Source organism: Plantibacter cousiniae (nom. nud.) (assembly GCF_977070315.1).
In genome coordinates, this window is sequence record NZ_CDRVEU010000002.1 from 1 (window position 1) to 51,291 (window position 51,291).

75 protein-coding genes and 1 riboswitch (1 of these 76 only partly in view) are annotated in these 51,291 nt (G+C 55.5%); of the genes, 43 read left to right on the forward strand and 32 right to left on the reverse strand.

The features are described from left to right. Positions 1–102: 102 nt before the first annotated feature. Positions 103–1,194, reverse strand: a complete 1,092-nt coding sequence (locus ACW55A_RS03530) for a DNA-methyltransferase (RefSeq protein WP_498810839.1) — start codon at positions 1,192–1,194, stop codon at positions 103–105. A gap of 95 nt (positions 1,195–1,289) precedes the next feature. Between ACW55A_RS03530 and ACW55A_RS03535 the strand changes: the two genes are divergently transcribed. After that, positions 1,290–1,487, forward strand: a complete 198-nt coding sequence (locus tag ACW55A_RS03535; protein WP_044309823.1) for a hypothetical protein — start codon at positions 1,290–1,292, stop codon at positions 1,485–1,487. A gap of 376 nt (positions 1,488–1,863) precedes the next feature. After that, entirely contained in the window at positions 1,864–2,193 is a 330-nt protein-coding gene (locus tag ACW55A_RS03540; protein ID WP_044295079.1) for a hypothetical protein, read from the forward strand. A gap of 43 nt (positions 2,194–2,236) precedes the next feature. On the opposite strand, the gene ACW55A_RS03545 is transcribed toward ACW55A_RS03540, so the two are convergent. The 5 genes from ACW55A_RS03545 to ACW55A_RS03565 form a co-directional block, all read right to left on the reverse strand. After that, a complete protein-coding gene (locus tag ACW55A_RS03545) occupies positions 2,237–3,052 on the reverse strand; it encodes a YfdQ family protein (protein WP_498810837.1) in 816 nt (271 codons plus the stop codon). A 40-nt stretch (positions 3,053–3,092) separates the two neighbouring features. After that, a complete protein-coding gene (locus tag ACW55A_RS03550) occupies positions 3,093–3,446 on the reverse strand; it encodes a YfdP family phage-associated protein (RefSeq protein WP_016567829.1) in 354 nt (117 codons plus the stop codon). A gap of 88 nt (positions 3,447–3,534) precedes the next feature. Beyond that, positions 3,535–4,122 (reverse strand): hypothetical protein, encoded by a 588-nt coding sequence (locus tag ACW55A_RS03555; protein ID WP_498810836.1) that lies wholly within the window; start codon positions 4,120–4,122, stop codon positions 3,535–3,537. After that, complete coding sequence (locus ACW55A_RS03560; RefSeq protein WP_498810835.1) at positions 4,122–4,460, reverse strand: hypothetical protein; 339 nt, start codon at positions 4,458–4,460, stop codon at positions 4,122–4,124. The genes ACW55A_RS03555 and ACW55A_RS03560 overlap by 1 nt, the downstream gene beginning before the upstream one ends. Before the next feature lie 439 nt (positions 4,461–4,899). Next, complete coding sequence (locus ACW55A_RS03565; RefSeq protein WP_498810834.1) at positions 4,900–5,301, reverse strand: LuxR C-terminal-related transcriptional regulator; 402 nt, start codon at positions 5,299–5,301, stop codon at positions 4,900–4,902. Positions 5,302–5,935: 634 nt separating this feature from the next. Here ACW55A_RS03565 and ACW55A_RS03570 point away from each other — a divergent pair. Then, positions 5,936–6,544: a hypothetical protein gene (locus tag ACW55A_RS03570; RefSeq protein ID WP_053480312.1), complete on the forward strand. Its 609-nt coding sequence runs from the start codon at positions 5,936–5,938 to the stop codon at positions 6,542–6,544. Between the two features lie 167 nt (positions 6,545–6,711). After that, the gene (locus ACW55A_RS03575) at positions 6,712–6,975 is read left to right on the forward strand and encodes a DUF1652 domain-containing protein (RefSeq protein WP_016980610.1); all 264 of its coding nucleotides are present in this window, start codon (positions 6,712–6,714) and stop codon (positions 6,973–6,975) included. A gap of 34 nt (positions 6,976–7,009) precedes the next feature. Here the strand turns inward: ACW55A_RS03575 and ACW55A_RS03580 are convergent, their stop codons facing one another. From ACW55A_RS03580 to ACW55A_RS03595, 4 genes are read right to left on the reverse strand one after another with little or no spacing between them, the layout of a single operon-like run. After that, on the reverse strand, positions 7,010–7,852 hold the full coding sequence (locus tag ACW55A_RS03580; RefSeq protein ID WP_005753605.1) for a DUF3037 domain-containing protein: 843 nt from the start codon (positions 7,850–7,852) through the stop codon (positions 7,010–7,012). Continuing rightward, positions 7,849–8,592: a HipA family kinase gene (locus tag ACW55A_RS03585; RefSeq protein WP_005753607.1), complete on the reverse strand. Its 744-nt coding sequence runs from the start codon at positions 8,590–8,592 to the stop codon at positions 7,849–7,851. Before ACW55A_RS03585 ends, ACW55A_RS03580 begins: the two co-directional genes overlap by 4 nt. Positions 8,593–8,633: 41 nt before the next feature. Continuing rightward, positions 8,634–8,882 (reverse strand): hypothetical protein, encoded by a 249-nt coding sequence (locus ACW55A_RS03590; protein WP_498810833.1) that lies wholly within the window; start codon positions 8,880–8,882, stop codon positions 8,634–8,636. 45 nt (positions 8,883–8,927) lie between these two features. Continuing rightward, entirely contained in the window at positions 8,928–9,680 is a 753-nt protein-coding gene (locus ACW55A_RS03595; RefSeq protein WP_498810831.1) for a LexA family protein, read from the reverse strand. Between the two features lie 38 nt (positions 9,681–9,718). Here ACW55A_RS03595 and ACW55A_RS03600 point away from each other — a divergent pair, with 38 nt between their 5' ends. The 10 genes from ACW55A_RS03600 (at position 9,719) to ACW55A_RS03645 (ending at position 14,410) form a co-directional block, all read left to right on the forward strand. After that, on the forward strand, positions 9,719–9,958 hold the full coding sequence (locus ACW55A_RS03600; RefSeq protein WP_003364215.1) for a helix-turn-helix domain-containing protein: 240 nt from the start codon (positions 9,719–9,721) through the stop codon (positions 9,956–9,958). A gap of 140 nt (positions 9,959–10,098) precedes the next feature. Beyond that, complete coding sequence (locus ACW55A_RS03605; protein ID WP_498810830.1) at positions 10,099–10,851, forward strand: Rha family transcriptional regulator; 753 nt, start codon at positions 10,099–10,101, stop codon at positions 10,849–10,851. Next, positions 10,848–11,636: a helix-turn-helix domain-containing protein gene (locus ACW55A_RS03610; RefSeq protein WP_498810829.1), complete on the forward strand. Its 789-nt coding sequence runs from the start codon at positions 10,848–10,850 to the stop codon at positions 11,634–11,636. The genes ACW55A_RS03605 and ACW55A_RS03610 overlap by 4 nt, the downstream gene beginning before the upstream one ends. Further along, a complete protein-coding gene (locus ACW55A_RS03615) occupies positions 11,633–12,304 on the forward strand; it encodes a replication protein P (RefSeq protein ID WP_498810828.1) in 672 nt (223 codons plus the stop codon). The genes ACW55A_RS03610 and ACW55A_RS03615 overlap by 4 nt, the downstream gene beginning before the upstream one ends. Next, on the forward strand, positions 12,301–12,597 hold the full coding sequence (locus ACW55A_RS03620) for a DUF1364 domain-containing protein (RefSeq protein WP_024641911.1): 297 nt from the start codon (positions 12,301–12,303) through the stop codon (positions 12,595–12,597). Before ACW55A_RS03615 ends, ACW55A_RS03620 begins: the two co-directional genes overlap by 4 nt. Next, the gene (locus tag ACW55A_RS03625; protein ID WP_498810827.1) at positions 12,594–12,782 is read left to right on the forward strand and encodes a DUF1382 family protein; all 189 of its coding nucleotides are present in this window, start codon (positions 12,594–12,596) and stop codon (positions 12,780–12,782) included. Before ACW55A_RS03620 ends, ACW55A_RS03625 begins: the two co-directional genes overlap by 4 nt. After that, positions 12,779–13,144: a phage protein NinX family protein gene (locus tag ACW55A_RS03630; protein ID WP_498810826.1), complete on the forward strand. Its 366-nt coding sequence runs from the start codon at positions 12,779–12,781 to the stop codon at positions 13,142–13,144. Before ACW55A_RS03625 ends, ACW55A_RS03630 begins: the two co-directional genes overlap by 4 nt. After that, positions 13,141–13,344 carry a hypothetical protein gene (locus tag ACW55A_RS03635; RefSeq protein ID WP_498810824.1) on the forward strand — a complete coding sequence of 68 codons (204 nt, stop codon included), beginning with the start codon at positions 13,141–13,143 and terminating at the stop codon, positions 13,342–13,344. The genes ACW55A_RS03630 and ACW55A_RS03635 overlap by 4 nt, the downstream gene beginning before the upstream one ends. Next, positions 13,341–13,772 carry a VRR-NUC domain-containing protein gene (locus tag ACW55A_RS03640; RefSeq protein ID WP_498810823.1) on the forward strand — a complete coding sequence of 144 codons (432 nt, stop codon included), beginning with the start codon at positions 13,341–13,343 and terminating at the stop codon, positions 13,770–13,772. The genes ACW55A_RS03635 and ACW55A_RS03640 overlap by 4 nt, the downstream gene beginning before the upstream one ends. Next, a complete protein-coding gene (locus ACW55A_RS03645; protein ID WP_498810822.1) occupies positions 13,769–14,410 on the forward strand; it encodes a hypothetical protein in 642 nt (213 codons plus the stop codon). The genes ACW55A_RS03640 and ACW55A_RS03645 overlap by 4 nt, the downstream gene beginning before the upstream one ends. A gap of 74 nt (positions 14,411–14,484) precedes the next feature. Here the strand turns inward: ACW55A_RS03645 and ACW55A_RS03650 are convergent, their stop codons facing one another. Continuing rightward, entirely contained in the window at positions 14,485–15,525 is a 1,041-nt protein-coding gene (locus ACW55A_RS03650; RefSeq protein WP_012723149.1) for a hypothetical protein, read from the reverse strand. 112 nt (positions 15,526–15,637) lie between these two features. On the opposite strand from ACW55A_RS03650, the gene ACW55A_RS03655 reads away from it, so the two are divergent. The 3 genes from ACW55A_RS03655 to istB all read left to right on the forward strand — a co-directional run bounded on the left by ACW55A_RS03655 (position 15,638) and on the right by istB (position 18,437). Then, entirely contained in the window at positions 15,638–15,901 is a 264-nt protein-coding gene (locus ACW55A_RS03655; protein WP_012723150.1) for a hypothetical protein, read from the forward strand. 239 nt (positions 15,902–16,140) lie between these two features. Further along, positions 16,141–17,691: an IS21 family transposase gene (gene istA, locus ACW55A_RS03660; RefSeq protein ID WP_032657045.1), complete on the forward strand. Its 1,551-nt coding sequence runs from the start codon at positions 16,141–16,143 to the stop codon at positions 17,689–17,691. Continuing rightward, positions 17,688–18,437, forward strand: a complete 750-nt coding sequence (gene istB, locus ACW55A_RS03665) for an IS21-like element helper ATPase IstB (RefSeq protein WP_012723152.1) — start codon at positions 17,688–17,690, stop codon at positions 18,435–18,437. Before istA ends, istB begins: the two co-directional genes overlap by 4 nt. 204 nt (positions 18,438–18,641) lie before the next feature. Here the strand turns inward: istB and ACW55A_RS03670 are convergent, their stop codons facing one another. The 10 genes from ACW55A_RS03670 to ACW55A_RS03715 all read right to left on the reverse strand — a co-directional run bounded on the left by ACW55A_RS03670 (position 18,642) and on the right by ACW55A_RS03715 (position 26,553). After that, a complete protein-coding gene (locus ACW55A_RS03670) occupies positions 18,642–18,731 on the reverse strand; it encodes a DUF4113 domain-containing protein (RefSeq protein ID WP_311138688.1) in 90 nt (29 codons plus the stop codon). 169 nt (positions 18,732–18,900) lie between these two features. Beyond that, entirely contained in the window at positions 18,901–19,281 is a 381-nt protein-coding gene (locus ACW55A_RS03675) for a COG4315 family predicted lipoprotein (protein WP_012723153.1), read from the reverse strand. Between the two features lie 121 nt (positions 19,282–19,402). Further along, positions 19,403–19,597 carry a hypothetical protein gene (locus ACW55A_RS03680; protein ID WP_032657047.1) on the reverse strand — a complete coding sequence of 65 codons (195 nt, stop codon included), beginning with the start codon at positions 19,595–19,597 and terminating at the stop codon, positions 19,403–19,405. Between the two features lie 3 nt (positions 19,598–19,600). Then, a complete protein-coding gene (locus ACW55A_RS03685) occupies positions 19,601–20,890 on the reverse strand; it encodes a cbb3-type cytochrome c oxidase subunit II (RefSeq protein WP_498810820.1) in 1,290 nt (429 codons plus the stop codon). A gap of 3 nt (positions 20,891–20,893) precedes the next feature. Then, positions 20,894–22,351 (reverse strand): cbb3-type cytochrome c oxidase subunit I, encoded by a 1,458-nt coding sequence (locus tag ACW55A_RS03690; RefSeq protein ID WP_046722265.1) that lies wholly within the window; start codon positions 22,349–22,351, stop codon positions 20,894–20,896. Further along, a complete protein-coding gene (locus ACW55A_RS03695; protein ID WP_012723156.1) occupies positions 22,344–22,850 on the reverse strand; it encodes a c-type cytochrome in 507 nt (168 codons plus the stop codon). Before ACW55A_RS03695 ends, ACW55A_RS03690 begins: the two co-directional genes overlap by 8 nt. Continuing rightward, positions 22,847–23,209: a hypothetical protein gene (locus ACW55A_RS03700; protein WP_224265906.1), complete on the reverse strand. Its 363-nt coding sequence runs from the start codon at positions 23,207–23,209 to the stop codon at positions 22,847–22,849. Before ACW55A_RS03700 ends, ACW55A_RS03695 begins: the two co-directional genes overlap by 4 nt. Position 23,210: 1 nt before the next feature. Continuing rightward, complete coding sequence (locus tag ACW55A_RS03705; protein ID WP_103388956.1) at positions 23,211–24,446, reverse strand: molybdopterin-dependent oxidoreductase; 1,236 nt, start codon at positions 24,444–24,446, stop codon at positions 23,211–23,213. 59 nt (positions 24,447–24,505) lie between these two features. Further along, positions 24,506–25,498, reverse strand: a complete 993-nt coding sequence (locus ACW55A_RS03710) for a YVTN family beta-propeller repeat protein (protein ID WP_012723159.1) — start codon at positions 25,496–25,498, stop codon at positions 24,506–24,508. 158 nt (positions 25,499–25,656) lie between these two features. After that, positions 25,657–26,553, reverse strand: coding sequence for a LysR family transcriptional regulator (locus tag ACW55A_RS03715; RefSeq protein WP_012723160.1), 897 nt, complete (start codon positions 26,551–26,553; stop codon positions 25,657–25,659). A 115-nt stretch (positions 26,554–26,668) separates the two neighbouring features. Between ACW55A_RS03715 and ACW55A_RS03720 the strand changes: the two genes are divergently transcribed. Beyond that, on the forward strand, positions 26,669–27,838 hold the full coding sequence (locus ACW55A_RS03720; protein ID WP_012723161.1) for a TDT family transporter: 1,170 nt from the start codon (positions 26,669–26,671) through the stop codon (positions 27,836–27,838). An 8-nt stretch (positions 27,839–27,846) separates the two neighbouring features. Here ACW55A_RS03720 and ACW55A_RS03725 read toward each other — a convergent pair whose 3' ends face one another. Beyond that, the gene (locus ACW55A_RS03725; protein WP_032657055.1) at positions 27,847–28,449 is read right to left on the reverse strand and encodes a uracil-DNA glycosylase; all 603 of its coding nucleotides are present in this window, start codon (positions 28,447–28,449) and stop codon (positions 27,847–27,849) included. Between the two features lie 51 nt (positions 28,450–28,500). Between ACW55A_RS03725 and ACW55A_RS03730 the strand changes: the two genes are divergently transcribed. Both ACW55A_RS03730 and cydB read left to right on the forward strand, forming a co-directional pair. After that, complete coding sequence (locus ACW55A_RS03730) at positions 28,501–29,928, forward strand: cytochrome ubiquinol oxidase subunit I (protein ID WP_012723163.1); 1,428 nt, start codon at positions 28,501–28,503, stop codon at positions 29,926–29,928. 3 nt (positions 29,929–29,931) lie between these two features. Next, a complete protein-coding gene (gene cydB, locus ACW55A_RS03735) occupies positions 29,932–30,939 on the forward strand; it encodes a cytochrome d ubiquinol oxidase subunit II (protein ID WP_012723164.1) in 1,008 nt (335 codons plus the stop codon). Positions 30,940–31,070: 131 nt separating this feature from the next. Here cydB and ppa read toward each other — a convergent pair whose 3' ends face one another. The 8 genes from ppa to ACW55A_RS03775 form a co-directional block, all read right to left on the reverse strand. Beyond that, on the reverse strand, positions 31,071–31,622 hold the full coding sequence (ppa, locus tag ACW55A_RS03740) for an inorganic diphosphatase (RefSeq protein WP_012723165.1): 552 nt from the start codon (positions 31,620–31,622) through the stop codon (positions 31,071–31,073). Positions 31,623–31,736: 114 nt separating this feature from the next. Then, a complete protein-coding gene (gene eno / locus ACW55A_RS03745) occupies positions 31,737–33,020 on the reverse strand; it encodes a phosphopyruvate hydratase (RefSeq protein WP_012723166.1) in 1,284 nt (427 codons plus the stop codon). Between the two features lie 73 nt (positions 33,021–33,093). Next, the gene (locus ACW55A_RS03750; protein WP_245759998.1) at positions 33,094–33,423 is read right to left on the reverse strand and encodes a hypothetical protein; all 330 of its coding nucleotides are present in this window, start codon (positions 33,421–33,423) and stop codon (positions 33,094–33,096) included. A gap of 115 nt (positions 33,424–33,538) precedes the next feature. Beyond that, positions 33,539–33,805, reverse strand: coding sequence for a hypothetical protein (locus ACW55A_RS03755; protein ID WP_012723168.1), 267 nt, complete (start codon positions 33,803–33,805; stop codon positions 33,539–33,541). Between the two features lie 42 nt (positions 33,806–33,847). Next, the gene (locus ACW55A_RS03760; RefSeq protein ID WP_012723169.1) at positions 33,848–34,171 is read right to left on the reverse strand and encodes a DUF190 domain-containing protein; all 324 of its coding nucleotides are present in this window, start codon (positions 34,169–34,171) and stop codon (positions 33,848–33,850) included. A gap of 83 nt (positions 34,172–34,254) precedes the next feature. Beyond that, a complete protein-coding gene (locus ACW55A_RS03765; RefSeq protein WP_012723170.1) occupies positions 34,255–34,620 on the reverse strand; it encodes a hypothetical protein in 366 nt (121 codons plus the stop codon). Next, positions 34,617–35,963, reverse strand: coding sequence for a voltage-gated chloride channel family protein (locus ACW55A_RS03770; protein ID WP_012723171.1), 1,347 nt, complete (start codon positions 35,961–35,963; stop codon positions 34,617–34,619). Before ACW55A_RS03770 ends, ACW55A_RS03765 begins: the two co-directional genes overlap by 4 nt. An 80-nt stretch (positions 35,964–36,043) precedes the next feature. Then, positions 36,044–36,116, reverse strand: a riboswitch (Fluoride riboswitch). Positions 36,117–36,211: 95 nt separating this feature from the next. Next, the gene (locus ACW55A_RS03775; protein ID WP_012723172.1) at positions 36,212–36,535 is read right to left on the reverse strand and encodes a DUF190 domain-containing protein; all 324 of its coding nucleotides are present in this window, start codon (positions 36,533–36,535) and stop codon (positions 36,212–36,214) included. 108 nt (positions 36,536–36,643) lie between these two features. Between ACW55A_RS03775 and ACW55A_RS03780 the strand changes: the two genes are divergently transcribed. From ACW55A_RS03780 to ACW55A_RS03790, 3 genes are read left to right on the forward strand one after another with little or no spacing between them, the layout of a single operon-like run. Next, positions 36,644–37,390: a site-specific integrase gene (locus tag ACW55A_RS03780; RefSeq protein WP_498810816.1), complete on the forward strand. Its 747-nt coding sequence runs from the start codon at positions 36,644–36,646 to the stop codon at positions 37,388–37,390. A 19-nt stretch (positions 37,391–37,409) separates the two neighbouring features. Beyond that, complete coding sequence (locus ACW55A_RS03785) at positions 37,410–37,730, forward strand: hypothetical protein (protein WP_122255095.1); 321 nt, start codon at positions 37,410–37,412, stop codon at positions 37,728–37,730. 2 nt (positions 37,731–37,732) lie between these two features. Then, a complete protein-coding gene (locus ACW55A_RS03790; protein ID WP_122255094.1) occupies positions 37,733–38,116 on the forward strand; it encodes an antiterminator Q family protein in 384 nt (127 codons plus the stop codon). A 164-nt stretch (positions 38,117–38,280) separates the two neighbouring features. On the opposite strand, the gene ACW55A_RS03795 is transcribed toward ACW55A_RS03790, so the two are convergent. Then, on the reverse strand, positions 38,281–39,171 hold the full coding sequence (locus ACW55A_RS03795; protein WP_498810814.1) for a S1 family peptidase: 891 nt from the start codon (positions 39,169–39,171) through the stop codon (positions 38,281–38,283). A gap of 315 nt (positions 39,172–39,486) precedes the next feature. Here ACW55A_RS03795 and ACW55A_RS03800 point away from each other — a divergent pair, with 315 nt between their 5' ends. The 8 genes from ACW55A_RS03800 to ACW55A_RS03835 all read left to right on the forward strand — a co-directional run bounded on the left by ACW55A_RS03800 (position 39,487) and on the right by ACW55A_RS03835 (position 43,932). Then, positions 39,487–39,858, forward strand: coding sequence for a hypothetical protein (locus tag ACW55A_RS03800; RefSeq protein ID WP_498810812.1), 372 nt, complete (start codon positions 39,487–39,489; stop codon positions 39,856–39,858). Continuing rightward, positions 39,858–40,217: a hypothetical protein gene (locus ACW55A_RS03805; RefSeq protein WP_003407772.1), complete on the forward strand. Its 360-nt coding sequence runs from the start codon at positions 39,858–39,860 to the stop codon at positions 40,215–40,217. The genes ACW55A_RS03800 and ACW55A_RS03805 overlap by 1 nt, the downstream gene beginning before the upstream one ends. Before the next feature lie 118 nt (positions 40,218–40,335). After that, entirely contained in the window at positions 40,336–40,566 is a 231-nt protein-coding gene (locus tag ACW55A_RS03810; RefSeq protein ID WP_003407776.1) for an Acb2/Tad1 domain-containing protein, read from the forward strand. A gap of 134 nt (positions 40,567–40,700) precedes the next feature. Further along, complete coding sequence (locus tag ACW55A_RS03815; RefSeq protein WP_024642334.1) at positions 40,701–40,919, forward strand: hypothetical protein; 219 nt, start codon at positions 40,701–40,703, stop codon at positions 40,917–40,919. A 60-nt stretch (positions 40,920–40,979) separates the two neighbouring features. Then, positions 40,980–41,159 carry a hypothetical protein gene (locus tag ACW55A_RS03820; protein ID WP_005897610.1) on the forward strand — a complete coding sequence of 60 codons (180 nt, stop codon included), beginning with the start codon at positions 40,980–40,982 and terminating at the stop codon, positions 41,157–41,159. Then, entirely contained in the window at positions 41,150–41,545 is a 396-nt protein-coding gene (locus ACW55A_RS03825) for an HNH endonuclease (protein ID WP_498810810.1), read from the forward strand. The genes ACW55A_RS03820 and ACW55A_RS03825 overlap by 10 nt, the downstream gene beginning before the upstream one ends. A gap of 167 nt (positions 41,546–41,712) precedes the next feature. Beyond that, positions 41,713–42,198 (forward strand): phage terminase small subunit P27 family, encoded by a 486-nt coding sequence (locus ACW55A_RS03830; protein ID WP_498810809.1) that lies wholly within the window; start codon positions 41,713–41,715, stop codon positions 42,196–42,198. Further along, the gene (locus ACW55A_RS03835; protein WP_498810808.1) at positions 42,199–43,932 is read left to right on the forward strand and encodes a terminase large subunit; all 1,734 of its coding nucleotides are present in this window, start codon (positions 42,199–42,201) and stop codon (positions 43,930–43,932) included. 8 nt (positions 43,933–43,940) lie between these two features. Here ACW55A_RS03835 and ACW55A_RS03840 read toward each other — a convergent pair whose 3' ends face one another. Next, entirely contained in the window at positions 43,941–44,252 is a 312-nt protein-coding gene (locus ACW55A_RS03840; protein WP_259641671.1) for a hypothetical protein, read from the reverse strand. Between ACW55A_RS03840 and ACW55A_RS03845 the strand changes: the two genes are divergently transcribed. From ACW55A_RS03845 to ACW55A_RS03900, 12 genes are all read left to right on the forward strand, one after another. After that, a complete protein-coding gene (locus tag ACW55A_RS03845; protein WP_430537205.1) occupies positions 44,233–45,396 on the forward strand; it encodes a phage portal protein in 1,164 nt (387 codons plus the stop codon). The two genes, ACW55A_RS03840 and ACW55A_RS03845, sit on opposite strands and share 20 nt — an antisense overlap. A 3-nt stretch (positions 45,397–45,399) precedes the next feature. Further along, positions 45,400–46,242: a head maturation protease, ClpP-related gene (locus ACW55A_RS03850; protein WP_024642023.1), complete on the forward strand. Its 843-nt coding sequence runs from the start codon at positions 45,400–45,402 to the stop codon at positions 46,240–46,242. Between the two features lie 44 nt (positions 46,243–46,286). Next, positions 46,287–47,639, forward strand: a complete 1,353-nt coding sequence (locus ACW55A_RS03855; RefSeq protein ID WP_498810806.1) for a phage major capsid protein — start codon at positions 46,287–46,289, stop codon at positions 47,637–47,639. Between the two features lie 51 nt (positions 47,640–47,690). Further along, a complete protein-coding gene (locus ACW55A_RS03860) occupies positions 47,691–48,107 on the forward strand; it encodes a hypothetical protein (RefSeq protein WP_498810805.1) in 417 nt (138 codons plus the stop codon). Positions 48,108–48,110: 3 nt separating this feature from the next. Next, positions 48,111–48,587 (forward strand): head-tail connector protein, encoded by a 477-nt coding sequence (locus ACW55A_RS03865; protein WP_498810804.1) that lies wholly within the window; start codon positions 48,111–48,113, stop codon positions 48,585–48,587. Further along, on the forward strand, positions 48,587–48,925 hold the full coding sequence (locus ACW55A_RS03870; RefSeq protein WP_498810802.1) for a phage head closure protein: 339 nt from the start codon (positions 48,587–48,589) through the stop codon (positions 48,923–48,925). Before ACW55A_RS03865 ends, ACW55A_RS03870 begins: the two co-directional genes overlap by 1 nt. Then, positions 48,918–49,403 carry an HK97-gp10 family putative phage morphogenesis protein gene (locus ACW55A_RS03875; RefSeq protein ID WP_498810800.1) on the forward strand — a complete coding sequence of 162 codons (486 nt, stop codon included), beginning with the start codon at positions 48,918–48,920 and terminating at the stop codon, positions 49,401–49,403. The genes ACW55A_RS03870 and ACW55A_RS03875 overlap by 8 nt, the downstream gene beginning before the upstream one ends. Beyond that, on the forward strand, positions 49,403–49,771 hold the full coding sequence (locus ACW55A_RS03880; RefSeq protein ID WP_134943230.1) for a DUF3168 domain-containing protein: 369 nt from the start codon (positions 49,403–49,405) through the stop codon (positions 49,769–49,771). The genes ACW55A_RS03875 and ACW55A_RS03880 overlap by 1 nt, the downstream gene beginning before the upstream one ends. A gap of 64 nt (positions 49,772–49,835) precedes the next feature. After that, positions 49,836–50,333 (forward strand): phage tail tube protein, encoded by a 498-nt coding sequence (locus ACW55A_RS03885; protein ID WP_005747041.1) that lies wholly within the window; start codon positions 49,836–49,838, stop codon positions 50,331–50,333. A 9-nt stretch (positions 50,334–50,342) separates the two neighbouring features. Further along, positions 50,343–50,780 (forward strand): phage tail assembly chaperone family protein, TAC, encoded by a 438-nt coding sequence (locus tag ACW55A_RS03890; RefSeq protein WP_005747040.1) that lies wholly within the window; start codon positions 50,343–50,345, stop codon positions 50,778–50,780. Then, entirely contained in the window at positions 50,780–50,983 is a 204-nt protein-coding gene (locus tag ACW55A_RS03895) for a phage tail assembly protein T (RefSeq protein ID WP_419146539.1), read from the forward strand. Before ACW55A_RS03890 ends, ACW55A_RS03895 begins: the two co-directional genes overlap by 1 nt. 77 nt (positions 50,984–51,060) lie before the next feature. Next, positions 51,061–51,291 carry the start of a DUF6694 family lipoprotein gene (locus ACW55A_RS03900; RefSeq protein WP_235203204.1) on the forward strand. Its footprint extends 558 nt past the window's final position, so the window shows 231 of its 789 coding nt (coding positions 1–231); it begins with the start codon at positions 51,061–51,063; its stop codon lies beyond the right edge, outside the window.

A 51,291-nucleotide genomic window follows, 5' to 3' on the forward strand; every position in this document is an offset into this window, starting at 1 on the left:
ACCGGAAAAGCTGACAACCGTCGTCCCGGACATTTTGTAGGGAGACATGGGGATTCCTCGCCGGGGTGGCGTGAGTCATTGAAGTGAGAAGGGGGTTCCGGTTTAAGCGGCCGGTACCGAGTCGCGAAACACGTCCATTTGCGCAGCGCCATCCAGCCAGGCCGCGTCGATGCGAGCACGGGCCAGCGCCGCATACTCTGGGTTCAACTCGCAGATGATCGACCGGCGACCTTCCTGCATTGAAACCAGCGACGTAGTACCGGCACCGCCGAATGGGTCCAGCACCACGCCGCCGCGCGGTGCACCGGCCAAGATGCAGGGCCTGATCAGGTCGGGTGGGAAGGTAGCGAAGTGGGCGCCCTTATAACCCACAGTGGGAACTGACCAGACGGAGCGCTTGTTCCGTACATCCAGTGGGTAATCGCTGTCATCCCGATCAGGTCTATGGGTCCCGACTGTTTGTCCGGGAATTGCCTGCTCCCGCTTCGAGTATTCCCGCTTGAAGCTGTCCCGCCTGCTGCGCACTGCTTTCATCGGCCCATTGGTTTTGCCTGGTACTCGATCACTTCCCGCTTGATCTTCAACGTTCTGAGCTAGGCGGGCGATAGAGCTTGCTGCCACCGGTTCCTTTATGGCGTCCTGGTCGTAGAAGTACTGCCTCGATTTGCTGAGCAGGAACAGGTATTCGTGAGCTTTCGTGCAACGGTCGCGCGTCGACTCCGGCATAGGGTTTGGCTTGTGCCAGATGATGTCCTGCCGCAGATACCAGCCGTCGTCCTGCAGCGCGAAGGCTAGGCGCCAGGGCATGCCCATCAAGTCTTTCGGCTTGTACTCGGCATGTGTTGTCGCTTTCGACTTGCGCTGGCTCGCCATTACCTGGCGCTGGCTGATCGTCGAGACACCGACGCCCATGTCGTCTCGGCCATGCGCGCCCCAGCTACCGGCGTAGCTATCTCCCATGTTCACCCAGATCGTGCCGTCAGCACGAAGTACCCGGCGAACTTCGCGGAACACGTCTACCAGGCGGGCGATGAACTCGGCCGGGGTTTCCTCAAGGCCTATCTGGCCTTCTACGCCATAGTCACGCAGACCGTAGTAGGGCGGGCTGGTCACGCACGTATGCACGCTTTCATCTGGCAGCGTGCGCATCATGTCGATGCAGTCGCCTACCAGTATCTGGTGGAGCTGGCTCATATCGAATTCCAGGCATGCGCCTGCCGAGGCGTTCAGCGCAATAGGTGAGTTAAGTGATTTGAGCTACGCTTCTGCGCTCACATCGAGGAATAGTCATGAGCGAAGATCGTGTAGAGGCGCTTGAACTGGCGCTGAAATACTTGGTTATTGTGATGAGAGAGCGCGGCGTCGATCTGAAACAAGTGAACGGCGCCGTGGCAGAAAGGCTGTTGCAGTCGCCAGAGCGAAAGTATCTGGCGGCTCAGGCAGTTCTCGCTATTGAGGCGGCCGCCGCTGGCGCAGACGACACATAGCAGATCAGGCCAAACTCTGCGGCCACCTCGAATATCTGATTGAACGCGAGTCCGTCATCCTCAAGCGAATCGCCGTGCTCTGCGTCAAATCCCCATACCAACTTTCGGAGTGATTCACACCCGAGGCAAAGCTTGGCCGCGTAGAAATCACCATCCCACTTGCCAGCAAACCCGACATACCGCTCCTTTGGGGCGATGGGGCGGCAACAACTATCGCAGCGCTGATGCTTTCTCGCAGTCGTTACACGCTGAACTTCAAATGAATCGGTCATAGATCGCTCCATGCATGCGCCGCCCTCCGTGTCCGGTGGTGGCAAATTGGTTGGGGGTGAGCTATAGATGATCACCGGCATGGAGCCGGATAAAGGGGCGATAGATGACCGTTGTTAAGTTCGACCAAATCAAAAGCGTTAACTTAGATAATGTTCGTCAGATTCTCGTGATCGACGAAGCCAATAAATTTCATGGGCCGCTAGAGATATGGGCTGTTCGTACCTTGGGAGCGTTGGTTAGTTCTGACTCTTCGGGTACTACTGAGCGCCGAGAACAACTGCTGGTTGAAGTCGATGGAGAGGTGACGCCGGAGAAGCTCGCGGCAATAATGAAAATCTTAAAGGCGCGCGAGACTCCACCGGCTGATAATGGATTTATCTCAATTCATCAATGGGAGAAATGGGGTTTTCGAGCGGATATTTACCCCGGATAAGCTGGTATTTTGTTCGATACCCCTACGTGGTGCGGCTAAGCGATCAATTAGGACTGAACGTGCCTAATGCCAGCTTGGCTGCTTCGCCGACTTTAGCATCTAGAACCGATTTGAACTCTTGCGCGATCTCTTCGCGCTGCACGTCCTCGCCGACCCAGCGCAGTTTCAGCACCGGCTGTGCGCCGCTGGTGATAACCGAGATTCGTAGGATGATCTCGCGCATCTGAAGGCCTTCAAACGGCACGGCCGAGAAGATCAGCGAAGTGGGCAATGTTTCCTTGCTGGTTGCCTCGATGGCATCCATTGCGCTGCGGCTGGCGCGTGTCTCGCTGACGGTGTGATCGCTTTCCGAAGATGCCTTAACCGTGATGGTTCGCACGGCGGCGATGGCCTTGGCTAGAGGGATGTTCTGCAGCTCATCACCGACCGCCGACAGCGTGCTGTGCCAGTCTTCAATCCAGTCGCTCATATCCTTCTGCGACATGGCCCGGCCACTGATCGCCTGCACGGCCTGATAGGCAGCGGTAGGCTTGAGCTTCAGCACGGCGCGATCATCTGCATGGCCCGGCACTTCCTCGTTGCCCAGGTTGAACAGCACCGAACAGGTCATTTCGTCCTGATTGATGAAGCCTTTTGCGTCGGCGACTGCCCGGTCGGAAACGTATTTGGCGAAGTCCGCCAGGGAGTTGGTGGAGAACGTGCCACGGAAGCGGCTGCGGCCTGCGCCGAATTGCTCAAGGTTCACGATCTTCGCGCCTTCGGGCAGCACGATGGTTGGCGTGACGGTGTTCAGCTCTTTGCCGTCTGCGATCAGCGCGGTGTCAGTGATCAGTTGAATTGCTTCTTTCGTGAGGGACATTTGTCAGCTCTCTTTGAGGATGAAGGGTTGTTGCGATTGATCAGGTGCGAGGCTTGACCGGTGCTTGGTCGCGTTCGAACAGCTGGCCAGGGTGCGGAGCTTCAGCGAACAGCGTTACTTGGCCGCCGGTGCCGACGTTCATCGGTGTATCAAGTGCGGTGTTCTCGCTCCGGGTACCGCGCTTGGTCGGCACCTTGTAGTCGAGCTTGTGTTTGATTTTCACCATGTGGGAATCGCCGATCTGGCTCATATCCAGGGTGATGACCAGCTTCCCGGCCTTGCCATGCTCGACAACGCCCGAGGCGACTTCGGAAATTGCGTAACCGATCTGGCTGGCGAAAGCGCCGCCATTCAGCTCGTTCAGAAATTCGGTTGTATCGGTAGGGGTGGACATGGGGTTTTCTCCGGGGGCTTGATTCCACTGGGTGGGATGTTGAGTTGAAGAGGGCGGCGGCGATGGTTGGCGCGGGACTGCAAACGCCTCATTTCGGGCTTGGCCCTTGCAGCGGGTAGTCGATGTTGAATTCACGAATCAGCCGATTGATCATCGTGTTACTCAGTCCGAGCTCGACGACGGCGGCCTTCTGCGATATGCCTCGGTCGCGGGCGGCTTTGATCCGAACCACGTTCAATGCGTCAGCCGCCGGATCATGTTGATAAGGAATGAGGTTCGACGCCGGGCTGAACGCTTTGTATTCGAAGCCGTGCACGCGGGCCATTTTCCGAAGCCTGTAGATGCTCAGGCCGGTTTCGCGCATGACATCGGTGATCGTCATCGTCTCGGCAAGCCTGCGGACGACTTCCACCTGCTCGGCGCGGGCGTGGCACCTGTCTTGAATAGCGTCTTTCGGCGCCGCTGCGCGGAGAGCTTCCTTGGTTCGGTGCTTAGGTGCTGGCGGGCGAACGGGCGCAGGAGTCATCCGCCCGTACTGCTTTGGCTTGGGCTTCGACGGAAAGCCTTTTTTTGTTTCGATCACGCCGCCGCGCTTGAGGAATGCAGCCACCTCAGCTTCGAGGGCGGCGGACCGCTTTTTGTTGCGCTGAATCGTGCTCAGCTCTGGACTGATCATCAGCTGGCACCGTAAAGGGCGAACAACGCGAGGCCGGTGGCGATCACAGCAGTCCAGCGCAGCATGTGAGTGGCGAACGACCGTTGACGTACAGGCTGGGTTTCCAGTTGATCAGCGGCCTTGCAAGCCGCGCTGTGCCCGCGATGCACGCCGCGCACATTGCCGGTCGAGCGCTCGACGATGCCGAACTCGTTATTGCCGTTCGGCACGACCGTGAAGCGCGGCAGACCTGCCGGGTTCTTGCGGCCGACCTTGTCGTAAAACTCGGCAGTGGAAAGGTTGCAGCGCTGGCGCAGGCCTTCGAGGATTGCACGACGCTGGCTGATTGTCTGATGCATATGAGGCTCCTTAACCGCATTGGCCAGATGCCAGGCACGGGTGACCAAACCCTGCCGTGAGACTGGCCTGGCACCTGCCGATGCGGTCGTTTGATTTAGGGGGGAGGGTGATGCAGGGGGCCGATTTAACGGTTTGAACTCATCCGCATCGGAGATTGATCGGAACACCAGGGCGCTACCCCTGCTTGATTCCCGCCGCGTTTCAGGTATTGGCCGACAGATTCGGCTCAGGACTTTTCCGGGGCTTTGCGATCCTAGCGCTGCAGCCCGCTTGGGCACGCTCCGATCAATCTCCGATGCGGACTGGTCTGCGTTGAAGCGTTCCAGGCGATCGGGAAGGTCTCCAACCTTCAGACGGGGACTCTGATTATTTATATTGCCGTAGGCCCGCGAAGCGGCAATTTCTGTCTGGCTTTCGCCATGTTCCTTGGTGCAGCTATCAGCAGATCGCCGCCACTGGCCGAAGCTTGTCCGAACCCTTACGGCTGATCTTCTGTTCGTACCCGCCCCGGCGTGACTCGGGGGCTCTGCGCTCGCGCCTCATCGATTCGTCGCCCAGCACTGCGTGCAGAACGATCACCGACATGAGCAACAGGCAGAGCGGGGAAATGATCTGGCGGCGCATGGCCTCCGCGATCATCGCTGTCTGGCGATTCACGCCGAGCTTGAACATGGCGACCGACAGCCGCTTAACGACCGTGCCCGGCGCGATGCCGAACGTGCGGGCGATTTCCTTGGCTGTGCAGCCTTGGGCGGCTGACAACAAAAACTGCAACTCTCGCGGCGCAAGACCACGGCCGAGGTGGCCTCTCCATGCCCCACATACGATGGTGGTGTCCATTACGTTTTACTCGGTGGTTGTCATCCCAAAGCACCCGGCAAGCCAGTTGCTTTGGTGATGATGTGCACCGCGACCCGCTACTGGCGTCGGTCGCGGCTTGCTGCGTTAGCGATGTTGGTCAGTTGCCCGCTGTTGATTGCAGGGCTAACCGGTCGTTTTCATAGGTTGGCGGTGAGCTTCCTCCCCAGGGCGTCAATCAACATCTGTATCTGTTCGCCGTGGATCACAGGTCCCTACAACATGCACGCTGCAGCTCGTTTGCCCGGTTAGGTGGGCAGGGTGCATGAGGTCCGGCACCCCTCATAACCAAGGCTCGGGGTGCTAATTCAGTTATTACTTTGGTGATGCGGTACAGCGGGTGATTCCGTTCTCTGTAAAGAGCTTCGTCCAGTCGGTCCCGTTATCCGGGGCTGGGAGACCACTTCGCTGATCCCGTGCTATCTGGCTGCTTCACCAGTCTTGTGTCGCTGCGGTTAATCGCTGCGGTAGGCAGAATATGAACCATAAGTTCATATTGGGTCAAGTACCAAAAGTACATAATTTTCATGTGGGCGCAAAAAAACCGCTTGGTGGCGGGCCCTGAGGATTAAGGGCTCTCTGTTACAATCTACCCACTCAAATTTTGGAGCTGGAAATGAAACGGATTATCGCCTTGTCTGTGTTCGCTTTTGCCCTTGGCGGATGCGCCTCTGGGGCTGTATGGAAAGCCACTGGCAGCACTGACGAATTCACAGACAAGACCACCATGATGGTGACAACCGGGGACTTTTCTGCAGGTAGCAGCATCATTACAAGCACGCTGAAATTCTATCCGGTCGTGCGAAAAGAGGGCGGGCAGGTATATGTAGGTGTCATGTCTGGCGGTAGGTTCAAGATCCCGGTAGGCACAGTGCAGCTGCGGATAGATCAAAACGAAGCATGGACTATCACGCCCCAGGAGACGCCAGTTAGCCTAATGCCTGCTGCACCGCAGTATGTTCTGAACCTGCCCCCCGAACAGGCTGCCATCGTTAAAAACGCACAAGAGCAGGCCATGATCAATGCCACACAGATGATGAGCCCATACACCATCGCGGGCGGTGATAAGGCCAAGAAGATTCTCAAGCAGATGCTTGCTGGGAAGGTTCTCAAGTACCGAACTGTAGGAATTAATCAGGCGGCGTCGACAACTGGCGAGGTCGCGCTCGATCCTTCTCTGGCCGAATCGCTAAGGCTGGCAGGGATAGACGCGGCGTCGCTGTAGTTGTGGCAGCAAAGTCCGCTCAGTGGTGAGCAAGGTCAGATCAGTAAGGGGTGTCACGCGGTGCCAGGAGTGTGTTGGGCATAACGCCAGCACTATCCGATTCTCGACTACACTCGGCCCAACGTAGGCCTCAGGAATTCTCCTGGCTTGCAACCAGGATGGACCGAATGAATTCCCCAATGGACCTGAGGCCTTGCATAGAGGCAGCGTTTTTGCCGTTGAAGTGCGTGTGCGTGATCGCACCTGACGCGTCAATGACGATCCAGGTGTTCGACACGAGCAGCGAGGCGGAGGGGTTCACAGTCACAGGCATCGATACTGCGGCACTGGTGACGATCCGGGACATCGTCGGGCTTGTACTTGAGGTGAAAGGGGAGATGAGGCTGAGGCGGCTGGCGTCTGATCGGCAGCAGAGGGCGTGCAAGGGGTAGAACGAAAAAGCCCGGCGCTGGGGCCGGGCTTTAGCTACGCTATCTCAGCCGAGGCGGGAATGCCCTCCTTAATGAGGCTCACCATACTTGCTCGATCTTCTTCTGCGCTGATAACGCGAACCTCTGGAAATGCACTCAACTCCGTCGAAACCTCTTTATAAGCCTTAAACAGCTTCGGCTTGCCAGCGATTGGAGGGCCTGCGACAAACAAAGTATCAGGCGGCAGTTGGCCCTTTGCACTCAAACGTCGCACTCTTGATATCCATGCATCACCGTGCTCATAAATTTTTCCGGATTCTTCGTGGCCGAGGTGCAATGGTTTGATTGCCTGCACAGGCTTGCCGCCTTGAATGAGTACAAAGGGAAATTTAACTGGATAATCCGCTGAGCCCAGCTTTCGGTCCACGTAATGTTGTTTCAGATTAACGTCAGCCAAAAGCCTGCCTAACTGCTTCTCGAGAGCTACTTCTTGGTACTCTTTTGTTGCAAAGCTATGCTTCACATAGTGGTCAAATAAAGCTTTCAGCGCTTGGTCTGAAGTTGCCGCAACCACTGATCCTGGCTCACTGAATCGCATCATCGTTTCCCGTGGATGCACCAGGTGACTGAACGTTGCTGCGAGAGCCTGACGATCGGACCTGTGATTTGTGAAAAATCCACTGAGCCTGGCAAGCTCAGCGTGCACTTCCTTCCGCGCCCTGATAAAAATCTTTGCGTCAAGGCTCGGGAAAAATGTCGTTACGCGCTGGCGCTTTGTCTCTACAGCGAAACGAAAATCACCATTATTTGCAAATAAAACTATCCCAATATTTACAAACTCACCCGTCTCTGGGTAAGGGAGAAACCTCAAAATCGAGTAGTTACATATGATTCTCATAGGGCCCCCCAGAATCGCTCTTCCTTGAACATCTGCAGAATTTCTAGCCGACTTGCTAGCGTTGGCTCTGTCAGGTCGACGAGGTCTGCATCCCTGTAGAGCCAGTCATCCGTCAAAAAGGCGATGATCGTATCCCAGTTCGACAGTGCCTTGCTTAAAATCTCAGTGTATTCCTGACGAACGAGGTAGTCCCTAAAATCTTTGCGACAATCGCAAAATACGTGCTCTTCAAGAAATTCTTTTGGATTGAATGAGTTATGAAAGGCCATATTGTGATCTATGACAGCCAGCTCGCCACGACTGTCCAAAATTAGGTTTACGTTCCCACCCATTGGCCCGAGAATTCGGTCACCGTTTTGCACCCACCAATCAAAAAGCAGAACCTTCCTCATAAGGTCCCTTGGGGTGGATTTCAGATGAGCTATGCTGAAATCTACAGCGCTTTCGACCGCTTGCGATGCAAAAGCCAATCCTCCTTCTAGATCTGACACGTTCGGAACCACGCTGAAATCGATCAGGTCTTGTGGTACGACCATCTTTTTCCATGGCGGAATGGGCAGCCCGAGAAATTTGCCTAGTTCTGCGCTGAGCAGTTCGGATATGAGCGCCGGACCACCTGATTTGGAAACCCCTTTTACAAAGTATGTTTCCCCATCGTCTGCACGAATAATGAAGGGCTTGATGGATATTCCCTGATGGCTTTGGCGAACAATTTCTACAGCTGTTACTAAGTCCGACATAGCCGCACTGTCCCTGAGCTAAATTTAAAGGCGAAACCTTCTCAGCCTTGCGGCTGTGTTTGCTTTCGGATAATGATCCCCGCTTTCACCTCGTCCACATACCGAGCCAGCTTGTCCTCGCCAGCATGGAAAACCGTGATCATCTTGAATATGGCTTGGGCATCAGCCTCTTTGCCCATCAGGCTCAATCGTTCCGCGATCCGCATCAGCTCAACGGCTGACCATTTGAAGTCGGAAGCGAGGCCCTGCAGGTCGCGCGCCAGATTTTGGTTCGGTTTTGTCAGTCCCATGCCTAATACCCCTAACAATTCCCGCCGCCAAGTTATCCAGACCCGTCACGCAAATTTCGTCAGCGACCTGACAACAACCCCAATAATCCTGCAGTCATCCGAGCACTGCACCGTCGGATAGGCCGAGTTCAGCGGCTTCAGGTATCTGACGCCGCCGTCCTCTACCAGCTTCTTGAACGTCGCCTCGTTGCTGCCGGCCAGCTTCGCGATCACCAGCTTGCCTGGGCGCACGTCTGCGTGGGTATCCACAAGGATCTGCGAGCCCTCTGGAATAGAAGGGGCAGTAGGAGCCGTCATAGAGTCCCCTTTGACCTCCAGCCAGAAAGCTGGGCCCTTGGCCTGGTAGTCAGATACGTCGTATTCATCAGCAGCACCTGGCGCGTAAGGCTCAACCGCTTCCGACCATCCGCCGGCAGCGACCCAGCTCACTACGGGGTAGCGGTACATCTGCGCAGGCTGATGAATCATGGCGACGTTTGACGGCTCGCTGGCAGCTGCTTTGCGATCGACTGAAGCCTCATCAGCACCGTTTTGAAGCCAGCCAAGGGGCGTATTCAACCCCTCAGACAGCGCCCTCATCTTTGCAGGGCCTGGAATCGCCTCTCCGTTCAGCCATTTACTGGCCGCTTTAGGCGTGACCCCTGTCATTTTTGAAAGGCGTACACCCGCGCCCCACGTTTCGACGTGGTTATCTGCCAGCGCTTTCTTTAAGCGAGCCGCAAAAGCAGCTCTTAAATCTTCTATCTGAACCATAGGTTCAGTTTTGCACGCGCTTGCATGTACTTTCAGTTCCGACATAATATGTACTGTAAGTTCATATTTGACCCGGAGGCCACATGAGCCCGCTAAAGAAATCGATTGATGACGCCGGCGGCGTTCCGTTGGTGGCCTTGGCTTGCGGGAAGACCCCGCGTGCCGTTTACAAATGGCTCACCGCCGAATGCCTGCCACGTACCGAGTACACCGGCGAAACGCGTTACGCCGAGCGAATCTCAGCGCTCGCAGCGGCTAGAGGAAAGCCTTTTGAGGCCGCTTGGCTTCTCGCCGAAGCGCATCCGAACAAGTCAGCGGCGTGACGGCAATTATCCGCGCAGGCGGGAAGGGCAGGTAGTACAGCGGATGGGCTGTTGATTCATCCAGTACCAAATTTCAGGCAAAAAAAAGCCGGTGGCTAGACCGGCTTCTTCAACAACAAACAACGTGAGGTAGCTGGATTATGCACACCACACCAGGCCCATGCAAGACCGGCCATGATGCCGCCCCCGGATATGGCGAGCACCAAGCCCTGACGCGTAAGTTAATGTCGTCGCGTGAAATTGCAGAACTGACGGGCAAGCAGCACAAGAACGTGAAACGCGACGTCGCCGCCATGCTCGCAGAGTTGAAAATAGGTGCGCTCAATTTTGAGCACACCTATCTGGACGGTCAGAACCGTAAGCAGACCGAGTACCTCCTTGATCGCGAGCACACTGATTGCTTGCTCACCGGGTACAGCGCCGAGCTGCGAATGAAGGTGATCTTGCGCTGGCGGGAGTTGGAGGGTCAGCTGATCGGACGACTGCGTATACCGACTTCATTCGCCGAAGCTCTGCGGCTCGCTGCCGACCAGGTCGAACAGAACCGGAAATTGCAATTCGTCATCGACAAACAGGCCCCGAAGGTCGCAGCCATCAATCGCCTGGCCAGCGCCGGCGGTGCCATCTGCATCACCGATGCTGCCAAGCAGCTGCAACTTGCCCCGTCAGTGCTGTTTGCGTGGCTGCACCAGCACCGATGGATATTCCGGCGAAGTGGCTCTGGTCGGTGGACTGCTTACCAACCCCGCATCACAACTGGCTTGATGGTGCACAAGATCACTGCGCTCAAGCCCGATCCAGAAACAGGCGCAGACCGCGCTGCATTTGATCCTCTCATCACAACCAAAGGCTTGGCATTGCTGGCTGAACAAAATATTGGAGCGTCTTCGTGAGCGTTCAGGCAATGGCGTGGGCGCTACAAATCCCGCGCACAACTCTTTCCGATTCAAGCGCCCGGCACGTGCTGCTGTGCCTGGCGAACTACGCCGGTACTGACGGACGCGGGGCGTTCCCTTCGGCCACGACCCTGAGTGAAGACACTGGCCTTTCCGAGCGCACCGTTCGATCCAAGCTTGAGCTATTGCGGGCGTCTGAACTGATCGTTCCAGGCAATCAGGCGCTGGCCGCCGTGTACATCGAACGTCATGACCGACGCCCAGTCGTCTATGACTTGCCGATAAAGCGGGGTGCAAATCCTGCACCCCGCACTGAACGGGGTGCAGATGACGGCACGGGGTGCAAATTACAGCAGAACGGGGTGCAGAATTCGGCAGAACGGGGTGCGAAATCTGCACCCAATACGTCACTTAACCATCAATTAACCGAACAGCGGCCGCGCGAGATTTCGGCCGTAATCGATGAGCAGGACAAGCAGGCCCTGGAGTCGACCGATGATCGCAAGCGCTTCGCCATGTTCGCCGACTGGACACCGGATAGCCGCTACCTGATCGCCCAGGCTCAGATCGCTGGCGTGAAGCCTACCGATATCTCTGACGCGCTGATCCGAAGCTTCATCGGCTGGTTTGTGGCCAAGCAGAACGCCGTGGACACGTCCGCCGGTTGGTGTAACCGCTTGGTGGGCTGGTACGTGAAAGAACGCGCCAAGGGGAATTTGCCGGAGTCGGAGGAAGGTGCCGACGCAAACGGTGACTGGACGTCGAAGGGGGTGATCCTGTGAACGGTCCTGTACGCGCTGGATATCTTGTCGAGAAACGCAAGACGGACCCGACCTACAGCGGAGTACCCGCCGTTGCGGTCGAGATCGACCCGGCTACCCGCAAGGTGATCGACGAATTGTTTCTGAGGCTTCGAGGCGCTTGCGGCGCATGGCGGCAATCCTGGCCGACCAAAGAGGTGATGAACGCCGCGAAACTGGAGTGGCTGGCAGAGTTCATGCGCTCCGGGATCAACTCAATGGATCAGCTGCGCCACGGCATGCGCATGGTCAGCGCGAGCAAATCGGCATTCGTGCCCGCGCCGGGCGTGTTCGTTAGCTGGTGTTTTGCTCCGGAAGGTCTTGGCCTACCCTGCGTTGAGATCGCGTATTCCCAAGCTCTGCGCAACTCGCACCCAGGCATGGAAGGGCGCGGTAAGTGGTTTCATCCGGCGATCTACCACGCAACGGCTGCCGCTGGATTTATGAGCTTGCAGACTCTTCCTCGCGAGCTGGGCATTGCCCGGTTTGAGCAAAAGTATTCGGAGCAGTGCCGCAAGATTTGGCGGGGCGAAGAGTTGCCGCCTGTACCGGTTGCGCAACTTGCAGCGCCGGGCAAATCAATCACCCCCGAGGTGGGGAACCAAGCATTGGCCGAACTCCGCGCCAGGCGCAGCGGAGACACGCAATGAGCAAACTCACCAACGCAGCTCGGGACCGCGAATGCCAGATCCGTTACCCAGGCTGCTCGAGCGAATGCTCGACCACGGTGCTGGCCCATTACCGGCTCGCCGGGACTTGCGGTATTGGCATCAAGCCAAACGATCTGCAGGCCGCCTGGGCGTGTGCGTACTGCCATGACATCGCCGATGGCCGCCTGCGCGCTCCGGCGGTGCTGAGCCGTAACGAAGTCCGCCTGTTCCACGCCGAGGGGGTCATGCGTACTCAGGACGCGCTAATTCGTGAAGGGAAGGTGAAGCCATGAACCGCGCAAACCCAGCTCAACTGCGCCAGACGCTGGAAGTGGCCCGCGCCTTCACCAAGGCCGGCATCCGATTCGTATGCATGCCAGTGGTAGACGAGTCCGACGGCATGAACCTGAACAGTCAGGCCCAGCAGCGCCTTGAGCGCATGAACTTGATCGCGGAATCAGCGGAGAGACTGGCATGAGCGAATTCGTAGAAGTGAAGATACAAGACCTAACCGGTGCGGCTTTGGACTGGGCTGTGGCGAAAGCCGAGATTTCGCCAATGGAAATGCCTCCAAAAGACCGAGTCTGGAGTAAGTATTGCGCGACCTACTCGCCATCCACCGACTGGAGCCAGGGCGGGCCGCTGATCGAGAAGTACGCCGTTACCTTGACACCCTTTGCCATCAGCTTCGGTGGCTCACCGTCGTATTGGCTTGTTCAGCCCTGGGATCAGCACTGCCTTCCTGTGGACGGCCCAACACCACTCATCGCGGCCTGCCGCGCCATCGCCGCCTCGGTACTTGGGGAAACCGTAAGCGTGCCGAGGGAGCTGCTGTCATGAGTAAAACAACATTCTCAGGCATGGACATAAAGTTGATTCGATCCGACATCCTCCCGGCACGAACCATGGTTGTAAGCCCCGACCTTTACGACCAAATAGCAAACAACGGGGAGGCTGCGAATAAAGCGCATGCAGAGTTTCTGGCCAAGACCGAAGACTTTGCTCGGTTGGTGAAGGCGGCGAAGGCGGTGAAGCCATGAAGCCCGCCGAAATGACGTTGTTCAAACCGAAGCGCGCTCGCGCCAAGTCCGTCGACCGTGAAGGCTTGGAGCAGGCCGCGTTGCTGCGCGAGCTCAAGCTGCGTATGCCCTTGGTGGCGGCTCTGATCTACCACGTTCCCAACGGTGGCCACCGGCACAAGCTGGTTGCGATCAAGCTGAAAGAGCAGGGTGTGCGCGCCGGTGTGCCAGATCTTGTGCTTCCGATGGCCCGCGGTGGGTACTTCGGCCTGTACATCGAATTTAAGGCCACGCCGCCGAATGATGCCGCTGTCTCGGGCAGCCAGTACGAGTGGATACGTCAGCTCAACCTGCAAGGCTATCTGGCGATCATCTGCCGTGGTCACTTCGACGCGATGGAGCAAATCCGCGCATACCTCCGACTTCCTCAGACTGTGGTGGCCGCATGAGCCAGACCCTGCTTACTTCGTTCTCGGATGCGGAAATCCGCCGGCAGGCAGCGAATTCAGAAGTGCGCGACCTGCGCGATGCTCGCTATCCGGGCGTCTACTTCCGGTTTCATCAGAATCGTGAGCGCGGCACCTGGCACCTGGTGGTGGGCAAGAAGTGGGAGAAAATCGCCGGCTTCCCAGAGCTACCTGTGAAAGGCCTGATCAACGCTCTGCCGAAGATCCGGGAGCGCCTTGCGACTGACCCGAAAGCTTCTGCCGCTGCCGGCACGCTGCAGACCGTTGGCCAGTTGCTGGAGTGGTTCATGGTACGCCAGTCCACCGAGCGCAGCCTGTCGGCAAAGCGCCGCGCCACGAATACCTCAATCATCACCTGCCACCTCAAGCCGCGCCTGTCCGAACTGCTCATTGCCGATGTGGACCGGTCCACCTTGGACAAGCTGGTGATGTGGCCCATGCAGGCCGAAATGTCACTCTCCTACGTCCGGCTGATGTGGGGCGTGCTGGTGGTCGCTTTCCGCCAGGCCGAAAAGCTTCGTCTGATCGCCCAGAACCCGGTTGCCGGTTTCAAGTTCACCGATTTCACCAAGGCCTGGGAAATTGCAACCCATTTGACCAGCCATTTGCATTCGACTTGACCAGTCGTTTGCATCGGAAGTGACCAGGCATTTGCATTGGACTTGACCACTCGCCTAGCGAGTCATTTGAAAGGCTAAAGCAGCGGTACTGGTGGCACTGTCTGTGGCGCGCCATCGATGATGCACATCCATCCCCAAGTTCTCAGTGCCGACGTCTTCTTAAACTCCTCGACCAGCTCGGCCGCAATTTCCCCTATGTCCGTCCGCAACTCGAACTGAGGGCGCATTGCGTGCAAAACGTCAATTCCCATGTCCCCGGCAAGCAGCTTGCACATCAGCTTATTACGAAGCTTCCAAGGTAGGGCTTTTCCGCGCCTTTCCGGATGCTGGTAAACCATGGTGTTCAAATGCGCCGACGCGTGGATGTAGTCAGCGCTGCTCATCCAGATATGCAGATGGGCAGGCACTCCAAGGGGTAGGACGTTGAACACGAGCCAATCGATTAGGCCAACGGCAACACCGCGCGCTTGAAGCTCCATTGCCAGCATCAGAAGTACTTTGTGCAAGGTGCCTGCTGCCTTGATAGCAACGGTTTTTCGACCTAGGAGATCTGCTTCGACCACTATCGCGATCAACGCAGCGAGGGCATCCAAGCTTGCCCTGCGTTCGAGTTTTTCGAGTAGAACTTGAGTGATTGGTTCGCGCTGAACACTGTCCCAAATCATGTTGCTGGTGCTGCGATAAAGCACCAGTTGGACATCGGTATTTAACGCACGGAAGTAGCTGTCGAAGCTGATTTTCTGTTGCCGGGAGATCAGCTTCATCAAAGTCCATATGGGATGATTCAGGTCGCGGGACGATCCAGGTGCTAGCAGTTCCACCCTACTCAAGGTCTTGGCCTTGGGGGAGATCATTTTCTGTTCGTACCTAGACCACTTGCTTCGGTAATGCCGGATCGTGCCATTCGTATTTCTTCGAAATGACTCTTTTTCGAAATACAGCTCAAGGGCATAGGCAGTTTTGAGGCCTGTCCGCTGCCTCAGTCCTTCGAACCAGTAGCCCACTGCGAGCATTTCCACTGTGTTGCTTCGGGGGCGGCTATTTTCCGGAATTTGTTCGCGCAAGCTGCCTGCGAACTCCGAATAAATGTTTGCAATTCTCTTAAAATCAGACACTTAAAAATCCCCGAACGATCTTTGTACCGTAAAAAATGTAGAAGTCTTACGGCTGGAGCGCAAGGGGGCGGTTTATTACTATCAACTGTGACCAAACCGGACATTAAGTGCGATGCGCGAGCCCCTTGAAATCCAATTTCTGTCATTCGAATTAGAGCTCGACCTCAAACAGCGATATGGCCTGATGGTGGGTGGCAGCGCGCTGTGGAGAGAGTTGGGTTACACATCGTACGACGCGTTTCGTAAAGCTAAACAGCGAGGGACAATTGAGGTGCCGCTATTTGAAGTGCCTAATCGTCGGGGGTTCTTTGCTCTGTCCAAAGAGGTCGCTTGGTGGATTGCTACGCAGCGCTGCGCACGGCAGCAGGCCGTATGAACTAAGCATATGAGGAGTATCACAATGAGATCAGGATAGGAGCTAGCCGGTGGATTTGGAGCACAAAAAAGCCCAGGGGTGGAGCCCTAGGCTTTTTTGATGGTGTTAGGTTTCAGCCCTACGCGCCGTCATTCTGTGTTCCCTCGCGTTCGGCGTCAAGTCGATCACATTCCGTTTGTCTGCAATTTTCACACGGCGCGACCTGTGAGGTGTTCACACACCTGTCGCGAGGAGAACATATGAGGCTGCCAATAAGTACGCAGCGCGAGGTGCTACGCCTTACGAGCGACCCCAAGCTGTCGAATAGGGCTATTGGCCTATTAGCCAAAGTGTCCCATAACACTGTTCGCACCATTCGGGATCAGTTGGCACAGTGTGGACAAAGCTGGGAAGAACTGAAGCACCTTGACGACAAAGCGCTGGCGGAGCGTCTGCATACCCAGCCAAAAGTCTCATCTCAAAGGAAGGCTTACCCGTCATGGCCTGCCATCCATGAACAGCTAAAACTTCCTGACATCACCTTGGAACTCCTATGGCAAGAGTTTCGTACAAGCGAGCCAGAAGGCGTGTCTTATGCTCAGTTCACACGGATTTATCGTGAATGGGTCAATAGGCAAAAGCTGAGCATGCGACAGACTCACCTCCCCGGAGACAAGTGCTTCGTGGACTTTTGTGGCAGGACAATGCCTGTGACCAACCCGGATACTGGAGCAATCAGCCAAGCTCAGGTGTTCGTGGCAACGCTAGGTGCCTCGGGATACATTTTTGCCACCGCCGTGAGAAGTCAAACGATCCCAGACTGGCTCAGATGCAACATTCTGGCCCTGGAGTTCTTCGACGGGGTTCCACGGTTCGTTGTGCCTGATAATTTGAAGTCAGCAGTGACGAAAAACACGAGAGATGTGGTGACCCTAAATCGTGCCTACGCCGAGTTTTCTGAGCACTACGGATTTCAAATTTACCCCGCCAGACCGCGTAAACCGCAAGACAAGTCGCTAGGTGAGATTGCTGTTCAACTGGTACAAAGATTCGTTCTCGCAAGGCTGAGAGCGAGCACCTTTTTTTCCTTAGAAGAGCTCAACGAGAAAATCAGCTACTGGGTTGATGAGCTAAACAGTCGAATCACTCGAACGTACCCTAAGAGCCGAACCAGCCGCTTCCTTGAGCTTGACTATCCAGCCCTCAAGCCGCTCCCAGAACATAAGTACAGCTACAGCAAGTGGGTGTATCAGGTTAGGGTAGGCAGCGACTACCACGTACAATTTGAAGAGCACAGCTACTCGGTTCCTTACCACTTCGCGAATCTTCTTGTCGATTTGCGCGTGCGAGACGATTGGCTCGAAATCATTCATCAGCGCCGTCTCATCGGCTCGCACAAGCTCAATCGTCAGCGGGGCACTAGCACTCTCAAAGAGCACTTGGCCCCGAATCACAGATATTTCCAGGACTCCCAGCCGGAAGCTCTGATTGTCTGGGCTGAGACTATTGGGCCGGAAACGCTCCGTTTCGTGAAGGACAACCTCAACCTGCGGAAAGATTTCTCGACCGGTTTGAAGGTCGTTGTTGGCCTGAAACGTGACGTTCGCAAAGGGGCAATCACACCGTCACGCCTTGAGTCCGCGTGCGGCTATGCGAATAGCTTGAACATCCTAAGTTCTGAGCGGCTGCGTTCGATCCTTCGGAACGAATCTGACCTGCGCCCCAACTACCGAAGATCCGCCCCCTTGGTCGAACACGCCAACATACGTGGTGCTGAATACTACGCCTCACAGGGAGATGAGCCGCTATGAAGTCAATCCTCGATACTGCCCAAAACCTTATGTCTCTTGGTCTGCACGGGATGGCAGCAGCCTACGAGCGTCAGCTTGAAACACCGGCGCTGCTGAAAGAACCATTCGAAACAAGGCTTGGTTTAATGATGGATGCCGAAAATAGCGAGCGTGAGAGCAGAAAGGTTGGACGTTTGCTAAAGAACGCAAGGCTTCGTGAGAATGAAGCCACAATAGACAGCATTGAATTCAAGGCGTCTCGAGGCATAGACCGCAATACGGTCATGTCCCTTGGTGAGTGCGAGTGGTTAGCGCGACGTCAGAATGTGATCATCACGGGCGCTACGGGCACTGGCAAAACCTGGCTCGCTTGCGCACTCGGAAACCAAGCCTGCCGCCTTGGGCGAGCGACGCTGTATCGCACTGCCACGAAGCTTTTTGAAGAAATCTCACTTTCTTACGCTGACCACACCACGCCTAAACTACGTCGGCATTTGATCCGCGCAGAATTATTAGTCATAGATGATTTGGGCATCGGTGGCATTGACGCCCAGTTGGGCCCGTTCCTCCTGGACGTTATCGACGAGCAGTCACAGAACGGCTCATTGTTGATTACAAGTCAGTACCCTAAAGAAAAATGGTATGACCTGTTCTCCGACCCCACGATTGCCGATGCAATTCTTGACCGTATCGTTCACAAGTCCCACGTTATAGAACTGAAAGGCGAATCAATGCGAAGGATCAAAAGTCGCAAACGGTTGCAATAGGATCCGGTGTTTATCCAGGTGGGCAATACGAATGCAATTGGTCAAATTGAATGCAAGCAGTTGGTCAAATGCAACGCAATCACCTGTTTTTTCAATAATGTATAATTGGCGGGATTAAGATTTTTGCTATGCTCTTTGAATCATCCTACCTTAATCAGATCTGAGGGTTGAAACCTTTAGTAAGTCCCAGCCCCAGTGCTAGCCCTATTTAAATTTAACAGTCCAGAGGTGATCCAGCTGGGTTGTGCAAATGGGGCTTAGCATCTGGCGCTTCATACCCCAGTATGGCGTTATGGGAACATCTCAAGAGCGTACGGTGCCTCGGCCCCATTTTACGTTGATCTGATCCATCATGCTTTGTGAGGCGCAGCGGCCGCACGTTGGCGGAACTATCAGGTAGTTAAACTTCTAGTTTGCGCCACTGACAAAGCCAGGGCGCATGCTAGCCTGTTAATTAATGAGGTTACGGTTTAGCAACGTGCCAGACTTGGTTGACACCGTCGCCGGTTGTATCCCCTGGCTTGGTATCTTTGACCCAGCTGTAAAGTGGCATGCCTTTGTAAGCCCATTGTTTTGTGCCATCGTCTCGAGTGACGACAGAATAATCATGATCCGCTTTGGCGTTTGCCGACACTGCCAGAGGTGGCCAGTTTGCAGCGCATGGCCCAGTGCAGACCGACTTGCCCGAGGTGTCCTTACCGAACGTGTACAGAGTCATTCCTTTCGCGTCTACGAGTACTTTTCCCTTGTCTGTTTCAGCAACCTTGACTGGCGCGTCGGCGAACGCAAAACCAGATATGCAGCAGACGGCAACAGCAGCGGTGAGGATCATTTTTTTGAACATACGTATTCCTTTGGTTTTTGTGAATTTTTGTAGGCTCGCCTGCTATTTGAAATAGTACGCGACCAGACAGTAGACGAACGCCAGACAGTTCTATTCCAGTTCCGTAAAAAACTTCCCAATATTATGTTTTACCGGAACCCTGATCTTTCCCCCCCTGTTGATCCAATGGCGTTCTTATTTGAGCAAAACGACGTTCACGCTCAAGCATCACGAGCTTGGGCGCCTCACTCCACAGCCGAAGTTCAGGGCTGACCCACCAAGCTACAACGAATGCAGAAACGATCAGGGTCATCACAATTACCATTGAAGCAAACATGATTCACTCCTGCTCGGTAGGTTGGTATAGCGTACGCAAATAGGTAACTACAGCAGTTCGTTGTTCGTCCGAGAGCACTGCTTTCCAGGGAGGCATTGCCGTACCTGGTATGCCTTCACGCAAGACGTTCTCCAGATACGCCGTGTTGCCTTTCTTCTCCCAGAAGTTCGCGGGGCGTGGGGAGAGCCCGCGAGATGCAGGCCCATTGCCCTGGCCACTGGCACCGTGGCAGCTAGCACAATTGGTGGAAAATAGAGACTGCCCAAGCGCTACGTCGCTAGACGGCAAGGCGCGCTCGTCCGCTGTATGCAGGCTTTGCACATAAAGCGTGAGTGCCACCAGCGTTGAGTTATCAAGGTCTCTCCAAGCGGGCATTGCTGTCCCGGGCCTGCCGTTCCACAAAACATCGGCTAAATGCCGGGTTGTAAATTGTGCATCGCGCAGGTTAGCCGGACGTGGCAGCAACGTCGACGCCGCTAAGCCATCACCTGTTCCACTCGGACCATGGCACCCGGCGCAGTTCTCCGCGAAAGCCGCTTGTCCCAGACGTAATGCGATCGAGCGGTCATTTGCGTTAGTAGGTATCACAAAGCCAGGCACTGGCCCATCCAAGCGAGGTCGCGCGGCGATTGCATCTTGGCTTACATTGAGTGACGCCGACATTTCTTCATCTGCCATGCTGTCGTGCGACATCGCGTTACTGCTCTTCTGGGTTGATTGTTGAGCGTCAACCTGCGCCTGAAGCGGATCGTCATAACCCGAAACTTTTCTAGCTCTACCAAGCGTCTGTAAGTAGGCAACGAGGTCAATTCCATCCGATGTCGGTTTGTTGGCATCACCTTTAAACAACCAGGGATAGCCAGGCATTACAGAGTCACGAACGACATATCGAGGATTGAATAGGTGGGTCAGATGCCAATCATTACTTCGTACCTCGGTTTCCCGAGCTAAATCAGGACCAATGCGGCGAGTCCCCCAGAGTTGTGGGTAGTCGTATTTCGTTTCCCATGCTTCAGTGGGCGCCCCCCAGCGACTGACGTCCTGAGCTACGAATCGTACTTGTTGAGTATGACAATAACCGCACCCTTCGCGGGCATATACAATGCGCCCTCGTTCTTCTTTCGCGGAATACTGTTGCATGTTGGCAGGTGCACGGGCCTCGATTTCCTTTTGCAGTTGCTTCCCAGGCAATATCCCGAGCAGCATAAACGACAAGATAAAGAAGCCGATACCGGCTACAAATATGATCAGATAGGCGCTATTGAACAGGCGATGCTTGGTAACCGTTTGCATACCTTAAACTCCCGCTAACGTAGGGTGAATGACGGGAGAGGTACTTACGGCAGCACCGTTGTTTCGGGCTCCTGTAGTTAGGCCCAGGAAAAACGCGATGAAGCCTGCCAGAATCGGCAATCCGCTTAGGTCTCTGATCCACCAGTACGCCAGAGATGCGCGTACAGAGTCCATCCACGGCGCGGTGGTTTCCCATATTTGTGCCTGTACCAAACCGCCGGCCGTTAGTGTGGTGAACATGGCCAGTAGGCCGATAGTTATCAGCCAGTAAGCCCAATTCATCGCCGCTGCGCTGTAGCGGTTGTTTGGTATACGCTGCCAGGCATGGGCAATCCCGCCAGCGGCAACGAAGGTTGCAAAACCCAGCATCGCGAGATGCGAATGGCCAATTACCCAATCGGAAAAGTGAGTCAATCGGTTGACCGGCATCAGAGCCTGGAACGCGCCCTGCAAACTGACGATTAAATAGAACACCGTGCCCGTCCAGACAAACCTCAGAGGGACATCGCTTGCGACTGTCGAAGCTTGGCCTCGCAGTGACATCAGTTGGTTGAATACAACTAGTATCACGTCCATGCCCAAATACACGGAGGCGATAATGGCCGCCTTCTGCGCGTCCATGGGGATAGCCGAATAGACGTAATGGTGAGTGCCATTGAGCGGATAAAAAAAGAATAGAAACCAGAAACCGATCATTGACAAAAAGTGGCTATAGATAGGTCGATTGGTGGCGGCCGGAATAATGTAGTAAGAGATCGCAAGTACAAATGGCGTAACGAACAAACCCACTGCGTCGTGAATCCAAAGCCCGCTGAATGCAGCACCTTGCGCGCCGGGGATAAATGCAGGCGCGAAATTTCCTACTGGATATGCAAGCAGCGTAAATACGGCTCCGCCGATCAGGTACCAAGCCGAAATATACAAGCCTCCTCGTTGCCGCTTAAGCAAGAAAGGCCCCGCGAATTGGGCACATACCAAAATCAGACCGAGTACTACCACTAGGTCCACGATCATTGGGAACTCCGCCCATTCTAAAGACTGTATTGCGAACCATGGGCTATCGAGCCCGAGGGAAATAAGTAACCATCCGGGCAAAAGGACACCAAGATTCCAAATATAGAAAATGACCCAGCCCAATCTGCGACTGAACACCGGGCGATCAGCCAGGCGCGGGACCATGTGGTAACAGAACGCAAAGAAAGCATTGGCAAGCCAACCAAAAAAAATACCTTGTGTGTGATCGAACCTCAGGCGACCCCAGGTCAGCGCTGCGTGGCTACTCAGCAGATCGGGCATTGTCAGCTTCAGAGCAACAAGCAGGCCCGCAAGAGCTGATAGAAACAGTGTGATCACTGCTGCATAACCGTGGGCTTTGATAAGATCGTAATCAATGCGCGGCAAAATATCCGAGGGTTGATTCGCGTCTAGAGCATGCTCTGTTCCAGCTATCAGTCTACTCATGGCTTAGCTCCTTCAACGAAACGGTTTTGGAGCGGCTTAGAATCCATGCTGCCGTTCCTGATCGCTCCTCCGGCGTCAGTGTTATGTCCGTAGGCCCTGCAGAATAACCATCCCATCCTGGTTGGGGATGGGAAATGGCAGCGACCATGACAGCCAATGCTTCGTGATTAAGCGGCTTCGTCCCAATTACAGATTTATATCGTGCAAGGACTGCATTCCAGCTAGGACCTACCGAACGTTGAGTCGCGTCATGACACCCTGCGCAACGCTGTTGGACCACAATTGCGCCTGCGCCGACCAATGCAGTGGTCAACTCGACCTTATCTGTTGAGTCCACTCGCGACGGGAGAGCATCTCCTCGTCGGGTGATATCCGAGGCGCCGTGGGTGCCGATGACCTTCCAAGATATCAACGTGCCGAGCGCCAATACACCAATCAACATAGCCAATGCAGTTCGGGAAATCCCATGGGCCGATGTGTCGCGAACAGGATCACTCATGGTGTCTCCTTGCCATTGAAGAACATCAGATAATCGATGATTGGTTGTACGGCTTCGTCGGGGATGGGCGCTCCATATTCGTCGCGCATTTTGGCGACCTCAGCCGCCCAGGTTTTACGCGGAAATGCAGGTTGGTTGGTAACGTAACGAGGAGAATGGCAGATCACGCATTGTGCCAGAAATTCGCTGCGCCCCGGACCGTCCGGCAAGTAGGGCTCGTCGTGGGGAACAGTGATTGAGTGCACGGGAGCACCAAAATCGACCTTCGGTTCCTCGGCCGCAAAGGCGCTTGGTATCCAAATAGGTAGGCTACACATCAAGGCAAAAAAGAGCATTCTAGGCTGGAGAAATGTCGTCATCTCACACCACCATTCCAGTGGTTTGTTCGATAACCCGGCGCGCATAGCCTCCCCGATTCCACTGGGTGGTCAGTTGACCTTGCCCGGCGCGGTTGGTGGCGCGGACCTTGAACGTGTATCGGCCTTTGTCAAGGGGGGTCCATACGAAGCGCCACCGACGCCAAGAGAACCGGCCGATCTCGGGGTCGAGCGTCGCATCTGCCCAAGTACGCCCGCCGTCAACTGAAACCTCAACCCGAGCGATACCATCGCCGCCATCATTGGCTAAGCCCTCTAGCATGTATGGATGATTTACAAGCAATAGTTCTTCGGGTTCTGGACGTACGAATACGGAGTGAGTGACAAAGCGGTTGATGGGTACCGTTTTCTTGGAGAGGTTTCCTGGCTCCTCGTTGATCTCTGGATTATCAGGAATTCGGTAGGCTTGGTTCATCCAAATATTGCTTAAAGGTTTATCTAGCACCTCAATGTGAGCCAATGATTTAATCCAGTAAGTCGCGTACCAACCGGGTACCACTAAGCGCAATGGAAAGCCATTGAGCATCGGCAGTGGTGCGCCATTCATTGCGTATGCAACCATCACATCACCATCATTGGCATGGTCAAACTTCAATGACTTCACGATCTTTGGCAAGCCTGGCATTGGCGACTCATCCAGCCCAGAAATTGCCACCTCGACTGCTCCTGCTTTAACACCTGCACGATCAAGGAGGTCCTTGAGGCGAACGCCTGTCCACTGTGCATTTCCCATCGCGCCAAATTGCCATTGCCCACCAGGAGGTTTAGGACCAAACAAGCTTCTGGCATTGCCTGAACATTGGTTCATGGCCACCAGTGTCACGGGCTCGAACTCGTTGACCAAGGCATCAAGAGAAAAAGACTGAGGATTGGCAACCTGGCCATCGAGACGCAGTCGAAAGGTTCGCGTATCGACCTGAGTTGGATACCCCGACAGATGCCACCGAACAAAATAGGCTTCGTTAGGCGTCAGGTCCTGGCGAAAATAATGCAGCGGCGTTTCCAACTGCGGCGGACGATCAGTAATCAGAATCAGTCCCGTTTTCTCTGGAAAACGTACAAGGCGTCGTTCGGACTCTGCGGATTCGATCCTATCTAGTTGCGCCAAGTCCGTTCCAGAAAGGGCTTGGCGCGGAAGCAGGCTAGCGAGACCAGCGCTAGTGGCCAACCCGAGTAAACGACGGCGATTCATCATCCAGAACTCATCACTTCCATTCATTATTATTCACCAGGTCGTGGAGTATCAGCAGGCCCTCGAGAAGGCCTGCGTTGTTTCGATCAGTCAGCCTTGAGCGTCGATACCACCTTGTTGCTGGCGAGATCGACGGTGGAGATGCTCAGGTCCTCGTTGAGGACATAAGCCTTCGACTTGTCTTTGGTGAAGACAATGGCCTGGCGGGGTGCCTTCAAACCGGTCACAGTGGTCGTCACTTTCAGCGTTTTGGTGTCTATCACTGACAGGGTGTTGTCACCCAGGTTACCCGAGTAGACGTGCAGTCCGTCTGGAGTCAGGGCTGCACCGTAGGGGTCTTTGCCCACCATAACGGTGGTTGTGATAGCGCGTTTTTGAGTGTCGACAACTGCGATGCTGTTACTGCCGCTGTTAGCCGCGTACAGCGTATTGCCGTCGGCCGATATGGAGATGGCGCGCAACTTGTTGAAGCCAGTGATCTCACCTTCGATCTTATTGGTCTTGCTGTCGACCAGGGTGATTTTGTCGCCAAGAAAGTTGGTGACATAGACGGTTTTGCCGTCAGGGCTTACTCGGATGCCTTGGCGCGGTTGGGAGAAGCCAGGTACCACAGCTACTGGTCGTTGGTGATCAAGGTCAATAACCGACAAGGTGCTGGCGGCCTCGTTGTTGACGTAGAGCAGGCTCCCATCCTTGCTGAGCGTGGTACCAAAAGCACCTGCACCTAACGGAAGATCTGCGATGACTTTTAATGTTTTGGTGTCGATCTTACGAACGACCCCTAAGCTGCTGTCGGAAAGGTAGAACACATCGCCGTTTGGAGAAAAGACAATGTTGCGTGGCGTGATATAGCCGGTGAGAACCTGACGAACCTTGCCGGTTTTCAAGTCGTAGACCACCACGTCAGGACGCTGACTGTAGGAGACTACGGCTGTCGATTCGTCAGGGCTGACAGCCAGTGAGTTGTTATGAATATCACCATCGAAGGTCCAGCGATCTTCCGCTGCCGACGCACTCATTGATGCGGCGAGCGCGATACCCAACGCCAGTGCAGTCACTGTTTTCTTGATCACATTCATCAGAGGTTCCTCACAAGGGGCAGCCAGGCGTGAGATTGCGCCTTGGCAAATGCAGCTCGCTGATTGCTGCTAGACAATGAGTTGACCTTAAGCGCTTGGGATAAATTCCGAAAACAAGTTGTTGTGGTAGTAGTTACCTACTTTTCAAATAGATTTCGTTAGCTTTGGCTCGCAAACTGAGTGCAACTTTGCCAGAACCGTTCAAGTCCGGACGAGATGAATTTTTCCCGGTGGCGGATCAGAAAAAAGCGCCGGCTCAGCCCAGGCAACGCATGCGGCAGTTCAATCAGGTCTTGAGAAGTCAGCAGATCCCGAACGACCCTGCTCGACAGGCAACTGATGCCGATGCCTTGTGCAAGGACGTGTTTGATGGCTTCTGAGCTGCCGATCTGGCGGGTTTCAGCGAGGTCGTGCAGGTGACGCAACAGCAACTGTTCGACTTCCTCCCGAGTGCCCGAGCCAGGTTCGCGGAGAAGCCACTCAGCAGTACGCAGGTCATCAAGGGTGACCTGCGACTTGAGTGCTAAAGGGTGACGTTGGCCCGCTACAATGAGCAGTTCATCTACAAGCCAAGGTTCGGCACTCAGTTCGGGCAAGTGGCACGGTCCCTCAATCAGTCCCATATCAATCTCGAAATCTGCGACCTTCCGGGCGATAGCCATGCTGTTGGCCATATCAACATCGACCCGCAGGTGCGGAGCCGATTGGCGTAACTCGCCAAGTATCAATGGCAAAACATAGTTGCCTATAGTGGTACTACAGCCTACCCGCAAGCGAGTCTTCAGCTCTGCATGCCCTGGAAGGAAGCTGTTTTCTATCTGCAACGCGTTCTCAAGCATGCTTCTGGCCTGGGGCAGTAATGCTTGGCCGTTATTGTTTAACACCAAGCGTTTGCCTACGCGATCGAAAAGCCGGGTATCCAAGGCGCTTTCCAACTCGTTGAGTGCGGCGCTGGTGGCCGATTGCGAAAGTGACACAGCGATGGCCGCGCTGGTGGTGCTGCCCTGTTGCGCAATGGCGCAGAAGATTTGCAATTGACGTAGGCTTAACTTCAATTTTCTACCTCTTTAACAGGTAACGTAAACCTATACTATCCGTTTAGCCGCTAACCTCATCAAGCTATACTTCAGGCAAGTCACATTGAATGAACACTGAAGCGGGAGCGCGAAAATGAGTGATACACGACTCGCAGCGATTATGGGCGGCAGCCATCCACTGGCAGCATTGTCCAATCCACGAGAAGCGATCCGGCAGTTCACACCTAACTGGTTCGCCGCCACGATGGGCACCGGGATTCTGGCTCTGGCTTTGGGCCAACTGCCATTTGCCGCGCAGTGGCCCAAAGTGTTAGGTGAAGCCTTGTGGTTTTTCAATATCGCGTTGTTTTGCCTCTTTACGGTGTTGTACGCAAGCCGCTGGGCCCTGTTCTTTAATGAAGCCAAACAGATCTTCGGTCACTCCACCGTGTCGATGTTTTTTGGAACCATCCCCATGGGGCTGGCGACAATCATCAACGGATTTCTCCTTTATGGCTTGCCACGCTGGGGGGATGGGGTTGTCGCTTTAGCTGAAGTCCTGTGGTGGATCGATGTCGCCATGGCGTTGGCGTGCGGGGTTCTGATCCCGTTCATGATGTTTACCCGCCAGCAGCACAGTATCGACCAGATGACAGCAGTATGGCTGCTACCTGTGGTTGCGGCCGAGGTAGCCGCCGCCAGTGGTGGGCTACTGGCGCCGCACCTTGCTGATGCGAGTGCACAGTTCACCCTGTTGATCACCAGCTACGTGCTATGGGCATACTCAGTGCCCGTTGCCTTGAGTATTCTGGTGATTCTGCTGCTGCGCATGGCATTGCATAAATTGCCTCATGAGAGCATGGCGGCATCGAGCTGGCTTTCATTAGGGCCCATTGGTACTGGTGCGTTGGGGATGCTGGTACTCGGCAGCGACGCTCCGGCGATCTTCGCCGCTCATGGAATGGCCGGCATCGGAGGCGTTGCCGAGGGCATTGGCTTGATCGGTGGTGTGCTGTTTTGGGGGCTTGGATTGTGGTGGATGGTTTTGGCGCTGCTGATTACCGGTCGCTACTTCAGGGAGGGTATTCCTTTCAACCTCGGCTGGTGGGGTTTCACCTTTCCGCTAGGCGTGTATGCGGTGACTACCCTTAAATTGGGCTCCATGTTGCACCTCGCGTTCTTCAATTTTGTGGGCGTGGTACTGGTATTGCTGCTTGCGATCATGTGGATCATCGTCGCGGCCAAAACTTTGGTAGGCGCGTATCGCGGCAACTTGTTCATCTCGCCCTGCATCGCCTCGCTGAACAAGATGAGCAAACCCTGAACCTTTGGCTACTCAATCGACTGTTTGGCGTCACGCAGCGTGGATAGGATGCGTTGCCGAACACTCGGGTGAGTGCAAACAGAAAGCGGGCTGGGGTGTGGCATCTCGAGCAATGAGATATCGGGAAAGGCGTGTCGAACCCGCAGCATCGCCTGCTGAGCGACACGTCCGGCAAATACGACAGTCGCGAGATCAGGAAAATGCGGAAGCAGCGTGATTAGCTTCTCAATTCCCTCCTCAATTTGCGCCCTGCGGAGCGACGCCTTGGGCTTTTCAAGATCGGGCAGCCAAGGATATAGATTCCAGATAACGGTCTCTCGGCGTTCCAACCCAACCTGTTCCATGAAACTTTTGAGGTTGCGTTGTGCAGGCCCCGGATTGTCTCGTGAGACATACCGTGCACGACTGACCGTTCGCGCGGGTGACTCTAGCAATATCAATATTTTGGCGTAGACGCCGCCATCCAACGGATCGAAATACGGCAAGGTTTTGTCGCCCGTGGACTGGGAAATCACCCAGCGCGTCAGTTGCGCAACGTTCGGCATCAGCAGAAAAATTTCTCGCGCTTCAAGCGAAATCCCGAGGGGGGCGGTGCCTTGGTGAGTCGACACTGACAAGACGCTTCCTCTATTGATACGAAATTGCCATTAGGAGGCCACGATATGTTCGATCTTCAAGCTCTTGACCTCGCGCGAATGCAGTTCGCTTTCACCGTTTCATTCCACATCCTGTTCCCGGCAGTTACCGTCGGGCTGGCTGCTTATCTAGCAGTGTTGGAAGGTCTTTGGTTGAGGACGCATGACAATACCTATCGGACCTTATACCACTTTTGGATCAAAATCTTCGCAGTCAACTTCGGTATGGGTGTGGTGTCAGGATTGGTCATGGCGTATGAGTTCGGTACCAATTGGAGCAGATTTTCGTATTTCGCCGGCCCTATAACGGGGACCCTACTGACCTACGAGGTACTGACGGCTTTCTTTCTTGAAGCTGGATTCTTGGGTGTGATGCTTTTTGGTTGGAGTAGAGTCGGCCGTGGCCTACATTTCTTTTCTACCGTGATGGTGGCCGTTGGCACCTTGGTTTCCTCGTTCTGGATTCTCGCCTCTAATAGCTGGATGCAAACCCCACAGGGCTTCAAAATTGATCATGGTCAAGTGATTCCGATGGACTGGCTGAAGATTATCTTCAATCCGTCTTTTCCTTACCGCCTGGTGCACATGTCGATTGCTGCCTTCGTGGCAACGGCGTTCTTTGTCGGCGCTTCAGCAGCCTGGCACCTGTTGGGAGGTCGCGATAACCCGGCCGTCCGTCGAATGTTATCAATGGCGATGTGGATGGCGTTGATTGTGGCGCCGATACAAGCCGTGGTGGGCGATGCTCACGGGTTGAACACTTTGGAGCATCAGCCGGCAAAAATTGCGGCAATAGAGGGCCACTGGGAAAACGTGGGCAATGAGCCGACGCCGTTGATCCTGTTTGGCTGGCCCGATATGAAGGCTGAGAAGACCCGGTTTTCCGTCGAGATTCCCTACTTGGGCAGTTTGATCCTTACCCACAGCCTGGATCGTCAGATTCCTGCCTTGGCATCCTTTGCGCCGGAGGATCGCCCCAACTCGACTATCGTGTTCTGGTCGTTCCGTATCATGGTTGGCTTGGGAATGCTGATGATTTTCACTGGACTGTGGAGTCTATGGTTGCGAAAGCGCGGCACGCTCTACCGGTGCCGCTCGTTCTTATACTTCCTGATGCTTATGGGGCCGTCAGGGCTGATCGCCCTATTGGCCGGCTGGTTTACCACTGAAATCGGTCGTCAGCCTTGGGTAGTGTATGGACTGCTGCGCACTGCCGATGCTTCGTCGAACCATAGCGTGGCGCAGATGAGCATTACCTTAGTGCTGTTTGTCCTGGTTTATTTCGCGCTTTTCGGAACCGGCTTGGGCTACATGATGCGCCTGGTACGTAAAGGACCCCAAAATCACGAAGGCGACGCGCTTAGCCACGGTGGGCCTGGCCATCTGCGAACACCTGCCCGTCCTCTATCTGCCGCCCACGGTGGCGATGCTGATAGCCATCACAAGGGGCATTGACTCATGGGCATTGATCTTCCGCTGATTTGGGCCGTGATCATCATCTTCGGCATCATGATGTACGTAATTATGGACGGCTTTGACCTAGGGATTGGCATTCTTTTTCCTTTCATGAAGGGCTCGGGCGATCGCGACGTAATGATGAACACGGTCGCGCCTGTCTGGGACGGCAACGAAACCTGGCTCGTGCTTGGCGGCGCGGCGTTGTTCGGCGCCTTCCCGCTGGCCTATTCGGTGGTCCTGTCGGCCCTGTACCTGCCGCTGATTTTCATGCTGTTCGGGCTGATTTTCCGCGGCGTGGCCTTCGAGTTCCGTTTCAAGGCCACTGACGAGAAGCGCCACATCTGGGACAAGGCCTTTATCGGCGGCTCCCTGGTGGCGACCTTCTTCCAGGGCGTGGCGTTGGGCGCCTACATCGACGGCCTCCCGGTGGTCGATCGCCAGTACGCCGGGGGCGGCCTAGACTGGCTGACGCCGTTCAGTCTGTTCTGCGGCGCTGCGCTGATAGTTGCGTATGCCTTGCTTGGCTGCACCTGGCTGATCATGAAAACTGAAGGCGTGCTGCAAAAAGCCATGCATAACCTGGCCCGTCCTTTGACGTTGGCACTGCTGGCTGTGATCGCCGTGGTCAGCTTATGGACGCCGCTCGCCCATGGCGATATCGCTGCACGCTGGTTCTGCCTACCGAACCTGTTCTGGTTCCTGCCGGTGCCAGTCCTAGTGTTGGTGACTATGTGGGGGTTGTTCAGGGCCGTGGCGAGCAGTGCTCACTACGCGCCTTTTATCTTGACCCTGGTATTGATCTTTCTGGGTTACAGCGGCCTCGGCATCAGCCTGTGGCCGAACATCGTCCCACCGTTGACGTCGATCTGGGATGCCGCAGCCCCCCCGCAAAGCCAAGGTTTTATGCTTGTAGGTGCTCTGCTCATTATCCCGATCATTCTGGGCTACACCATTTGGAGCTACTCCGTGTTCCGAGGAAAGGTTAACGATCAGGCAGGCTATCATTGAGTGAACTGACACCCTTTAAATGCCTCGGGAATCTCTAGTCCGTTCAGGAATGCAGTCCTTGGGTTACTTCGCCATCAGTGACATTATTGCAGTGCTTGGAGCGTAGCTCGGTACACAGGTGGCCACATCCTTTAATGTGGCGAGTGGTCCCCCTTTTTTGGTTTATACGTAGCTACCGATTTGCGAATCTCTTCTCGGGCCTCATCTGCGCTCCCCCAACGGCCCATCTTTACCCACTTACCCGGCTCCAATGCCTTGTAGCTTTCGAAGAAGTGCTGGATCTGTGCGAGGAGTAATGCAGGGAGGTCAGAGAATTCCTTTATGTTGCTGTACACAGAGCTTAGTTTTTCATGAGGCACCGCGATCACCTTGGCATCCGCTCCAGCTTCGTCCGTCATGTACATCACGCCAACCGGGCGACTACGAATGACAACGCCAGGCGATACCGGGTAAGGGCAAATCACCAAGACGTCCAACGGGTCTCCGTCATCGCTCAACGTATTTGGAATGAACCCGTAGTTGGCCGGATAGAACATGGGCGTGCTGAGGAAGCGGTCTACGAAAATTTGTCCACTCGGCTTGTCCACCTCGTACTTGATCGGCGAGTGGTTTGCAGGAATCTCGATAACGGTGAAGAAGTCATCGGGGATCGCGTTACCAGCTGGAATATCCGTGTAGCTCATGCTCATATCTCCAAGCGTCTAGGAAAGGCCAATGCCACTGACGTTTTTGCCAACAGCGATATGTGGTTCGTTTTTTACGGTAACCAGTACAACAGGTTTACCGGCTATAGGCCGTCAGCGCACGAATGCATCATGTCCTGCATAAAACGCATGGCTGCCAAGATGCTCTTCTATTCTCAGAAACTGATTGTATTTCTCGACCCGCTCCCCTCGACATGGAGCGCCCGTCTTGAGATGGCCAGTACCCATGGCAACAGTCAGATCTGCGATGAAGCTGTCTACAGTCTCCCCGCTACGATGAGAAACCATAGCTCCCCAATTTGCCCCGTAAGCCATTACGATGGCGGCTTTGGTCTCAGTCAGGGTTCCGATTTGATTGGGTTTAATCAGTACAGCATTGGCGACGTTTTCTTTGATGCCTCGTTGAATCCGTTCGACGTTGGTGACAAACAGGTCATCTCCAACCAACTCGATCCGGTTACCCAGCGCAGCATTCAATTGCTTCCAGCCCGACCAATCGTCTTCCGCGAGGCCATCTTCCAGTACCGCAATCGGGTACTTGTCGACCCAGGAGGAATAGAGACTAATCAGCTCTTGAGCATCGACCTTACGACCTTCAGAGCGCAGATGGTAAAGACCGTTCTCATAGAAACCGCTGGATGCTGGGTCGATAGCGATCTCGATCTGAGATCCAGGGGTATAACCGGCCCTTTCAATTGCCTTAATGATCAGCTCAATGGCATCTGAGTTTTTCTTGAGCGTCGGCGCAAAGCCGCCTTCATCTCCGACCGCTGTTGAGTAGCCGGCGTCCTTAAGCACCGCTTTCAGCTCGTGGTACACCTCAGCGCCCCAACGCAAGGCTTCCTTGAAACTGCCAGCCCCTGTAGGTGCAATCATAAATTCTTGGAAGTCAGGGCCTTGCCAGTTTGCGTGAACACCGCCATTGAGAATATTGAACATTGGGACGGGCATTCTTGCTGCTTGCTCGCCGCCCAGATATTGGAACAAGGGCACTTTCATCGCAGAAGCCGACGCTCTGGCTACGGCGAGGCTGACGCCCAAGATGGCGTTTCCTCCAAGCCTAGACTTATCAGGTGTTCCATCCAGCTTAATCATCAGATGATCAATCTGTTCCTGGTCAACTGCATCCTGGCCTCTCAGAGACTCAAGTATTTCGGTATTCACATTGCTAACGGCCTTTAACACTCCTCTGCCGGAATACCTCTTTGGATCATGGTCACGCAACTCAACAGCTTCGTGAGCGCCTGTAGAGGCACCGGACGGGACTGAAGCCCGGCCCAGTGTTCCGCACTCCAAGGTGACGTCGACTTCAACGGTAGGGTTACCGCGTGAATCGAGAATTTCACGTGCATGAATAGCCTGGATTTGCGTTTTCATTGATTTTCTCCAAGGGACGATTCGGGAACGTCATTAACCATGTGAATAAGTCGAGAGGCCTCGATTTCGGAAGTCAGCTCTCCATGAGTATTCTGAACAGCTGCACTGCCGACACCGCAATTGCGGGAACCAAGAAGCCTCCAATAATTAGCTCAGGAATCTCTCCCACCAAGGGCATGAATTGCCCTCCCTTTGCCATCTGGAAAAGCTCCAGCATTTGGTTTGACGCAACCATCACAGAACAGCAGTACGCAGTCTGGGCTTGTAGCATGGCCCGCCTTTGATCTAGCAGATGAAACGTCAGCAACGACACTCCAATGCTTACGATGAAAAGCGCGACGAATTCATAGACGGATCCTGTAAAAAGCCTGCCCATCACAAGCCCGAATACGATGCTCAGCATCACTGCGCTCATGTGGTATCCCATTTCTCTAAAGTGGTTTTGATGAGCCGACGTCGGTGAGTTCCATTTCGCAATCTCATCTTTGGATTGCCCACCACCATCGCGCTCGTAACGTTCAACGTTGCTGTGCTCTCAGCTCGTAGCCAGGTACGCAGGTGATGGTCACGTCTGCCTTGCAGGATTTCTCACTGGGCATGCGCATCGTGACCAAGGCGCCTTCGAGCGAGGTGACGATGTACCAACCCTCGCTCGATACCTTTTGGCTGCCTGCAATGCCCGCCAAAAAAAGCGCCCAAAAAACCAGTCCTACGAGGAGCGGCCTGTTGTCACGAGCCCAGTTGACGGGGGCTGGCTGTGGACGCAGGTTATAAATTCGGTACATGGCGTTTATCCTTTTTACTGGTTGTCCAACAAACCGTGGTTTTCAGCTTTTCGCCTGGCCCACTCGACCGTACTCGATGGGCAATTTGATAAAGCTCAGCGAAAACGCCTCCTTGGCCAATGCTTCCAGCAACTTCTCGCACCCGGGCTCATCAGTGGATATCGTCACTGTGACCGGATGATCAGCACCGCTGAGGAAATGCGCGGTATGCAAATGTCCTAAATGATCCAGGCCTTCCGTACCGCTCACCAGCGTCGCTCCCAACATGCCCTCTCGTTTGGCGAACTCAACCAGCCACTCCCCGAGTGGAAGATGCTGGTAGTTGGTACTCTGTTCAGTGAAAAACGTCAGTTGAAAGCCATTCATGGCAACATCCTCTAATGTGGCGAGAGCGACCAACGGTTAGTCGGCTATGCCTCTTCATTTGCGAACTGTTTCTTCGAACTGAATTACAAGGCTTCACTGAGCGGTAACTCGCATAAGAGAAGAACTGCTCGCACCTTGCGCAACTCGTCAGCGTGGTCGCGCAGGAAGGTGCGCAGCTTGACCTCTGTATCCAGCAATTCCAGACACTGCGGATGACGCATATCACCAAGCTCCGGGTGATGATGGGAAATGCGATGGCCCGTCAAATAGCCCGCAGAAATCGGTTTGAGCATGACCTGATCAATCTTGGCTTTCTGCGCGACTTTAAGAAGGTGTTGGGCAAGTGCGGGCGCACTCAGGTGATGCCAGAAATTTGTAACTCGAGCCCGACTAGCGCCAGGGAAATAGAGCTGCAAAGCTGTCAGGCGATCTTGGCGATGTTCGGTCATTTCTCTTCCCCAATAAAAGTCACTTTGCGCTCGCTGGCGGATTCACTTTGAGCATGAAATTGCTTGATATCGGAGAGCCGGATTTCCTTCGGCAGAGGACGGTGATGCTTGCTGTGACCGACGCGCTGGGCGTGATAGATCCCGGTATGCCCGGATACGAGGTAACTTGCGATACAGGCAATGGCTGCAAGCGGAGCAATTTCAGGCCCGAAGAGCTCCATGGCCATGACAATGGTTGCCAGTGGCGTATTAGCTGCACCAGCGAAGACAGCGACAAAACCGATACCAGCCAGCATGCCGAAGGGAAGATGTAAGAGGGGCGCTAGCGCGTTCCCCAAGGTGGCTCCAATGTAAAACAGCGGAGTGACTTCGCCGCCCTTGAATCCAGTCCCCAGGGAGACAACGGTGAACAACATCTTTCCAAGCCAGTCCCAAGGAGCCATTGGCATTTGAAAGGATTGGACGATGCTCGGAATCCCCAGTCCGATGTACTTATCGACATCGGTGTAATGGTTGCTACCAAGCGCCCACACTGCCACTGCGATCAGAAGGCCGCCGGCGAATGGTCGTAATGGCGAATAGGAGATAAGTCGTTTAACGAAAGCCCCTAGCTTATGGGTGGTCGTCGCGAATAGCAGGCCAGTGAGGCCGAAGATAATCCCAGCGGCGACCACAGCCATGACGCTCCAGAGCTGCACGGGAACCACTTCGCCAATGACGTAATGCGTATGAACCACTCCCCAGGCTTTCCCCACCTGGTCAGCAACGATTGCCGCAACCACGCAAGGGAAAAGCGCGTCGTAACGCATGCGTCCGATGGCCAACACTTCAAGTCCGAACAAAGCCCCGGCAAGAGGGGTGCCGAAGACGGACGCAAAGCCAGCACTGATACCGGCCATGAGAATCACCCGGCGATCTTCGCGGCGTAGCCGAAAGACATGCGTCAATTGATCCGCAAGAGCGCCGCCCATCTGCACCGCCGTTCCCTCACGTCCCACAGATGCACCGAAGAGGTGGGAAACCACGGTTCCGATTAGCACCATCGGCACCATGCGCAAGGGAATAGTCTTTTTAGGATCGTGGATCTCATCGATGATCAGGTTGTTTCCGGCATCAACTGGTTTGCCTATCAGGTGATACGCAAGTCCCACGGCAAAGCCAGCAACTGGCAGGAGCCAGAGCACCCAGGGATGGGCTTCTCGCCACTGGGTGGCATGATCCAAAGAAAGGAGGAATAACGCAGAGGCAGAGCCTGCCAAAAGAGCTACAAGACCAGCAAGCGCAAGCCATTTCGCAATATAGGGCAGTAAGTCGAGTTGTTCAGGTCGTCGAAATTTAGACATTTGGCCAGCCACAAAAATGTAAGTGGGCCTGACCAAAAAGGGGATTCTGGGCGCGAACGCCTACAGACCTGGTTGATCAGGTTTCTGTAGGCATCATCAGCTGCTACGGGCACAGCGGTTGGTTAATGGAGGAATGCCATCTCCAATGAGCCGATCTTAGCGAGCTCTGTCCAAAATGTAAAATCGTGTTTCGGAGCACGAGGCAAGCGTAGGCGTCTTCGAGTCACCGCTTATGAAAGCAGGCCAGACTAGGTGACTTCTGTTCCGGCGAAGCCCATCTCAACTGGGGTTTTTATGTAAAATAACGAGATATCTTCAAGCTCCAATCGCTTGAATAACTGCACAGATTCGTCCTCGGTAATGGCCATACGAATTTCGGTAGGCTGATCCGCTAGTTCAAAAAAATGCGAGGAATGCAGCCGGCCGGTATGCCCAAAGCCTTCGATACCTGTGGACAGAGTCGCACCCCGCAGTCCCATTTCTTTCGCCAAATCAACGATCCAGTCGCCGAGCATCTTTCCCTGATAGCGACGATTCTGTTGAGTAAAGAAAGTGACCAGAAAACCTTTCATGTTCCTCTCCTAAGCGCGTGCTGATTATTTGATAGGACAGAAGCCCGGCAGCCGTCATTGCCACCCGGGCAGGATTCACACTGGCATCATGCGCACTGGTCAAGTCGGATGCAAACGACTGGTCAAGTCGAATGCAAATGGCTGGTCAAGTTCATGCAATTGCCCAAGGCCCGCATCCTGCCGAAACCATCGCGCCTGCGGGCCGTTCAGCTGGAAGAGGTGCTTGGTGACCTTGCTGCAGGATTCGACCAGCACCCGCAGGACTGCATGCTGGCCTTGATGATGCTGTGTCACGGCACGCGCGCTGGCGAGACAAGGCAGGCCCGATGGTCGCACCTGACGCTGGGTGAGCAGGGCGAATGGTTCATTCCTGCCGAGAACACCAAGACCCGCTGTGAGCATCGGCTACCGCTGACCCATCAAGCCTGCGCGCTGCTGGAGCGGTATCGGGACTGGCAGTCATCGAAGGGCTACAAAGGCGCCTACATGTTCCCGGCTCGCAACCGTGGGCCGATCAGCGATAGCCAGGCATGTGCCGTATTCGCCCGCTTGGGCAAGGGTGAGTGGACGAGCCACGACCTGCGCAAAGTGGCCCGAACCGGCTGGACTGATCTGGGCGTCGACTTCCTGATCGGCGAGATGCTGGTGAACCATACGCTGACCCGCAACGTGCAGACCTATATCCACACCTCGGCTGAGCTGCTCAAGCGTGATGCGCTGAACAAGTGGCACGAATGGTTAGACGGGAAAGGCTTTAGCCGCATTCACCGCTCGACCCTGACTAGAAACGAAAATTCGCAGAATGCCGTCGAGGCCAATACTGGCGCGGCTTCCAGCGCGATCACGAATCCATAAAAGGCGAGGTTTAAAAACGATGAAAAAGCAACATGGACCCGCCTTCAAGGCTCATCAAACAGAAGTTAGGCAGTGCCCGACCTGTAAGGGCAGAACCGTGGTGAAAGGCGTTTTCCATGAATTGGCCTGCGTGCAGTGCAACGCTTCCGGTTGGGTGAACGCTGATACCGGTGATGCTCTTCCGCTCGAATTGCTGGTCACTGCATTGGGCTTGATGCTCCATCAGGCAATGCGGAACCTGGAGCTTTCCCGCCGCATAGAAGTCCTTTCCGGGCCTGCGGCTATCTACCAACAGAACAACCGTCGCGGTGCCGGTGGCACGAATTACACAGGGGATTGACCATGATGACTAGGAACACGCTGCATCGCCCGCTGGGTGAAACTGAAAACATGCTCGAGCAGTGGGGATACTGGCGGATGGACGGCATGGGGGTGCCCAGCTATGCCTCGCCCATGCTCGCCCTGATGCGTGACGCCATGCCGATGCCAGGTAAGTCGTATGTAATCACCGACGAGCTGGCCGGCCTTGTAGACGCGGCCGTAGCTGGCCTATGCAGCCGTCATCAGCAGATGGGTGACATGGTCTGGTTCTACTACGGCGCAAAGTGGCCAGCGATCCGGGTAGGTCGTCACTTTGCCATGAGTGAGGGCAAGGCCCGTGAACTGATCAAGGCCGGCGCAGCTTGGGTGGATTGCTATTTGGAGGGAGTTCGGTCGGCAGTGTAGAAAAGAGTTGTCCATATGGAATAGCTCTGTTTCCATGACACGGTGTTCAGCTTTTCAAGCGCGACACGACCTGCACTCCAAGGTCGCAGCGCTCAAGGAATAAATCTGAGCGCCGGAGGCCCCGCTAATCAAATGCCGCTAGTTAGCCGGCTTTGATGGAGTTCTTAAATTAGGCTGTGCGAGAAGCTGAAATTGATCTGAGTTGGCCTCTCCTCATGAAAGAGATTTTCAAGGTCCAAGATTTTCTTAGCACTAATCACGTATCCCAGGTTGATCATTTGAGTAACCTGAGGCACAGGCACAGTACTAGTGGGAATATTTCGGGAGATGATTTTGCCCTCCGAAGTGTGTACCGGGCCTCCCCACAGTAGGCCTAGTAAAGCGCTTCGGCGGCGACCAAAGCTGATTTGTCCGTTGTTGTCCGGAAGAATAGGGCTTGGGTTCAGGACAACTGGGCTGCCGCTGGAACCAGGGAAGCATGCGCAATCTATCAAGAAGTGATCCTCGCCGTTGAAAGGCAGCATCGGGTCACTGGCAATGATGCCCTGACGAATGATGGGGAGATTATGTTTGTAGTCGGATAGTCCGATAGGGTAGCCGGCCATCAGTATAGGGTCTGCCAAATCGAGTTCTGCTAGTTCCTCCGGTGTTACCACATCGTCTTGTGAGAACATTACTCCAAAGCCATTCAAGCCACGGTTTACTAAATCGTTAAGTATTGGACCCATCGCAATTGCCGCTAGATCAACAAGGTTATCTGGATGGCGGAGAATAATATTTTCAAGTCCCTCGGTGATTATGTACTCGGCAACGCCACTTCGCTGCGCTTGTCCCGTTAGGTCGTTCGGGTGAGCAGTGGATAGTCTTAGTTTTATTGAGATCGCGCCGTCAATGACGTGTTTGTTGGTCACCAGCAAGGGGACAGCGGTCCCTTGAGCAGAGAACTTAAAACCAAACATGAAGCCGGTTCCTCTTGAAGAGGAAGCAGCGGTGGTAGCTTCGATTAAGATTGTTGTGGCGCTTAGGGGGCTCTTCGAGCGCTTTGGAATATTCATTAAAAGTCCCTTTTATTACGATGGTCGGAGGCTAACGTATGAGCATGTTTCAGAGGAAAACAGAAGTCGACAGACGCGGACGGATCTTTGTAGACGGAATATTTTTTGACTTCGAGGACGAAATCGAGACGCTTAAAGCGCTTTTCATCAAGTACCCCAATGTTCGACACAGCATCAACCCACCAATGTCCGCGTCGACGCCGGTAAAGAGTAATGAAGCAGTGCCGTATACTCCTGTTGATTCAGCAGTATACGGTTCTTGATCGTAGCATAAACCCAGCGCAGCTCTGCGCGGTCTTAATTCTAGGAATGTCAATGGATCCCATGGACCTCGGCCCAGGCACAGCCACTTGGCTGGGCGGCACGGGCACCATTCTGCTCGGCGGCTTCCTCTGGTTGAGGCGATTCCTCTCCAGGGATGCGACCGATCGCGCCATGGACAACGCCGATATTGGCACGGTCCGCAGGCTGAATGAACTGCTCGACTCAGAGCGCCTGGCCCGTAAGGACGCCGAGGCCCGCGCCGATCAGTTCGCCAAAGAACGCAACGAGCTTGCCGCCGCTGTCGGCCGTATGGAAGGGAAGATTGAAGCCCTTACCGGCCATGTCGCCCAACTCACTGACAAGGTCACATCGCAGAGTGCAGAGATTGCCCGCCTGCGTACCAAGTTGGGAGGAATCAACTGATGGAAAGATGCGCAATCAACTTCGTCGCTCGCCATTGGTGGAGACGGGTAGAGGTTTGGCTGATAGCGGTGCTGCTGCTGGCTGGTGGTGCAATGTTGGGCTTTCAGGTCGCCGAGTGGCGGCTATCCAGCTGGTACACCGCTCAGGTCACTGAAGTTCGTCGGGGATATGACGAGGCCACCAAGCAACGCGACATGCGCCTGAACAGGCTAGCCAACACTGCGACCGAGGCAGCCGTAAAGGTTGAAGGTGCCGCAGCGAAGGCTGAGGCAGCAGCAGGGACGGCGACCGAGGCCGCAAAGACTGCAGGCACCGCAGCAGACAAGGTCAACGAGGTGCTGGAGCGGCAGACACCGTAACGTGCCAAGCGATGTTTGGAGCGGCAAGTAAGCGCGCCACAAATTCAGAAATTGCCATTTCGTGGCGCGAACACATACAGCCCTGGCATATGCCGGGACTTTTGCATTGGAGAGAGTCATGGAAAACCAGCACAAGAAGATCACTGGGTACCGAGATCTGAGTCAGTCCGAGATCGACGGCATGAATTCTATCAAGGCCTTGGAGGCTGATACCGGCGAGCTGTTCAAGCAGATCGGCCAGATTGAAGGCGTTGATCCTCGATTGCTAGCTTTAGCCAAGACCAACCTGCAACAGGGCTTCATGTGGTTTGTGCGATCCATCGCCAAGCCTGCTGACCCGTTCAGTTGAAGAAGTCTTGGCTCGTCCATGCGCCTGGCTACCCACCTTTCCCAATGATCCCCATGGGTTCAGCACTCACTCATGCCGAGGCACTGGCATGCGCCCGGGTGATCTGGCCGACCGCAACCGTTGAGTGAGTAGATATGAAGAGTTCCACCCAAAGCAATCTCAGCTACCTGCTGTCGTCCCGGCCACTGGTCGTGAAGCGCAGCGGCCAGCATGTGTGCCTGCATGACGCTTTCAGTGGCGAGGTGCTGGGTGGGCAGAGCAGCGTCAAGCTCATCCAGAATCCTGGCGAAGCAACCCGTCTGGTCGTTGAGTTCGTCTGCGATGGCACCCATGTGCGCATGGATGGTGAGTGATGGCATGTAGTGGATGCGCAGCCCGGCGCGAGTGGATCAAGAAGTGGAGCAAGGTGGCATATGAACGAGCACAGCAACTCCTTGCTAAGCCAGATCCTGGCCGAGCAGATGAAGCAGACCCAGCTGCTACAGCGGATGGCAGAGCAACAGACGCTGCTGATCGACGCACTGAGTGAAGAAGAGCCGGAAGACCCCGATACCCAGCCTCGCACCTACCTGGACGGCACACCATGCCGTTGAGGCCGCAGAAACCTTGCAACGCCCAGGGCTGCAACACCCTGACCCGTAACCCTCGGTACTGTGACGCTCACAAGGATGTAGGCAAGCAGTTCGAAGTGAAGCAGCGTGAGAAGCAACGCGAGACCAGCAGCCAGCGCGGCTACAGCTATAAGTGGCAGCAGGCGCGTAAGTCCTACCTTGCCAAACATCCGCTGTGCGCTGACTGCGAACGCCAAGGATTGGTAGTCGTGGCAACTGACCTCGATCACATCGTGCCTCACGGCGGTGACAAGGATGCCTTCTGGGTTCGATCCAACTGGCAAGGCCTGTGCCACGCCTGTCATAGCAGGAAGACGGCGGCAGAGGACGGTGGATGGGGCAACCCCCAGGCCGCCCGGCCCCGCTGAACGAAACGAGAACGATTCTCGTCACATTTCACGAAAATGCACCAATATGGTGCTCGCACCAGTCTGGTGCGGTGGGGGAGGGTCAAAAGTCTGGTGCCTTTGGCTTCTAGACCGCGCCCTCAATCGTTTTTTTACACCCGCGAAATTAAAAATTCTGGAGTTGCGCGATGGGAGGTACCGCGACGGTCGCCGGCCGTGGTCGCAAACCCAAGCCGACCGCCAAGAAAGCACTAGCCGGAAATCCCGGCAAACGCGCGATGAATAAGGCCGAGCCCGCTTTTTCGAAGATCACAAATGTTGATCCGCCTGAATGGCTCAGCGACCGCGCCTCGCAGATGTGGAAGATGATTGTTCCCGAGCTTCTGCGCGAAAACGTGGTTGCGATAACTGATTTACACAACGTCGAAGCGTTCTGCGTTGCATACGACAACTGGCGAATGGCGCAGGAGTCAGTCCAGGCCCACGGCATCGTGGTTACTGGCGCCACCGGCGGACCGATGAAAAACCCGGCACTGACCGCGACGAACGAAACGATGCGGCAAATGGTGACGTTCGGGTCGATGCTCGGCCTTGACCCAGCCAGCCGCACACGTCTGATCGGAGGAAACAAGGAAAAAGAGACCAACGAATTCGCCGAACTATTGAGATCCTGAATGGCCAAGTCCGCCCACCCCAACGTTGATAAAGCGATGGTGTGGGGTAGGTCTCTGCTACGTGGGAAAGTGCCAGCTTGTCGCTACATCCATCAGGCAGTGCAGCGCCATTTTGATGACATGGCAGCCAGCCGCAAGCGCGGGTTCAGATTCAAGTTCGATCCGGCGAAGGCTGAGAAAAAGCTCAAGCTGATGCAGTTGCTGCCACATACCAAGGGCGAGTGGGCTTTCAAGCGTCAACGCATCGCGCTTGAGGGGTGGCAGCTGTTTGGGCTAGCCGTAACGTATGGTTGGGTCAAAAAGAAGGGGGGGCACCGCAGGTTCCGTGAAAGCTATTGGGAAGTGCCGCGCAAGAATGGCAAGTCAGTCGTAGCCGGTGGCGTAGGCATCTGCATGTTCGTTGCTGATGATGAGTACGGCGCCGAAGTCTATTCAGGCGCTACGACCGAGAAGCAGGCATGGGAAGTGTTCAGGCCCGCGAAGCTGATGGTGACGAAGTCGCCCAATCTGATTAAGGCGGCGGGTATTGAGGTCAACGCCTCAAACATGAACGTCCCGTCTGACTTCAGCCGGTTTGAGCCACTGATCGGCAACCCGGGTGACGGTGCATCACCCAGCTGCGCCATCATTGATGAATACCACGAACACCCAACCTCGGCCCAATACGACACGATGCTCACGGGCATGGGGGCTCGGCGTCAGCCGCTGATGTTCATTATCACCACGGCCGGCGCTGATATCGAAGGGCCTTGTTACGACAAGCGTCGCCAGGTCATTGAGATGCTGGAGGGCACTGTCCCAGACGATGAGCTGTTCGGCTGGATCTGGACGCTTGATGAGGGCGACGACTGGACCGACCCCAAGATGTTGGCCAAGGCAAACCCTAACCACGGTGTTTCAGTGTTCCAGGAGTATCTGGAAAGCCAGCAGGCACGGGCGATCCGCTCGGCTCGGTTCACCAACACCTTCAAAACGAAGCACCTCAACCTGTGGGTGAGCGCCAAGTCTGGCTTCTTCAACATGCAGGACTGGAAGGCCTGCGAGGACACCTCCCTTACGCTTGATCAATTCGAGGGGCAAGAGTGGATCGCCGGTTTCGACCTTGCGCGAAAGCTGGACATGAACTCGAGGGCGCGCCTGTTTTGGAAGGTGATCGACGGAAAGACTCACTACTACAGCGTGGCCCCCAAGTTTTGGGTGCCATACGACACCGCTTATGACAGCGACAACAAGCGGATGTCCGAGCGCTTCCAGGCCTGGCTGAACTCGAAACACCTTGAGGTCACTGATGGAGCCGAGATCGATTACCGCGAAATCCTCGAAGACACCAAAGAGGCAAACAAACACGCACCGCTACGCGAGGCGCCGATTGACCCGCACGGTGCTACTGGGTTGAGCCATGACCTCGACGACGAGGGTTTCAATCCGATCACCATCCAACAGAACTACACCAACATGTCCGACCCCATGAAGGAGCTGGAAGCGGCTATCACGGCTGGGCGGTTCCACCATGACGGCAACCCGATCATGACCTGGTGTATTGCCAACGTGATCGGCAAAAACATGCACGGTAACGACGACGTAGTACGGCCCATCAAACAGGGCGATGACAACAAGATCGATGGCGCCGTTGCACTGATCATGTCGGTCGGGCGGGCGATGATGCAAGTCGTTGCCGGCGATGGCGGCGTGGACCGATTCATGGATTCAATCCGGGACCCAATATTCGAATGAACACAGCATCAATTATTTACCTGCTGACTGCAGTGCTGGGTTTTGCCCTTGCTGTGGCAGGCGTTTACGTACTGCTTGGCCTGGGTTGGGCGCTTCTTGCCGCTGCTTCGTCGTGCTTCGTCGCGGCAGCATTCATTCGAAGGGGACTGACCGGTGGCTAAGTCTTTCAAATCCGTCTTGAGCGGTGCAATCAACGCGCCTCGGTCATCGATAATCGATTGGGTGGGCAGGTCGCTCTCCGGCAGCGCTTCCGGAATTTGGGCGCAAACCGTGGGCAGCACATCCGCCAACGGCAAAACCGTGACGATCAACAAAGCCATGCGCCTGGCCGCTTGCTGGTCTTGCGTGCGCCTCATCTCCGAAACGATCGCAACGCTGCCGCTCGGCCTATACCGGCGCATGCCTGATGGCGGTCGTGAGGTGGCCGGTGACAATGACCTGCATTGGATTCTTAACACCAATCCGAACAGCCGCATGACTGCCGTGCAGTTTTGGGAGGCCGTAGTAGCTTCGATGCTGCTGCGGGGTAACGCTTTTGTCGAGATCATCCGTATAAGCGGCCGGATCGTAGCGCTTGAATTCCTGCTGCCCAACCGCATGGATTTGGATGTCGCGGACAACGGCGAGATTATTTACCGGTACCGGGAAAAAAACGGCCAGCTCCGCGATATTGCTGGCAGCAACATGATGCATATCCCTGCGTTCTCTCTGGACGGGCAAATCGGGCTATCACCCATCGCCTACGGCGCAGACGTATTCGGCGCGGCAATGTCGGCAGAGGACGTTGCGAGCTCAACGTTCAAAAACGGCATGCACCAAACCGTGGCCTTTGAGGTTGATGCAACGCTGAACAAGCAGCAGCGCGACGATTTTCGCGACTATGTCCAACGCATCAGCGGGGCGATGAATGCCGGTAAATCACCGGTTTTGGAAAAGGGTGTTTCCGCCAAGGTGATTGGTATCAATCCAGTGGACGCTCAGCTGCTGGAATCTCGAGAGTACAGCGCCGAGGAAATCTGCCGTTTTTATATGGTGGACCCGACGCTGGTCGGTTACAGCGATAAGGCATCGAATTGGGGGACCGGCCTTGAGCAGAAGTTGCTTCGATTCCTGACCTTCACGCTGCGCAGCTACATGCGCCGCATCGAGGAAGGGATCAGTCGCAGTTTGCTGGCACCTGCGCAGCGCCGTCAGATTTACCCCGAGTTTTCCATCGAGGGCTTGATGCGGGCCGATAGCGCCGCACGAGCAGCGCTGTATTCGGGCATGGTGCAGAACGGCATTTACACGCGCGACGAATGCCGCATGAAGGAGAACCTGCCCAAAATGGGCGGAAATGCCGGTGTGCTAACTGTGCAAACCAACCTTTCGCCGATCGACAAACTGGGTCAGGGCGATGACGGGCAGGCCGCAAGGGCAGCTCTACAGAACTGGCTGGATCAGCCGGCAAACTCGAAGGAATAAATCATGCAACCAAAATCCAAGGCTGGCAGTTTTAACTGCGAGCTGAGCCCGCGCGCGCTCGACAGGTGGAATCCCGCCATCAAAGCGGCCGTGGAGTCCACCAGCGATACCATCACCATCTACGGCGTTATTGGCCAGGACTGGTATGGGGAAGGCGTTACGGTCTCACGTATCGACGCGGCCCTTCGCTCAATCGGCGACAAGCCCGCCACCGTGTACATCAATTCGCCAGGTGGCGACATGTTCGAGGGCCTGGCCATCTACAACCGGCTGCGTGAGCACAGCCAGCCGATCACAACCAAGGTCCTGGGCCTGGCCGCCTCGGCTGCTTCGGTGATCTACATGGCCGGCGCAAAGCGGGAAGTGGCCAGCAGCGGGTTTCTCATGATCCACAACTGCTGGACGCTTGCCGTCGGCAACCGCCATGACTTGCGCGATGTAGCGAACACGATGGAAGAGTTCGACGCTGCGATGGCAGACCTTTACGCGGAAGGCAGCGGCCAGGCCATTGCTGACATTGCCGAGATGATGGATGACGAGACGTTCATACGCGGCCGACGAGCAGTTGAGCTCGGCTTTGCAACGGCCGTTCTCTCTTCTGACGAAATCACCGAGCGTGAAGACGAGCAGGTCCAGCAGAGTAACGCGCTGAAAGCTATGGATATCGCTTTGGCAAAAGCCGGAATGGCCCGCAGCGAACGCCGCGAACTCTTCGCCAATTTCAAGTCCAGCACGCCGCGCGCTGCTGGCGGGGGTACGCAATACGCTGCCTCGTCCGATAAGCCCCGCGCTGTCGAGTTGGACCTGTCACCCCTGCCAAAACTCAACTTTTCCTTTCCCGTATGAGGCTTCACACAATGATGAAATTTCGTTTGTCCCCGGCATTCTTGATGGCTGTGTTGTCCATCGCTGCCTTGATCCCGCTGACCTTCGGTGCCACGCCCGAAGCAGTTATGGGTTCGCTTTTGCTGGTGGGTGTTTCCACTGCGCTCGTAAAACGTGGAACCTCTCACTATCGCGGCTGGAATGCTCAGATGGGGAAAATCGGTGAGGATGACATCGAAACCCAGTACAAGCAGACCCAGGCCAACCTCAAGGACATCGGTGATCAGCTCAAGGCACATGCCGAGCAGGCGCAGAAGAATGTCGATCGCCATGAGGGCCTGAGCAAAGAAACTTCGGCCAAGGTTGACGAGTTGCTGATGAAGCAGGGCGAACTGCAGGCTCGCGTGCTGGAAGCCGAGCAAAAGCTTGTCAATGCCAATCGCGACACACAGCGTAACGAGTCCCCGAAGTCCGCTGGCGAGTTGGTTGTTACCAGTGAACACATGGAAGGCGTCAATTCGTCTTTCCGTGGCTCCCGTCGTGTTTCCGTACCTCGCGCCGCTATCACCACCACATCCGCCGGTGGCTTGGCGGCCACGGAGCGCCTGGACACTGTCGCGCTGCCGGGCATGCGTCGGGCCACCATTCGCGATCTGGTTGCCCCCGGCCAGACCGAAGCTGGCTCGCTTGAGTACGTCCGCGAGACAGGCTTTACAAACAATGCCGCGACCGTAGCGGAGGGCTCTGCAAAGCCGTATTCCGAAATCACGACTGCCTTGGTAACGGCGTCGGTTCGTACTATCGCCCACCTGTTCAAAGCGTCGCGTCAGATTCTGGATGACGCGAAGGCTTTGCAGAGCTACATCGATGCGCGCGCTCGCTATGGCTTGCTGCTCACTGAAGAGTCGCAGTTGCTGTACGGCAGCGGTGCCGGTGCAAATCTGCAAGGTCTCGTTCCGGTTGCAAACCAATACGCGTCTCCAGCTGGCTGGACCGTAACCGGCGAGCAGCGCATCGATCGGCTTCGCCTGGCCCTTCTGCAAGCCGAGCTGGCAGAGTTCCCTTCGGATGGCATCGTGCTCAACCCAACTGACTGGGCTCTGATCGAGTTGATCAAAGACAGCCAGGGTCGCTATCTGATCGGTCAACCGCAAGAAGGCACTGCGGCTCGTCTGTGGAATCGCCCTGTAGTCGCAACCCAAGCGATGAAGCAAAACGACTTCCTGGTGGGGGCCTTCAAACTCGGCGCGCAGATCTTCGACCGGATGGAAGTTGAAGTATTGATTTCCACGGAGAACGACAAGGACTTCGAGAACAACATGGTCACGCTTCGCGCTGAAGAGCGCTTGGCGTTTGCCATCTACCGTACCGAAGCCTTCGTCACTGGCAAGCTCACGGCTGCGGCCGCTGCGGCTTAAACTGCCCAAACCCCTAAAGTGGCCGGCACCCCCGGCCCACCGAGGTGAGACATGTCAGATGTATTGATCAAGCCGCTGCGGGCTTACGAGGACCGCGGCACCATCCGTGACACCGACAATGAGCCTTATGCCGCGCCTGTATGGCTGGCCAAGGAGCTGGAGCAACTCAAGCTTTGCAAGATCGTGGGCGAGGTCGGAGCAGCTCTGACCTCGAATTCTAGCGAACGCTCGGTGCTGACGATTGCTAAGAAGGGGCAGCGCTGGATTGTTGTCGATGCTGAGGGCGCTCAGGTCGGTGACTTTATCGGCAAAAAAGAAGAGGCCGAAAGCGAGTTGGCCAAACTTTTGACCGCCACAACACCGGATACCGCCGGCAATCCTGAAGCTGATGTTCCTAGCGAAGGACCGCCGGCTCAGGGTGAGAATCCGCCTCAGCAAACCGAGCAGCACCAACCGCCTCAGGAGTGACACATGCCCGTCATCAGTATAGAAACGGCCATGCATCACCTGCACGCAGAATCCGAGGATCAGCCGCTCGTGGAAGAACTTCTGGGCGCGGCTGAGGAAGCTGTTATGCAGTTTTTGCAGCGCCGGTTCTATGCCGATCAGGCTGATGTGGATAAGGCGAAGGCTGACACCATTCAGCGAACTCAAGCCGCGAGAGCTGCATACCGGGCTGCGCTGGAGTTGGCCGACGACCCAGAAAACTCTGATATTCGCTGCCGTCTTCGCGAGCGCGCTCGCCAATCATTGTCTGAAAGCTTTGAGCAGATCGATATGGACGACTTCGGCATCGTGATCAACAAGGCCATACAGGCAGCATGCCTGCTCAAGCTGGGCAACCTCTTCGCCAACCGCGAGGAAGTGGTGATCGGCACGATTGCCGCGGAGCTGCCGCTGGCCTCCAAGTCGCTGCTTATGCCATACCGCATCGGGATGGGCGTGTAATGCGTGCCGGTCGACTTCGTCATCGCATCACGTTCCAGGCGTTGGGCAGACTGCAGGACCCTAAAACCGGTGAAGAGATGGCGAGCTGGCAGACTGTGTGGGACAAAGTCCCCGCAGCGGTCGAGCCGCTGAGCGCCAGAGATTTTATTGCTGCCCAGGCCAGCCAGTCAGAGGCCACCGCGCGGATGGTGATCCGCTACCGAGCCGGTGTGCTGCCAACGATGCGGATCCTGTACCGGGGTGATTCCTACGACATCAAAGGCCCGGCTTTGCCCGATCCCGATTCGGGACTGGAATATCTCACCATCTTGGTGGCCAAGGGGGTCAACGATGGCTGACTCAGTGGATTTCCAGCTCGAGGGAATTGAATCTCTCGTTGGCAAGCTCGAATCGATCACTCAAGACATGAAACGTAAGGGCGGGCGGTCGGCGCTGCGTAAGGCTGCCCAGCTGGTGGCCAACAAGATGAAAGAAGGCGCGCAGCGGATAGACGACCCTGAAACAGGCCGATCTATCGCGGATAACGTCGCTCTTCGCTGGAACGGGAAATTGTTCAAGTCGAGCGGGGACCTGGGTTTCCGGGTTGGTGTTCTGCAAGGCGCTGTCCTCAAGAAGGGCGGCGACAAATCTGCGAACGCTGCGACGCCTCATTGGCGCCTGATCGAATTCGGTACTTCCAAAATGCGTGCAGATCCATTCGCGCGAAAGGCGTTGGCCGACAACATAACCGAGGCAACCAATACATTCATCACTGAATACGAGAAGGCCATTGACCGCGCGATTAAAAAAGCGGCCAAGGCCGCAGGGGGGGCGTGATGTCATATGCACCCATATTCGCCGTATGCGCTGCTGACGCCGGGGTAACGGCACTACTCGGCGTCAGCCCCACCAGGCTCTATCCGTTCGATGATGCACCCGAAGGCGTGGCGAAGCCGTATGCAGTCTGGCAGGTCATCACTGGCAGCCCAGAAAACTACCTCGCAGGCCGCCCAGATGTCGATGGGTTCACGTTGCAGGTTGATGTATATGCCACCACAGGCGCGCAGGCAAGAGAAGTGACCGACGCGATCAGTCACGCTATTGAGCTCAAAGCGTATGTGGTTCGCTGGGGCGGCGAGAGAAAAGACACCGAAACAAAGCTGTACCGGTCGAGCTTCGATATCGACTGGCTTGTGCCCAGATAGCCGAAACCCATTCATCCGGCCCGCCATATGCGGGCTTTTTTATGTCCGACATTTGGAGAAAGCCATGTCGATTCTTACCCAAGGCACTCAGGTTTTCGCACTGGTGCCTTCCGCTACCAATCCGGCGGTTCTCGAAATCCTCGAGATCGAATGCGCCACCGCATTCAGCCCGGGCGGTAACCCAGCCGATCAGATCGAAGTCACATGCCTGAGCGATAAAGTGCGCCGCTACATGCGCGGCCTTCGCACTCCGGGTCAAGCTTCCCTGACCCTGAACGCTGATCCTCGCAGCGCATCGCACGTTCGTCTTCATCAGATTTCCGAAGACGACACCATCGAGAGCGTGGCATGGGCTGTTGGTTGGGCTGACGGGACGGCTGCTCCGAAACTGAACGCTGCCGGTGACGACTTTGAGCTGCCGACCAGTCGGACATGGTTCATCTTCGATGGCTACGTTTCTGACTTCCCGTTCGACTTCGCAGCCAACACTGTGGTGACTACGGCCGCCACCATCCAGCGTTCGGGCGGCTCCGCCTGGGTCCGCAAGACAGCCAGCGCATAAGGGATTTCCATGAAACTCAGCCTTGAAAGCTTGAGGGGCGTCGGCGCATTTACCGGCCGCCCAGTCGAGAAAGAAATCAAATGGCAGCAGGGCGGTGAAGAGATCTTCGCCACGGTGTACGTCAGGCCGCTAGGGTTTCAAACGGCGATCAACGATGTGCTTTCCGCAGCCGGCAGGCTTGAGGTTCATGCCGGACGGATCGCCGCCAGCATCTGCAACGAAGAGGGCAAGCCTGTCTTCACCGTAGATGACATCACCGGTGACGCTGATCCCGAGCGCGGCGCGCTGGACGGCAACCTGACAATGGCACTGATGAAAGCCATTGCCGAGGTCAACAACCTGGGAAAGACGAAGCCCTCTCCGACGACGAAGAGTTCTGGCACGAGCTCGTCCTCGCCGGCATCGGCGGGCGTACGATCGCGGAAGCCAAGGAAAACCTCAGCCTGATCGAGTTCAGGTCTTGGCTGAAGTACCGGGCGCTACGTGGCTCTCTGAACATCGGCATGCGGGTGGAGCGCGGATCGGCATTGCTAGCAATGATGTACGCCAACGTGAATTACAAGGACGGTCCGTACAAGATGTTCGACTTCATGCCGCATGAGGCTGAGCAACCCATCAGTCTCGAGCAGGCTATGGAAAGCTGGGCATAGGCTTTGTCGGAATGTTGCGTACTGATACTCTGTGCCTCACTGACCAAGAGGGATCACGTATGCGCAGGACGGCGGTAATGTTTATTTCAGCTTTGGCTCTATCCGGTTGCGGACAGCCAAAGCTCGATGGAAGCTCAGACGAAGCTCTTCAAAAGTCGATTACAAAAGTTTCAGAAAGTCTGTCTGGAGAAAAAAAGGAGCAATTTAAAAGTGATGTGCAATTAGTTGCATTAAGCCAGCTGGACCTCGGTCGCATGCTTAAAGGCGAAACTAATGCTACGGCAGCAAGAATGAATATGCTGTCCGTA

Coding starts and splice junctions, on each gene's coding strand:
- ACW55A_RS03530 (WP_498810839.1), bottom strand. CDS start 1,194: ATGAGCCAGCTCCACCAGATACTGGTAGGCGACTGCATCGACATGATG.
- ACW55A_RS03535 (WP_044309823.1), top strand. CDS start 1,290: ATGAGCGAAGATCGTGTAGAGGCGCTTGAACTGGCGCTGAAATACTTG.
- ACW55A_RS03540 (WP_044295079.1), top strand. CDS start 1,864: ATGACCGTTGTTAAGTTCGACCAAATCAAAAGCGTTAACTTAGATAAT.
- ACW55A_RS03545 (WP_498810837.1), bottom strand. CDS start 3,052: ATGTCCCTCACGAAAGAAGCAATTCAACTGATCACTGACACCGCGCTG.
- ACW55A_RS03550 (WP_016567829.1), bottom strand. CDS start 3,446: ATGTCCACCCCTACCGATACAACCGAATTTCTGAACGAGCTGAATGGC.
- ACW55A_RS03555 (WP_498810836.1), bottom strand. CDS start 4,122: ATGATCAGTCCAGAGCTGAGCACGATTCAGCGCAACAAAAAGCGGTCC.
- ACW55A_RS03560 (WP_498810835.1), bottom strand. CDS start 4,460: ATGCATCAGACAATCAGCCAGCGTCGTGCAATCCTCGAAGGCCTGCGC.
- ACW55A_RS03565 (WP_498810834.1), bottom strand. CDS start 5,301: ATGGACACCACCATCGTATGTGGGGCATGGAGAGGCCACCTCGGCCGT.
- ACW55A_RS03570 (WP_053480312.1), top strand. CDS start 5,936: ATGAAACGGATTATCGCCTTGTCTGTGTTCGCTTTTGCCCTTGGCGGA.
- ACW55A_RS03575 (WP_016980610.1), top strand. CDS start 6,712: ATGAATTCCCCAATGGACCTGAGGCCTTGCATAGAGGCAGCGTTTTTG.
- ACW55A_RS03580 (WP_005753605.1), bottom strand. CDS start 7,852: ATGAGAATCATATGTAACTACTCGATTTTGAGGTTTCTCCCTTACCCA.
- ACW55A_RS03585 (WP_005753607.1), bottom strand. CDS start 8,592: ATGTCGGACTTAGTAACAGCTGTAGAAATTGTTCGCCAAAGCCATCAG.
- ACW55A_RS03590 (WP_498810833.1), bottom strand. CDS start 8,882: ATGGGACTGACAAAACCGAACCAAAATCTGGCGCGCGACCTGCAGGGC.
- ACW55A_RS03595 (WP_498810831.1), bottom strand. CDS start 9,680: ATGTCGGAACTGAAAGTACATGCAAGCGCGTGCAAAACTGAACCTATG.
- ACW55A_RS03600 (WP_003364215.1), top strand. CDS start 9,719: ATGAGCCCGCTAAAGAAATCGATTGATGACGCCGGCGGCGTTCCGTTG.
- ACW55A_RS03605 (WP_498810830.1), top strand. CDS start 10,099: ATGCACACCACACCAGGCCCATGCAAGACCGGCCATGATGCCGCCCCC.
- ACW55A_RS03620 (WP_024641911.1), top strand. CDS start 12,301: ATGAGCAAACTCACCAACGCAGCTCGGGACCGCGAATGCCAGATCCGT.
- ACW55A_RS03625 (WP_498810827.1), top strand. CDS start 12,594: ATGAACCGCGCAAACCCAGCTCAACTGCGCCAGACGCTGGAAGTGGCC.
- ACW55A_RS03630 (WP_498810826.1), top strand. CDS start 12,779: ATGAGCGAATTCGTAGAAGTGAAGATACAAGACCTAACCGGTGCGGCT.
- ACW55A_RS03635 (WP_498810824.1), top strand. CDS start 13,141: ATGAGTAAAACAACATTCTCAGGCATGGACATAAAGTTGATTCGATCC.
- ACW55A_RS03640 (WP_498810823.1), top strand. CDS start 13,341: ATGAAGCCCGCCGAAATGACGTTGTTCAAACCGAAGCGCGCTCGCGCC.
- ACW55A_RS03645 (WP_498810822.1), top strand. CDS start 13,769: ATGAGCCAGACCCTGCTTACTTCGTTCTCGGATGCGGAAATCCGCCGG.
- ACW55A_RS03655 (WP_012723150.1), top strand. CDS start 15,638: ATGCGCGAGCCCCTTGAAATCCAATTTCTGTCATTCGAATTAGAGCTC.
- istA (WP_032657045.1), top strand. CDS start 16,141: ATGAGGCTGCCAATAAGTACGCAGCGCGAGGTGCTACGCCTTACGAGC.
- istB (WP_012723152.1), top strand. CDS start 17,688: ATGAAGTCAATCCTCGATACTGCCCAAAACCTTATGTCTCTTGGTCTG.
- ACW55A_RS03675 (WP_012723153.1), bottom strand. CDS start 19,281: ATGTTCAAAAAAATGATCCTCACCGCTGCTGTTGCCGTCTGCTGCATA.
- ACW55A_RS03680 (WP_032657047.1), bottom strand. CDS start 19,597: ATGTTTGCTTCAATGGTAATTGTGATGACCCTGATCGTTTCTGCATTC.
- ACW55A_RS03685 (WP_498810820.1), bottom strand. CDS start 20,890: ATGCAAACGGTTACCAAGCATCGCCTGTTCAATAGCGCCTATCTGATC.
- ACW55A_RS03690 (WP_046722265.1), bottom strand. CDS start 22,351: ATGAGTAGACTGATAGCTGGAACAGAGCATGCTCTAGACGCGAATCAA.
- ACW55A_RS03695 (WP_012723156.1), bottom strand. CDS start 22,850: ATGAGTGATCCTGTTCGCGACACATCGGCCCATGGGATTTCCCGAACT.
- ACW55A_RS03700 (WP_224265906.1), bottom strand. CDS start 23,209: ATGACGACATTTCTCCAGCCTAGAATGCTCTTTTTTGCCTTGATGTGT.
- ACW55A_RS03705 (WP_103388956.1), bottom strand. CDS start 24,446: ATGAATGGAAGTGATGAGTTCTGGATGATGAATCGCCGTCGTTTACTC.
- ACW55A_RS03710 (WP_012723159.1), bottom strand. CDS start 25,498: ATGAATGTGATCAAGAAAACAGTGACTGCACTGGCGTTGGGTATCGCG.
- ACW55A_RS03720 (WP_012723161.1), top strand. CDS start 26,669: ATGAGTGATACACGACTCGCAGCGATTATGGGCGGCAGCCATCCACTG.
- ACW55A_RS03730 (WP_012723163.1), top strand. CDS start 28,501: ATGTTCGATCTTCAAGCTCTTGACCTCGCGCGAATGCAGTTCGCTTTC.
- cydB (WP_012723164.1), top strand. CDS start 29,932: ATGGGCATTGATCTTCCGCTGATTTGGGCCGTGATCATCATCTTCGGC.
- ppa (WP_012723165.1), bottom strand. CDS start 31,622: ATGAGCTACACGGATATTCCAGCTGGTAACGCGATCCCCGATGACTTC.
- eno (WP_012723166.1), bottom strand. CDS start 33,020: ATGAAAACGCAAATCCAGGCTATTCATGCACGTGAAATTCTCGATTCA.
- ACW55A_RS03750 (WP_245759998.1), bottom strand. CDS start 33,423: ATGCTGAGCATCGTATTCGGGCTTGTGATGGGCAGGCTTTTTACAGGA.
- ACW55A_RS03755 (WP_012723168.1), bottom strand. CDS start 33,805: ATGTACCGAATTTATAACCTGCGTCCACAGCCAGCCCCCGTCAACTGG.
- ACW55A_RS03760 (WP_012723169.1), bottom strand. CDS start 34,171: ATGAATGGCTTTCAACTGACGTTTTTCACTGAACAGAGTACCAACTAC.
- ACW55A_RS03765 (WP_012723170.1), bottom strand. CDS start 34,620: ATGACCGAACATCGCCAAGATCGCCTGACAGCTTTGCAGCTCTATTTC.
- ACW55A_RS03770 (WP_012723171.1), bottom strand. CDS start 35,963: ATGTCTAAATTTCGACGACCTGAACAACTCGACTTACTGCCCTATATT.
- ACW55A_RS03775 (WP_012723172.1), bottom strand. CDS start 36,535: ATGAAAGGTTTTCTGGTCACTTTCTTTACTCAACAGAATCGTCGCTAT.
- ACW55A_RS03780 (WP_498810816.1), top strand. CDS start 36,644: ATGCAAACGACTGGTCAAGTCGAATGCAAATGGCTGGTCAAGTTCATG.
- ACW55A_RS03785 (WP_122255095.1), top strand. CDS start 37,410: ATGAAAAAGCAACATGGACCCGCCTTCAAGGCTCATCAAACAGAAGTT.
- ACW55A_RS03790 (WP_122255094.1), top strand. CDS start 37,733: ATGATGACTAGGAACACGCTGCATCGCCCGCTGGGTGAAACTGAAAAC.
- ACW55A_RS03795 (WP_498810814.1), bottom strand. CDS start 39,171: ATGAATATTCCAAAGCGCTCGAAGAGCCCCCTAAGCGCCACAACAATC.
- ACW55A_RS03800 (WP_498810812.1), top strand. CDS start 39,487: ATGGATCCCATGGACCTCGGCCCAGGCACAGCCACTTGGCTGGGCGGC.
- ACW55A_RS03805 (WP_003407772.1), top strand. CDS start 39,858: ATGGAAAGATGCGCAATCAACTTCGTCGCTCGCCATTGGTGGAGACGG.
- ACW55A_RS03810 (WP_003407776.1), top strand. CDS start 40,336: ATGGAAAACCAGCACAAGAAGATCACTGGGTACCGAGATCTGAGTCAG.
- ACW55A_RS03815 (WP_024642334.1), top strand. CDS start 40,701: ATGAAGAGTTCCACCCAAAGCAATCTCAGCTACCTGCTGTCGTCCCGG.
- ACW55A_RS03820 (WP_005897610.1), top strand. CDS start 40,980: ATGAACGAGCACAGCAACTCCTTGCTAAGCCAGATCCTGGCCGAGCAG.
- ACW55A_RS03825 (WP_498810810.1), top strand. CDS start 41,150: ATGCCGTTGAGGCCGCAGAAACCTTGCAACGCCCAGGGCTGCAACACC.
- ACW55A_RS03830 (WP_498810809.1), top strand. CDS start 41,713: ATGGGAGGTACCGCGACGGTCGCCGGCCGTGGTCGCAAACCCAAGCCG.
- ACW55A_RS03835 (WP_498810808.1), top strand. CDS start 42,199: ATGGCCAAGTCCGCCCACCCCAACGTTGATAAAGCGATGGTGTGGGGT.
- ACW55A_RS03840 (WP_259641671.1), bottom strand. CDS start 44,252: ATGGCTTTGTTGATCGTCACGGTTTTGCCGTTGGCGGATGTGCTGCCC.
- ACW55A_RS03850 (WP_024642023.1), top strand. CDS start 45,400: ATGCAACCAAAATCCAAGGCTGGCAGTTTTAACTGCGAGCTGAGCCCG.
- ACW55A_RS03855 (WP_498810806.1), top strand. CDS start 46,287: ATGGCTGTGTTGTCCATCGCTGCCTTGATCCCGCTGACCTTCGGTGCC.
- ACW55A_RS03860 (WP_498810805.1), top strand. CDS start 47,691: ATGTCAGATGTATTGATCAAGCCGCTGCGGGCTTACGAGGACCGCGGC.
- ACW55A_RS03865 (WP_498810804.1), top strand. CDS start 48,111: ATGCCCGTCATCAGTATAGAAACGGCCATGCATCACCTGCACGCAGAA.
- ACW55A_RS03870 (WP_498810802.1), top strand. CDS start 48,587: ATGCGTGCCGGTCGACTTCGTCATCGCATCACGTTCCAGGCGTTGGGC.
- ACW55A_RS03875 (WP_498810800.1), top strand. CDS start 48,918: ATGGCTGACTCAGTGGATTTCCAGCTCGAGGGAATTGAATCTCTCGTT.
- ACW55A_RS03880 (WP_134943230.1), top strand. CDS start 49,403: ATGTCATATGCACCCATATTCGCCGTATGCGCTGCTGACGCCGGGGTA.
- ACW55A_RS03885 (WP_005747041.1), top strand. CDS start 49,836: ATGTCGATTCTTACCCAAGGCACTCAGGTTTTCGCACTGGTGCCTTCC.
- ACW55A_RS03890 (WP_005747040.1), top strand. CDS start 50,343: ATGAAACTCAGCCTTGAAAGCTTGAGGGGCGTCGGCGCATTTACCGGC.